51 protein-coding genes and 1 tRNA gene (1 of these 52 only partly in view) are annotated in these 55,686 nt (G+C 66.5%); 33 read left to right on the forward strand and 19 right to left on the reverse strand.

Annotated features, from left to right (window positions below):
* Positions 1 to 195 precede the first annotated feature (195 nt).
* From PIN01S_RS22025 to PIN01S_RS26820, 4 genes are all read left to right on the forward strand, one after another.
* Positions 196 to 1,113, forward strand: coding sequence for an urea transporter (locus PIN01S_RS22025; protein WP_084339024.1), 918 nt, complete (start codon positions 196 to 198; stop codon positions 1,111 to 1,113).
* Between the two features lie 57 nt (positions 1,114 to 1,170).
* Positions 1,171 to 2,004 carry an ion transporter gene (locus PIN01S_RS22030; protein ID WP_084339026.1) on the forward strand — a complete coding sequence of 278 codons (834 nt, stop codon included), beginning with the start codon at positions 1,171 to 1,173 and terminating at the stop codon, positions 2,002 to 2,004.
* Positions 1,991 to 2,611 carry an HD domain-containing protein gene (locus PIN01S_RS22035; protein ID WP_084339028.1) on the forward strand — a complete coding sequence of 207 codons (621 nt, stop codon included), beginning with the start codon at positions 1,991 to 1,993 and terminating at the stop codon, positions 2,609 to 2,611. Before PIN01S_RS22030 ends, PIN01S_RS22035 begins: the two co-directional genes overlap by 14 nt.
* Positions 2,612 to 2,679: 68 nt before the next feature.
* Positions 2,680 to 3,084 (forward strand): hypothetical protein, encoded by a 405-nt coding sequence (locus PIN01S_RS26820; protein WP_169715866.1) that lies wholly within the window; start codon positions 2,680 to 2,682, stop codon positions 3,082 to 3,084.
* A gap of 32 nt (positions 3,085 to 3,116) precedes the next feature.
* Here PIN01S_RS26820 and PIN01S_RS22045 read toward each other — a convergent pair whose 3' ends face one another.
* Positions 3,117 to 3,608, reverse strand: a complete 492-nt coding sequence (locus PIN01S_RS22045) for a BRO-N domain-containing protein (RefSeq protein ID WP_084339030.1) — start codon at positions 3,606 to 3,608, stop codon at positions 3,117 to 3,119.
* Between the two features lie 1,264 nt (positions 3,609 to 4,872).
* On the opposite strand from PIN01S_RS22045, the gene PIN01S_RS22050 reads away from it, so the two are divergent.
* From PIN01S_RS22050 to PIN01S_RS27265, 6 genes are all read left to right on the forward strand, one after another.
* Positions 4,873 to 5,922 carry a sigma-54 interaction domain-containing protein gene (locus PIN01S_RS22050; protein WP_169715867.1) on the forward strand — a complete coding sequence of 350 codons (1,050 nt, stop codon included), beginning with the start codon at positions 4,873 to 4,875 and terminating at the stop codon, positions 5,920 to 5,922.
* A gap of 211 nt (positions 5,923 to 6,133) precedes the next feature.
* Entirely contained in the window at positions 6,134 to 7,003 is an 870-nt protein-coding gene (locus PIN01S_RS22055) for a hypothetical protein (RefSeq protein WP_084339034.1), read from the forward strand.
* Positions 7,004 to 7,019: 16 nt separating this feature from the next.
* Entirely contained in the window at positions 7,020 to 7,544 is a 525-nt protein-coding gene (locus tag PIN01S_RS22060) for a hypothetical protein (protein WP_084339036.1), read from the forward strand.
* A complete protein-coding gene (locus PIN01S_RS22065) occupies positions 7,541 to 8,179 on the forward strand; it encodes a hypothetical protein (RefSeq protein WP_084339038.1) in 639 nt (212 codons plus the stop codon). The genes PIN01S_RS22060 and PIN01S_RS22065 overlap by 4 nt, the downstream gene beginning before the upstream one ends.
* Positions 8,180 to 8,216: 37 nt before the next feature.
* Complete coding sequence (locus PIN01S_RS22070) at positions 8,217 to 8,675, forward strand: hypothetical protein (protein WP_084339040.1); 459 nt, start codon at positions 8,217 to 8,219, stop codon at positions 8,673 to 8,675.
* Positions 8,676 to 8,795: 120 nt separating this feature from the next.
* On the forward strand, positions 8,796 to 14,705 hold the full coding sequence (locus tag PIN01S_RS27265; protein WP_084339042.1) for a phage tail tip lysozyme: 5,910 nt from the start codon (positions 8,796 to 8,798) through the stop codon (positions 14,703 to 14,705).
* A gap of 561 nt (positions 14,706 to 15,266) precedes the next feature.
* Here the strand turns inward: PIN01S_RS27265 and PIN01S_RS26890 are convergent.
* The gene (locus tag PIN01S_RS26890; RefSeq protein ID WP_174604940.1) at positions 15,267 to 16,046 is read right to left on the reverse strand and encodes a hypothetical protein; all 780 of its coding nucleotides are present in this window, start codon (positions 16,044 to 16,046) and stop codon (positions 15,267 to 15,269) included.
* A gap of 445 nt (positions 16,047 to 16,491) precedes the next feature.
* Here PIN01S_RS26890 and PIN01S_RS22085 point away from each other — a divergent pair, with 445 nt between their 5' ends.
* The gene (locus PIN01S_RS22085) at positions 16,492 to 16,905 is read left to right on the forward strand and encodes a CopD family protein (protein WP_084339044.1); all 414 of its coding nucleotides are present in this window, start codon (positions 16,492 to 16,494) and stop codon (positions 16,903 to 16,905) included.
* Between the two features lie 47 nt (positions 16,906 to 16,952).
* Here PIN01S_RS22085 and PIN01S_RS22090 read toward each other — a convergent pair whose 3' ends face one another.
* The gene (locus tag PIN01S_RS22090; RefSeq protein WP_084339046.1) at positions 16,953 to 17,420 is read right to left on the reverse strand and encodes a DUF2231 domain-containing protein; all 468 of its coding nucleotides are present in this window, start codon (positions 17,418 to 17,420) and stop codon (positions 16,953 to 16,955) included.
* A 132-nt stretch (positions 17,421 to 17,552) separates the two neighbouring features.
* Between PIN01S_RS22090 and coxB the strand changes: the two genes are divergently transcribed.
* The 4 genes from coxB to PIN01S_RS22110 are packed head-to-tail and all read left to right on the forward strand — an operon-like array spanning position 17,553 to position 22,118.
* Positions 17,553 to 18,437, forward strand: a complete 885-nt coding sequence (gene coxB, locus PIN01S_RS22095; protein WP_084339129.1) for a cytochrome c oxidase subunit II — start codon at positions 17,553 to 17,555, stop codon at positions 18,435 to 18,437.
* Positions 18,434 to 20,953 carry a cytochrome c oxidase subunit I gene (gene ctaD / locus PIN01S_RS22100; RefSeq protein WP_084339048.1) on the forward strand — a complete coding sequence of 840 codons (2,520 nt, stop codon included), beginning with the start codon at positions 18,434 to 18,436 and terminating at the stop codon, positions 20,951 to 20,953. Before coxB ends, ctaD begins: the two co-directional genes overlap by 4 nt.
* On the forward strand, positions 20,953 to 21,306 hold the full coding sequence (locus PIN01S_RS22105; RefSeq protein WP_084339050.1) for a hypothetical protein: 354 nt from the start codon (positions 20,953 to 20,955) through the stop codon (positions 21,304 to 21,306). The genes ctaD and PIN01S_RS22105 overlap by 1 nt, the downstream gene beginning before the upstream one ends.
* Complete coding sequence (locus PIN01S_RS22110; protein ID WP_084339052.1) at positions 21,297 to 22,118, forward strand: cytochrome c oxidase assembly protein; 822 nt, start codon at positions 21,297 to 21,299, stop codon at positions 22,116 to 22,118. Before PIN01S_RS22105 ends, PIN01S_RS22110 begins: the two co-directional genes overlap by 10 nt.
* Before the next feature lie 157 nt (positions 22,119 to 22,275).
* Here PIN01S_RS22110 and PIN01S_RS22115 read toward each other — a convergent pair whose 3' ends face one another.
* The 3 genes from PIN01S_RS22115 to PIN01S_RS22125 all read right to left on the reverse strand — a co-directional run bounded on the left by PIN01S_RS22115 (position 22,276) and on the right by PIN01S_RS22125 (position 25,815).
* Complete coding sequence (locus tag PIN01S_RS22115) at positions 22,276 to 24,150, reverse strand: S9 family peptidase (RefSeq protein ID WP_084339054.1); 1,875 nt, start codon at positions 24,148 to 24,150, stop codon at positions 22,276 to 22,278.
* Between the two features lie 173 nt (positions 24,151 to 24,323).
* A complete protein-coding gene (locus PIN01S_RS22120; RefSeq protein WP_084339056.1) occupies positions 24,324 to 25,172 on the reverse strand; it encodes an AraC family transcriptional regulator in 849 nt (282 codons plus the stop codon).
* A 73-nt stretch (positions 25,173 to 25,245) separates the two neighbouring features.
* On the reverse strand, positions 25,246 to 25,815 hold the full coding sequence (locus PIN01S_RS22125) for a GNAT family N-acetyltransferase (protein WP_084339058.1): 570 nt from the start codon (positions 25,813 to 25,815) through the stop codon (positions 25,246 to 25,248).
* Positions 25,816 to 26,115: 300 nt separating this feature from the next.
* Between PIN01S_RS22125 and PIN01S_RS22130 the strand changes: the two genes are divergently transcribed.
* Together PIN01S_RS22130 and PIN01S_RS22135 are read left to right on the forward strand one after the other, a co-directional pair.
* Entirely contained in the window at positions 26,116 to 29,595 is a 3,480-nt protein-coding gene (locus PIN01S_RS22130) for a hybrid sensor histidine kinase/response regulator (RefSeq protein WP_084339060.1), read from the forward strand.
* An 82-nt stretch (positions 29,596 to 29,677) separates the two neighbouring features.
* On the forward strand, positions 29,678 to 30,931 hold the full coding sequence (locus tag PIN01S_RS22135) for an MgtC/SapB family protein (RefSeq protein WP_170837220.1): 1,254 nt from the start codon (positions 29,678 to 29,680) through the stop codon (positions 30,929 to 30,931).
* Here the strand turns inward: PIN01S_RS22135 and PIN01S_RS22140 are convergent, their stop codons facing one another.
* Positions 30,932 to 31,744, reverse strand: coding sequence for a MerR family transcriptional regulator (locus PIN01S_RS22140; RefSeq protein WP_084339063.1), 813 nt, complete (start codon positions 31,742 to 31,744; stop codon positions 30,932 to 30,934).
* Between the two features lie 145 nt (positions 31,745 to 31,889).
* On the opposite strand from PIN01S_RS22140, the gene PIN01S_RS22145 reads away from it, so the two are divergent.
* The gene (locus PIN01S_RS22145; protein ID WP_244506021.1) at positions 31,890 to 32,810 is read left to right on the forward strand and encodes an alpha/beta fold hydrolase; all 921 of its coding nucleotides are present in this window, start codon (positions 31,890 to 31,892) and stop codon (positions 32,808 to 32,810) included.
* Positions 32,811 to 32,863: 53 nt separating this feature from the next.
* Here PIN01S_RS22145 and PIN01S_RS22150 read toward each other — a convergent pair whose 3' ends face one another.
* Both PIN01S_RS22150 and PIN01S_RS22155 read right to left on the reverse strand, forming a co-directional pair.
* A complete protein-coding gene (locus PIN01S_RS22150) occupies positions 32,864 to 34,237 on the reverse strand; it encodes a DNA recombination protein RmuC (RefSeq protein WP_169715868.1) in 1,374 nt (457 codons plus the stop codon).
* Between the two features lie 163 nt (positions 34,238 to 34,400).
* A complete protein-coding gene (locus PIN01S_RS22155; protein WP_084339069.1) occupies positions 34,401 to 34,823 on the reverse strand; it encodes a tetratricopeptide repeat protein in 423 nt (140 codons plus the stop codon).
* Between the two features lie 481 nt (positions 34,824 to 35,304).
* Here PIN01S_RS22155 and PIN01S_RS22160 point away from each other — a divergent pair, with 481 nt between their 5' ends.
* The 6 genes from PIN01S_RS22160 to PIN01S_RS22185 all read left to right on the forward strand — a co-directional run bounded on the left by PIN01S_RS22160 (position 35,305) and on the right by PIN01S_RS22185 (position 40,673).
* Positions 35,305 to 35,631, forward strand: a complete 327-nt coding sequence (locus tag PIN01S_RS22160) for a hypothetical protein (RefSeq protein ID WP_084339070.1) — start codon at positions 35,305 to 35,307, stop codon at positions 35,629 to 35,631.
* Positions 35,632 to 35,698: 67 nt separating this feature from the next.
* On the forward strand, positions 35,699 to 38,263 hold the full coding sequence (locus PIN01S_RS22165; RefSeq protein WP_084339071.1) for an intermembrane phospholipid transport YdbH family protein: 2,565 nt from the start codon (positions 35,699 to 35,701) through the stop codon (positions 38,261 to 38,263).
* A gap of 14 nt (positions 38,264 to 38,277) precedes the next feature.
* On the forward strand, positions 38,278 to 38,469 hold the full coding sequence (locus tag PIN01S_RS22170) for a YnbE family lipoprotein (RefSeq protein ID WP_084339073.1): 192 nt from the start codon (positions 38,278 to 38,280) through the stop codon (positions 38,467 to 38,469).
* An 11-nt stretch (positions 38,470 to 38,480) separates the two neighbouring features.
* On the forward strand, positions 38,481 to 38,825 hold the full coding sequence (locus tag PIN01S_RS22175; RefSeq protein WP_084339075.1) for a YdbL family probable chaperone protein: 345 nt from the start codon (positions 38,481 to 38,483) through the stop codon (positions 38,823 to 38,825).
* 37 nt (positions 38,826 to 38,862) lie between these two features.
* Positions 38,863 to 39,519 carry a class I SAM-dependent methyltransferase gene (locus tag PIN01S_RS22180; protein WP_084339077.1) on the forward strand — a complete coding sequence of 219 codons (657 nt, stop codon included), beginning with the start codon at positions 38,863 to 38,865 and terminating at the stop codon, positions 39,517 to 39,519.
* Complete coding sequence (locus PIN01S_RS22185) at positions 39,513 to 40,673, forward strand: AAA family ATPase (RefSeq protein WP_084339079.1); 1,161 nt, start codon at positions 39,513 to 39,515, stop codon at positions 40,671 to 40,673. Before PIN01S_RS22180 ends, PIN01S_RS22185 begins: the two co-directional genes overlap by 7 nt.
* Before the next feature lie 3 nt (positions 40,674 to 40,676).
* On the opposite strand, the gene PIN01S_RS22190 is transcribed toward PIN01S_RS22185, so the two are convergent.
* Both PIN01S_RS22190 and PIN01S_RS22195 read right to left on the reverse strand, forming a co-directional pair.
* Positions 40,677 to 40,901 carry a DUF2188 domain-containing protein gene (locus PIN01S_RS22190; RefSeq protein ID WP_084339081.1) on the reverse strand — a complete coding sequence of 75 codons (225 nt, stop codon included), beginning with the start codon at positions 40,899 to 40,901 and terminating at the stop codon, positions 40,677 to 40,679.
* A 70-nt stretch (positions 40,902 to 40,971) separates the two neighbouring features.
* Positions 40,972 to 41,196, reverse strand: coding sequence for a hypothetical protein (locus tag PIN01S_RS22195; RefSeq protein ID WP_139198611.1), 225 nt, complete (start codon positions 41,194 to 41,196; stop codon positions 40,972 to 40,974).
* 148 nt (positions 41,197 to 41,344) lie between these two features.
* Between PIN01S_RS22195 and PIN01S_RS22200 the strand changes: the two genes are divergently transcribed.
* Positions 41,345 to 41,434, forward strand: a tRNA-Ser gene (locus PIN01S_RS22200).
* Between the two features lie 300 nt (positions 41,435 to 41,734).
* On the opposite strand, the gene PIN01S_RS22205 is transcribed toward PIN01S_RS22200, so the two are convergent.
* From PIN01S_RS22205 to dapA, 3 genes are all read right to left on the reverse strand, one after another.
* The gene (locus tag PIN01S_RS22205) at positions 41,735 to 42,604 is read right to left on the reverse strand and encodes a phosphoribosylaminoimidazolesuccinocarboxamide synthase (protein ID WP_084339085.1); all 870 of its coding nucleotides are present in this window, start codon (positions 42,602 to 42,604) and stop codon (positions 41,735 to 41,737) included.
* 96 nt (positions 42,605 to 42,700) lie between these two features.
* The gene (gene bamC, locus PIN01S_RS22210) at positions 42,701 to 43,822 is read right to left on the reverse strand and encodes an NlpB/DapX family lipoprotein (protein WP_084339087.1); all 1,122 of its coding nucleotides are present in this window, start codon (positions 43,820 to 43,822) and stop codon (positions 42,701 to 42,703) included.
* Between the two features lie 14 nt (positions 43,823 to 43,836).
* Positions 43,837 to 44,718 (reverse strand): 4-hydroxy-tetrahydrodipicolinate synthase, encoded by an 882-nt coding sequence (dapA, locus tag PIN01S_RS22215; RefSeq protein ID WP_084339089.1) that lies wholly within the window; start codon positions 44,716 to 44,718, stop codon positions 43,837 to 43,839.
* 167 nt (positions 44,719 to 44,885) lie between these two features.
* Here dapA and PIN01S_RS22220 point away from each other — a divergent pair, with 167 nt between their 5' ends.
* From PIN01S_RS22220 to PIN01S_RS22230, 4 genes are all read left to right on the forward strand, one after another.
* On the forward strand, positions 44,886 to 45,443 hold the full coding sequence (locus PIN01S_RS22220; protein ID WP_084339091.1) for a glycine cleavage system transcriptional repressor: 558 nt from the start codon (positions 44,886 to 44,888) through the stop codon (positions 45,441 to 45,443).
* Positions 45,444 to 45,453: 10 nt separating this feature from the next.
* Positions 45,454 to 45,927 carry a peroxiredoxin gene (locus PIN01S_RS22225; protein ID WP_084339093.1) on the forward strand — a complete coding sequence of 158 codons (474 nt, stop codon included), beginning with the start codon at positions 45,454 to 45,456 and terminating at the stop codon, positions 45,925 to 45,927.
* Between the two features lie 342 nt (positions 45,928 to 46,269).
* Complete coding sequence (locus PIN01S_RS27375) at positions 46,270 to 46,398, forward strand: hypothetical protein (RefSeq protein ID WP_255251398.1); 129 nt, start codon at positions 46,270 to 46,272, stop codon at positions 46,396 to 46,398.
* A gap of 91 nt (positions 46,399 to 46,489) precedes the next feature.
* Complete coding sequence (locus PIN01S_RS22230) at positions 46,490 to 47,737, forward strand: OprD family porin (protein WP_084339095.1); 1,248 nt, start codon at positions 46,490 to 46,492, stop codon at positions 47,735 to 47,737.
* A 206-nt stretch (positions 47,738 to 47,943) separates the two neighbouring features.
* Here PIN01S_RS22230 and PIN01S_RS22235 read toward each other — a convergent pair whose 3' ends face one another.
* From PIN01S_RS22235 to PIN01S_RS22245, 4 genes are all read right to left on the reverse strand, one after another.
* Positions 47,944 to 48,837: a DMT family transporter gene (locus PIN01S_RS22235; protein ID WP_084339097.1), complete on the reverse strand. Its 894-nt coding sequence runs from the start codon at positions 48,835 to 48,837 to the stop codon at positions 47,944 to 47,946.
* 547 nt (positions 48,838 to 49,384) lie between these two features.
* Positions 49,385 to 50,461: a 4-hydroxyphenylpyruvate dioxygenase gene (gene hppD / locus PIN01S_RS22240; RefSeq protein WP_084339099.1), complete on the reverse strand. Its 1,077-nt coding sequence runs from the start codon at positions 50,459 to 50,461 to the stop codon at positions 49,385 to 49,387.
* Between the two features lie 42 nt (positions 50,462 to 50,503).
* Positions 50,504 to 50,785: a hypothetical protein gene (locus PIN01S_RS26545; RefSeq protein ID WP_139198612.1), complete on the reverse strand. Its 282-nt coding sequence runs from the start codon at positions 50,783 to 50,785 to the stop codon at positions 50,504 to 50,506.
* A gap of 36 nt (positions 50,786 to 50,821) precedes the next feature.
* On the reverse strand, positions 50,822 to 51,739 hold the full coding sequence (locus PIN01S_RS22245; protein WP_084339100.1) for a LysR family transcriptional regulator: 918 nt from the start codon (positions 51,737 to 51,739) through the stop codon (positions 50,822 to 50,824).
* A gap of 125 nt (positions 51,740 to 51,864) precedes the next feature.
* Between PIN01S_RS22245 and PIN01S_RS22250 the strand changes: the two genes are divergently transcribed.
* The 4 genes from PIN01S_RS22250 (at position 51,865) to PIN01S_RS22265 (ending at position 55,101) form a co-directional block, all read left to right on the forward strand.
* Positions 51,865 to 52,563 carry a CoA transferase subunit A gene (locus PIN01S_RS22250; protein WP_084339101.1) on the forward strand — a complete coding sequence of 233 codons (699 nt, stop codon included), beginning with the start codon at positions 51,865 to 51,867 and terminating at the stop codon, positions 52,561 to 52,563.
* 20 nt (positions 52,564 to 52,583) lie between these two features.
* A complete protein-coding gene (locus PIN01S_RS22255; protein WP_084339102.1) occupies positions 52,584 to 53,243 on the forward strand; it encodes a CoA transferase subunit B in 660 nt (219 codons plus the stop codon).
* Between the two features lie 52 nt (positions 53,244 to 53,295).
* Positions 53,296 to 54,477, forward strand: a complete 1,182-nt coding sequence (locus PIN01S_RS22260) for an acetyl-CoA C-acetyltransferase (protein WP_084339103.1) — start codon at positions 53,296 to 53,298, stop codon at positions 54,475 to 54,477.
* 126 nt (positions 54,478 to 54,603) lie between these two features.
* On the forward strand, positions 54,604 to 55,101 hold the full coding sequence (locus PIN01S_RS22265; RefSeq protein ID WP_084339104.1) for a VOC family protein: 498 nt from the start codon (positions 54,604 to 54,606) through the stop codon (positions 55,099 to 55,101).
* 65 nt (positions 55,102 to 55,166) lie between these two features.
* Here PIN01S_RS22265 and PIN01S_RS22270 read toward each other — a convergent pair whose 3' ends face one another.
* Positions 55,167 to 55,686, reverse strand: partial view of a sodium ion-translocating decarboxylase subunit beta gene (locus PIN01S_RS22270; RefSeq protein WP_084339105.1) — the final stretch only. It continues 617 nt past the right edge of the window; 520 of the gene's 1,137 nt are visible here — the last part of the coding sequence; the start codon falls outside the window, past its right edge; it ends in the stop codon at positions 55,167 to 55,169.

Here is a 55,686-nt window from a genome sequence, read left to right on the forward strand (position 1 = left end):
CGTCCCTACAACAGAGTCGGGCCCACCTTTGTAGGAGCGAGCTCTGCTCGCGATTCGGACCGTAGAGCAGCTTCGCCAGCAGAGCTGGCTCCTACGAAAGCAGTTCGGATCGGTCTGTAGGGGCGAATTCATTCGCCCAATGCCCAACCGGACGAATACACCACCTCCATTCCACCCACCTCGCTCACACCACCGATGCCGCCACACACCTCCCCCTTCACCCGCCTCCCCTCACTCTCCAAGCCCCTGCTCAACGGCTTCGCCCAAATCTTCCTCCAAGCCCACCCTGGCTGCGGCCTGCTCTGCCTGCTGGCCATCGCGCTGTGGGCGCCGGACCTGCTCGGCGGCGCCTTGCTCGGGGGATTGGCGGGGACCCTGGTGGCCTGGCGGCGCGGTTATGACCGGGACGACATCGACGCCGGCCTGTACGGCTACAACGGCATCCTGCTCGGCCTGCTGGCCAGCCTGAGCTTCGCCTGGAGCCCATTGCTGCCGCTGCTGATCGTCTGCGCCGCCGGGCTGTCGAGCCTCGCGGTGCATCACCTGCTGCGCGCCATGCGGGAACGGCAGTGGCTGCCGGCCCTCACTTCGCCCTTCGTGCTGCTCGGCTGGCTACTGCTCGCACTGGCCGGGCCCCTGGAACTGGAAGCGCGCGAAACGCTTCCGGCCGCCCCGCTCTCCCTTGACTGGCCAAATGGCCTCGGCGCCTTGGCGCGGGGCCTGGGCCAAGTGGTATTCCTCGATCACCCGCTGGCCGGTCTCTGCCTGTTCGCCGGCCTGCTCCTCGCCGACCGCCGCGCCGCCCTCTGGGCCGCACTGGGTTCGGCGCTCGGTTTGGCGCTGGCCCTGCTCCAGGGCTGGCCGGCGCAGAACGCCCTGCTCGGCCTGCACGGCTACAACGCCGCCCTGGCCGCCATCGCCCTCGGCCAGACCCACCGCGCGCCCTGGGCGCCGGCCATTGGCCTGCTGCTCGCCCTGCTCCTGCAACCCGGCTTCGCCGCCCTCGGCCTGCCGGCGCTGACCATGCCGTTCATCCTCGCCTGCTGGCTGGTATACGCCGGCCAGCGCGTCTTCAGGCAAGGCGCCGCCACCTGGCATCCCGGCCGGCACTGAACCGCTGCCCGCCCGCCTCCGGCTCTGCTAAGGTTCCGCCAACGCAAGGAGCCACCGATGCAGCCGCAGACACTTCGCGAACGCCTCTACGTCATCATCTTCCAGACCGATACCCCCGCCGGCCGCCGCTTCGACACCTGGCTGCTGGGCATCATCTTCGCCAGCCTGGTGGTGGTGATGTTCGACAGCGTGGAGCGTCACCACCGGAACTACGGCGACCTGTTCATGGCGCTGGAATGGTGCTTCACCGCGCTGTTCGCCGTCGAATACGCCTTGCGCGTCTATGCCAGCCCGCGCCCCTGGCGCTACATCTTCAGCTTCTACGGGCTGATCGACCTGCTCGCGGTGCTGCCGGCATTCATCGCCTTGCTGTTCCCCGAGGCGCAGTACCTGATGATCGTGCGGGTGATCCGTATGCTGCGGATCTTCCGGGTACTCAAGCTCACGCCCTACCTGAGCCAGGCCAACTTCCTGATCACCGCCCTGCGCGGCAGCCGGCAGAAGATCACCGTGTTCCTGCTCAGCGTGACCACCCTGGTGATCGTCTTCGGCACCGTCATGTACGTGGTGGAGGGACCGGCGAACGGCTTCACCAGCATTCCGAAGAGCATCTACTGGGCGGTGGTGACCCTGACCACCGTCGGCTTCGGCGACATCACCCCGCAAACCGCCTTCGGCCAGGCCATGGCGACCCTGGTGATGATCACCGGCTACTCCATCATCGCGGTGCCCACCGGTATCTTCACCGCCGAGCTGGCCAATGCCATGCGCAGCGAGTCCCTGCACCACCCCTGCCCGCGCTGCCACAAGGCGCACCACGAGCTTCACGCCGCGTTCTGCAACCGTTGCGGCAACCCGCTGTACCCGGAGAAGCGCGATGAGCAAGCTTGATCCGACACGCTGGGACGCCCTCTGGAAACGCCTGGGCGGCACTGCTCCGGCCGGCAGCTTCGCCGAGCTGGAGGCCGCCTATGGCGAACCGCAGCGCCACTACCACAGCGACGAACACATCGCCGCCTGCCTGGCGCATTTCGATGCCTGGCAACACCTGGCCGAACGGCCCGAACAGGTGGAACTGGCGCTGTGGACCCACGACCTGGTCTACGACACTCGCCGCCAAGACAACGAAGCCGCCAGCGCCGAACGTACCGCCGCCTGGCTCCGCAGCGCCGGCCTCGATCAACACGCCGAGCCGCTGCGCCAACTGATCCTTGCCACCCGCCACCAGGACATCCCCGAGGACAACGACGCCGCTCTGGTGGTGGACATCGACCTCAGCATCCTCGCCACCCCGCCCGACACCTACGCCGACTACGAACGCGCCATCCGCACCGAATATGCCTGGGTCCCGGAACCGCTGTTCAAGGCCGGGCGCGGCAAGATACTCCGCCACCTGCTGGAACTCCCCCGCCTCTACCAGCACGCCCCGTTGGCGGAGCGCTGGGAGCGGCAGGCACGGGAAAATCTGGAGCGGACGTTGGGGCGGTTGGGAAGATGACTGCCTGAATTACAACTACAGACGAGGCCGGACTACGCTGAAGGCAAATGCCGTTGGAGATCGGTGAGATGAAGGAATCCAGCCAAGCCTTAGAGATGGAACAGAAAGTTCGTGCTTGCACCTGCAAAACCTGCAAAGCGCTCATAAAGCTTATCGACGACCACCATGCAGATCTTCGCTTTTCGGTAACACGGGCGGGAAGGCTCTGCGAACTGGCGGTGGTTGCTTCGACAGGAGCACTGGGCCTTCCCGAATACAAGGTAGTGAAAGCCCGAAGAAAATACGCCGAGCATCACCTGGGAATCAAACTTACTGGTCCGACAAGCAATTCGGACAAGCCCGTGCATATCAGGCATGCCCTGAACAATTCAAATCACAACCCCGAGGCCAAAAACCGAATCAACCTTGGAGAGGCCGAAGCAACCTTCTCGAACAACCGTTTTTTCCTGTTGCCAACGAAACAGCCTGCGTAGCTTGGACATGACGCAGGCTGCGACCAGCCCCCTTACCTCAACCAGCGCCGCCACCGCCCCTGTCCGACCACACCATCGTCCGCTCTGAACCTCGGCATGCTACTTAGCGGTATCCACAGTTCGCCCTGCCACTCCAGCAGCGTGACCTGCCGTGAATCCCAGGTCATCCGGGTACGGCGGGGTTGCAGTGCATCGCTCGTAAAGACATCGCGCAGGGCGGGAATCACCTCCACGTTGAGCCAGCGGCGCAGGCTGCGGTTTTCCGGGTGGGGATAACGACCAAGCGCCCGGTAGACGCCGGATTCGTTGATGACCCGTGCTTCTTCCTCGCCACCGCTGGCATGGCGGAAGCGCACGGTGCGGGTCTGGTCGTCCTCCATCAGCCGGTTGATGCGTTCGGGATGGCGATGGCCAATGAGGCGGCAGAAGTCGTGCGCATCGAACCAGGGCTGGTTATCGATCATTACGCCGCGCAAAGGGCGGTTGTAGCGGAGGAAGGTAAGAGGGGTTAAGGCTTCGTCCATGGTGAGACTCCAGTATCGGTTTGAAGACCTGCCACCAACGTCGCTAAACATTAAGGTGGCAGACCGCGCAGGGTTAGCGAACCGGGGATACTGAACCCGGCAGACCCGAGGGTCTCCCCACGCGATCTGCCATAACGCATTGCAGTCAAAACCACAGGCGTACCAGCACCTGCAATTGCTCATAGAGCTTTCGCATGCGCTGGTTGGCGCAATCGCACCAGTATCTTCCGGGTCGCTACACCCGGCCACGGGATTGACCGTGGCCGGCGCAGGATAGGTCGGGGAAAGACGAAGGACAAGCGCGGCCTGATTTGGCATCGTCAGCGTTCACGAACGGATCACGCTTTCGCCACAACCGGCTTCACGCATGGCTAGCGAACCCGGATTGCGCTGCGCTTATCCGGGCTACTCGCTCGGTGGGCCTGGCGTACCCCAGCCGGGCGGATAAATCCGCCCCGACAGGCACAACATACAGGCGGACTCATCCGCGAATGCGGCCTCGCTATCCATCGCGAATGAATTCGCTCCCACAGGATTCCGGTTGTAGGGGCGAATTTATTCGCCCGCGAGGCTATGTCGGTCGAATGAATTCGACCCTACAGGTCGTTAGGCACGGGCAATCTGTAGGAGCGAGCTCTGCTCGCGAAATGGGCCACACAAAAGCATCGCCAGCAGAGCTGGCTCCTACGAAAGCGGTGCGCGCGGCATCGAAACCTGTGGGAGCGAATTCATTCGCGAAGACGCAGCGACGTTATCGCGAATGGATTCGCTCCCACTCTCAGGGCCGGGCAGGCCTTTTGTAGAAGCGAGTTCTGCTCGCGAATGAATACGCACAAGAGCTTCGCCAGCAGAGCTGGCTCCTACGAAAGCGGTGCGCGCGGCATCGAAACCTGTAGGGGCGAATTCATTCGCCCACACCCCCACCGTAGCCCGGCTAAGCCCCGGCGGCACTCCGGGACAGGCGAGCCCCACTCATTCATCCCAGGCACAAGCCCGGCATTCCTTATCGCCAATGAATCTTCCCGCTGACCCGTCATGGCGAATGCGAAACAGAGGCATTCCGCCAGCAAAAAAAGGCCTTGTTCGAGGCAAGGCTCAAGGACGCACCCTGCGACGAAGCCATTATTTCGCCATGCCGCAAAGGTCCTGTTTTGAGCCCTTTCAGCCGCTCCGCTTCGCCGCTTGCCCGGCCCTGGCGGCTGGACTATATACACCTTCCCAGTCGTATCCCCTCCGTGCGGCTTCCCAGGGAGAACGGACTCTCATGGACCTTTCTGCCCATTCGCCGAGTCGGTATTCGGACATCGAATTCGTCGGTGCCAGCGCATCGGTATTGAAGTTGTTGAAGATCGCCGACGATGTGTCGGAAACCAACGCTCCCATCCTGATCACCGGCGAATGCGGAACGGGCAAGGAAATTCTCGCCAGACGCATCCACCAGCGCAGCCAACGTCGCAACCGTCCTTATGTCGCCGTCAATTGCGGGGCCATCGCCAGTTCGCTGGAGGAATCCGAACTGTTCGGCTACGTGCCCGGCGCGTTCACCGGCGCCAACAAGCGCAAGCAGGGGCTGTTCGAGGCGGCGAACCACGGCACGGTATTCCTCGACGAGATCGGCGAATCCAGCCCCGGCCTGCAGGTGAAGCTGCTGCGCGTGCTGCAGGACGGCGACTACGTGCCGGTGGGCTCGGCACAGACCCACCGCTGCGACGTGCGGATGATCGCAGCCACCAACCGGGACCTGTGCGAGGCCCTGGGACGCGGGGCTTTCCGCGCCGACCTGTACTACCGGCTGGACGTGGTGCGCCTGCGGGTCCCGCCGCTGCGCGAGCGCATGGAAGACATCCCCCTCCTCACCCGCCACTTCGTCACCCGCTACGCACGGACCTACGGGCTGTCCACGCCGGAAATCCGCTCGGACTTCTACGCCAAGCTGCTCCAGCAGGACTACCCGGGCAATGTCCGCGAGCTGTCGAATTACGTGCACCGGGCCGTGGTGCTCAGCGGCGGCGCGCCCCTCACCGCAGCGCTGCTGGACCAGCTCCCACCCATCGTCCAACCGGCCCGTCCCGTGGAGCCGGTACCTCCGCCGCGCCCGTCGGCACCCGCCGCCAATACGGCGGGAATTCCCTTCCACGAAGCCAAGAAGCACCTGATCGAGACCTTCGAGCGCGAGTACCTGATCGCCGTGCTGAACGAATGCGGCGGCATCATCTACCGTGCCGCCAAGCTCGCCGGCATGAGCGAGCGCGGTTTCCACCAGAAGCTCCGCCATTACGGGATCGACGGCACCGGTTTTCGCAGCGGTACCTGAATACGCCGTGTTTGCGGAAGCCCATCTCCGCAAACACTGAAGCGTACTTCCGTGTTTCCCCCGCCCCGCCTCCATCGACCTGCGACAACCCTTTGATTCGCCACTGATTTTCAACGCAGACCGAATCCGGCACGAAGCCTGCTCCTGTTCCCTCGACACGTCGATCACGTCCGGCCCGACGGACGGGGAACACACCACAGGAGTGACGGCCATGCCGAGATACGCGCAAGCCTGGGTCGAAGACGATGGGGAATACGCCGATCCCTATCCGGCCATTCGCGAGGTGCTGTCGGATGCCTATGCCGACGCGGCGCCGGAGACCATCGAACAGCTCGTGGAAACCACCTACCCCGGCCTCGCCGCAGAGGACCTGGAAAGCTTCTTCAGCACCCTGAGCCGGGCCGGCCAAGCGGTCGGCCAGGTGGCCAAGCGCGCCCTGCCGGGCGTGGTCCAGGGCGCCACCGCCGGGGCCGCGCTGGGCCCCTGGGGCGCGCTGGCCGGCGGGATCGCCGGAGGAGCGCTGAGCGCCGCCACCTCGGGAGGCGCCCGCCGTGCTCCGCGACGCGCGGCCCCGCCACGCCGGCCAACGGCGCCTGCCGCCCCGCCCCGTGCCGCCGGCGCGCCGGCCGCCACCCAACTGCTGCGCACGCTGTCGCGCCCGGAGGTGAGCCAGAGCCTCCGCTCGCTGGCGATGGGCGGTGCCGGCCGGCGCAACGTCAACGTCGGCGGGCAGAGCGTTCCGATCGGCGCCATCACCAATCTGCTCGGCCAATTGCTGGAGCGGGTGCAGGCGGAAATGCACGGCTTCAGCGTGGGCGAGACCAGCGGCACCCCGGCCTACCTGCTGGATGACGCCGGGGAATATGTCGTCGACCCGACCGATCCGGCGCAACGGGCCGACCGGGTCCTCGAACTGTTCGCCCGCGAAGACGCCGAGGCCGCCGAGTCGCTGCGCCCGGTCGAGGTGGTCTACGTGGAAGCGGACGACGACGCCTGGGACGAAGACGAGGAGGTGGACGACGACGCCCTCTCGCTCTACGAGGGCCTCGATTACGACGCGCTGGACGACGACACCTACTGAGCCGGAGGAAGCCGCCATGCCAGGCATGCAGGAACTGCTGCAACAGATGCTCAGCGGACAGCAACCCGACCCCGGCGCGATGAGCGCGCTGTTCGCCGAGCACGAGGACCCGCGCATCCGCCTGATGGCCCAGTTCATGAGCCAGGACAGCGGCGCGCCGGAGCCGGAGGACGAGGCGACCGAGGTGGAGGCAGAAATCGTCAGGGACACCCTGCCGCCGCCCTCCGACTCGCTGCGCCTGCGCCGCCGGATACGCCACCTGACCGAAGAGCTGCACGCCGCCCAGAGCATCGGCGACACCCTCGCCGCCGCCTTGGGCGCCTGCTACCTGTGCTGGGGCGAAGACGACGACTGCGAACTCTGCGGCGGGCACGGCCAGCCGGGCTGGTGCGAGCCCGACGCGGAGCTGTTCGCCGGCTACGTCGCACCGGCGGTCGCCCGCCTCCAGCAACCGTCACCGGGTTTACCGGAGGGTTCGGAAGAACCCTCTTTCAGCATGCCGCGCGTGAGCGTCGGCCCATCCAACAGGAGTGAGATATGAGCATCTACGAGATGGCGGCAGAGGACGACGATGTATTCGTCGAGGAAGACGAATTCCTTGCCGAGGATGTCGACGAAGCCTTTACCGAAGAAGACGAATTCGACGAACGCAAACGCCGCCGGACCCGCCGTCCGCCGCGCATCCGCGCCGGCCGCACCGCCCAGGGCCGTGGCTTCGTCAAGCCCAAGCCCTCGCGCCAGCCGGTGACCACCGCGACCCTGCAGGCCAGCCTGGAACGGGTGGGTCAGGACATCCGCACCAACGCCGCGGCGATCAAGCGCCTGGAAGCGCAGGTGAAGTCCGCCACCAGCAAGCTCAACAGCATCGACAACGTGCAGGACAAGAGCATCGCCGAGCTGCGCAAGGAGTTGAAGAACCAGAGCGGCGCCTCGCAGCAGCAGAACCAGATGAACATGCTGCTGCCGCTGTTGCAGAAGTCGCCGGAGCTGGAGGCCAGGCCTGGAGCCGATACCGAAACGGCCAACGACATTCTGGGCGCCGTGCAGGTCAAGAAGCAGGATTTCACCCTGCCGCTGATCATGATGATGATGTCCTCCCAGGCCAGCGCGACGGCGGGCGGCGCCAACAACAGCATGAACATGCTCCTGCCGATGATCCTGCTGCTCGACAAGTAGGCACGCGACCATCGCCCCGCGAAAGGAGAACGCCAAGATGTTCGGACAGATCAATCCCATGAACTTCATCGTCGCCCACCGTCTGGCGACGAACCAGAACGTCGACTCGAAGACCGCCACCCGCCACGCCCTGGTCGGTTCGCTGTTGGGAGAAGGCATCCTCGGGCCGGTCATTGCCCGCCAGTTGGCGATCCGCGATGCCGCCGCCATCCCACCCGCGACGCGACCGGCCACCGGCGCGCCCGCGGGGAGCACGGCCAACCCCCTGGAAAACATCAGCCAGACCCTGCGCACCTGGACGGAAGCGGAGTCGCAGCGGGACGCGGAAGACCTGAAGCGGGCCAACGAGCTGATCGCGCAGGCCAACGAGCGCAGGCACCAGCGCACCGAAGCGCTCAGGGCACTCTGCGAAAGCCTGGGCACGCTGAGCACCGGCAGCACCTGCCCGGCGACGGGGACGAGCGAGGAGCCCAAGGATACGGCGAGCGCCGCGTAAGGGTTCGTGCCGCCGCCCCTCGCCATCGACCGACGGCGAGAGGCGGCGGCATCGGACCGGGAATACCGCGCGTCCCGCCGGACAGCGATCCCTCCCATTCCTCAAGGTCGAGGACACATCATGGACCCCGCGCTCCGGCAATTGCTCGGCGAGACGGATTCAGGCGAGATCGAGGCCATCATCCGCCTGGCCACCCCGCCCCGGACACCGCCCGGCGTGCGCCTCGTCGCACGCTTCGGCGAGACCATCGCCACCTGCCGCATCGCCCATGACCAGGTGGTGGAAACCTGGGCCGACGACGCGGTGGTCAGCCTGAAGGCGGCTCGCCCGTTCAACGACGACGAAGGGACCGCCGAAGGCCATGGCGCCCCTCCGGAAGACCCCGCCCCACTGGACCGGCGCCCGGCCGATCTCGATACCACCGGCGAGGGCGTGATCGTCGCGGTGATCGACTGGGGCTTCGATTTCGCCCACGACAACTTCCGCAACGACGATGGCTCGACGCGCATCCTCGCCCTCTGGGACCAGACCAGCCGGGCCGGCCCGGTGCCCCAACCCTACGGCTACGGGCATGTGTTCAGCCGCGAGGACATCGATGCCGCGTTGGCATCGCCGCGCCCCTATGCGGCGCTCGGCTATCACCCCGGCGTCGCCGACCGGGGCGGACAGGGCTGCCACGGCACCCACGTGCTGGACATCGCCGCCGGCAACGGCCGGTTGCCCGGCTCCCCCATGGGCGTGGCGCCCCGCGCCGAATTCCTGCTGGTCCACCTGGCGACCCGCGGGACCGACGGCGAAGCCAACCTGGGCGACTCGGTGACCCTGCTCGAAGGGTTGGACTGGATCCGCCGGCAAGCCGGTCGCCGCCCCTGGGTGGTGAACATGAGCGTCGGCCGGCACGGCGGCCCGCACACCGGCCTGACCCTGGTCGAGCTGGGTATCGACGCACTGCTCAACGAGGCCCCCGGCCGCTGCGTGGTGCAGAGCGCCGGCAACTACTACGCGTCCAACGTGCACAGTGGCGGGCAGTTGCGCCCCGGCGAGACGCGCCGATTGCGCTGGCAGGTCGGTGCGGCGGACCGCACGCCGAACGAGTTGGAAATCTGGTATTCGCGCCACGACGGCCTGGGCGTGACCCTGATCCCCCCGGATGGCCGCGGGGCAATGACCGTGCCCCTGGGCGGCGATGCGCCGATCCTGTCCGGTTCGCGGACCGTCGGGCACTTCTACCACCGCGCCCGCGACCCGAGTAACGGCGACAACCACGTCGACATCTTCCTGGAAACCGACGCGCCGCCCGGCGAATGGCAGGTGCGCCTGTACGGCGACGACGTGATCGACGGCCGCTACAACTGCTGGGTGGAGCGCGACTCGGCATGCCGCACCTGCCAGTCGCGCCTGCACCCACAGGATGCCGACCCGCGCAGCACCACCGGCACCATCTGCAACAGCCAGCGCAGCATCGCGGTCGGTGCCTATGACGCCGAGGACCCGGACCGCCCGCTGGCTCGCTTCAGCAGCGCCGGCCCGACGGTGGACGGGCGCATCAAGCCGGACTTGGTCGCACCCGGCGTACAGGTCTGGGCGGCCCGATCCACGCCCCGGCGCTCCCACACACCGCGCCCGGCACTGGTGGCCAACTCCGGCACCAGCATGGCGGCGCCCCATGTCACCGGCGCCGTTGCCAACATGTTCGAGGCGGCGGGCCGCGCGCTGTCCATCGAAGAAACGCGCCGCCTGCTGCTGGGCAGCACCGAGCCGCCCGCGCCCGACGACGACCCGATGCGGATCGGCAGCGGCTACCTGGACCTGTCCCGCGCCGTCGCGGCGACCCGGGCCTGGGTGCGGGCCCATCCGCTGCAGCCCTACCCCGGCGAACGCCTGACACCCCGGCCCCACCCGCCCGCCGCCAGCGGGTTCCCCACCGCCGATATCCCCATCCGGGCCGGCCTGACCGCACGGCCGCTGGCCGCAGCGGTGGAGGCCACCCGTGAATCTCCCCTGGAGACCGCCATGGCACACGAACGCTTCATCCCCTACGCAGAGAACGAACCCGAAGACGCCGAGGCGCTGATCGAAACGGCACTGGCCGAGGCCATCCCCGGCCAGTCCCTGTACGACGCAACGGGCGCCCCGGCCGGCGTCGCCGACCTCTTCGACAGCCTGGCGGGCTACCACGGCGAGGCCATGCGGCGGCACTACCAGCAGTTCGTCGAAGTGGTCGGTGCGCCCGGCGAGTCGGTCGCCGGCCAGTTGCGCCCTGGCGACATCCTGCTCGAACGCGCCTTCGGCGAGGGTTCGCTGGCCAGCGCCACGCTGATCACCGAGGACGACCTCGACGCATTCGACGAAAGCAGCGACTGCTCCCATCCCGACTGCGAATGCGTCCGCTGCCGCCGCGCCGGCCGCCGTCGGCGCCTGGCGCGCAATCGCCTGGTGGTGCGGCCACGCGCCGCGGCCGACACGGCGATGGAGTACGACGAAGACGTCGAAGCCCTGGAATGGGGCCTGCCCGCGGACGACGAAGAGAGCTACCCCGACGAAGCCGTGCCGGCGCCGCCAATGGCCGTGCCGGCCCGCGACCCGGTGCCCTTCGCCCCGGACCCGCCGGCGGGCAGCTACTGGCCCATCGTCACCAGCCACCCGCGCGGCCGCGAGGTCAACTATCGGGCAGCGGACGGCTCCTATGTCGGCGCCCAGGCGGGCCGGGCGTTCCTCGCCAGCCGCAGCAGCGGCGCGCGCTACCACGTCGGGATCGACCTGTTCGCCAACCTCGGCGACCCGGTGGTGGCCATCGAGGACGGCCGCGTCATCAGCTTCTACGGCTTTTGCTGCGGCAAGCAGATGACCACCAACGCGCTGCTGGTGGAGCACAGCAACGTGGTGGTGAACTACGGCGAGGTCGCCCCCGACTCGCTGCGGCGGGCGGGTCTGGCGATCGGCTCCAGCGTGACGGCGGGCCAGGTCATCGGCTATGTCGGGCGCAACCCCGGCGGCAGCAGCATGATCCACTTCGAGACCTACGTGCCCGGCACCCGGCGCAACAGCCGCTTCCCGGTGGGCAGCCGCCGCCCGGCGCCGCTGCTGAACCCCACCTCCTACCTGCTCTGGCTGCAGACTCACGGACGCACGCCCGGTGGCTCGGCCGGCGGCGGTGCAGGCAGCGGCGCCACGGGAAGCGCCGGTACCGGCACCAGCACGGGCTCCAACTCCAGTGCGACCGGCACCCTCGGCGCGTTGCTTTCCGCCGTCGGCTCGGCGGCTTCCGCCGTCATGGAAGCCCTGAGCAATGGACTCTGGCCGAACGCCGTGCGCCTGGCCATCGCGGGCGGGCAACGCGACCCGAACGCGCTGACCAACATGGTGTTCTTCGCCCGCCACCCGGAACGCAACGGCCGCCCCCTGGCGCAGGGTGAAGCGGACTTCGCCCGGCTGAGCCGGGAGTGGCTGGACATCCGCAACAATCTGGTCCGCCCGGCTCTGGCCGGAGGCGCCAGCGAGGGGCTGGACGACGATGGCGCGGAAGGCGCGGAAGCACTCGAAACCAGCGGCGAGCGCGCGCTGCAACAGGCGCCCAACCAACCGATCGGGGCGACCCCACTGACCGACGCCGAATGGCACAACCTGGAACTCTGGCTGGGCCGGGGCGAAGTGGGCGTCGAACCGCTGACCGCCGACGCCGACCGCAACGCCCTGATCGTCGCCGAGGCGATCTTCTGCGGGCGCAACCTGACCCGCCTGGTGACCGGCACCGGCGAAGACCCGCTGCTCTGCGTACTCTCCGACGTGACCCGCGCCGATCCACGGGTACGCCAACTGGTGCCGTTCGTTACGGCGCGCGGGCCCATCGTCCACTGGCCGCGGGTGTCAGAGGACGAGCGCATCCTGTACGCGATGAGGCGTCTGGTAGACGAATACCGCTTTCCGGTGAACGGCGCGGCGGGGCTGGTGGGCAACCTGTTCGCCGAGTCGGGGGTGCTGCCGAGCCGCATCGAAGGCAGCGGCATGGCCACGCCCCTGACGGCGCGCCACTGCAACGGCACGACCGCCACCTTCTCCGCCGAGGAGGTGATGAACCGCACCTGCTCGGTGAGCAAGGCGCGTCCCTGCGGGCGGAGCAATCCGGGCCAGGGGCCTTGCATGCCCGGCATCGGCCTCGCCCAATGGACCACCGCCGCACGCCGGCGGGAACTCTTCCAGCACGTCTTCCAGGGCCGGCCGGCGGGCGCCCGCATTCTCTTCGACATGGATGCCCAACTGGACTATCTGAACAGCGAACTGACCGGCCGGCCTGGCTTCGCCGGCGTCGACCGCTTGCTGCGGCGACCGACGGTGGGGGTGGACGAGGCCAGCGACGAGGTCGTCTACAACTTCGAGATTCCGGGCGCCGTCCTCGACGCGCAGAACCACAAGCTGCCGCGCAGCAACCCGGCCGTGCAGGCGGTCTTCCGCAGGCGCCGGGGCCTGTCGCAACGTGCCCTGCGGGTCTACCGCGCCCGACATCCGGCAGCCGCGGAAGACCTCGATGCCCTCCCCGACTTCGAAGCCGAACTGGACGACGCCCTGCCAGAACAGGCAGACGAATCGCTGGAGCCCAGCGAATCTCCACACACCGGCGAATGGGCCGAGACCTTCCTGCTCGACGAGGAAGTCGCCAGCGCCGCCAGCCAGTTCGTGCGCTGGGTGCAGAGTTCGCTGAACCGGGTCCTCGGGCTCTCCCTGGCGGTGGACGGCGTGGCCGGTACACAGACGCGCCAAGCCATCCGGCAGTTCCAGACACGGGAGGGCCTGACGGTGGACGGCATCGTCGGTCCGCAGACACGCTCGGCGCTGACCCGCGCCGTGCAGCGCCTCGGTACGCCTGGCACCGCTGCGCCGACGGGCGGCTCGAGCGGAAGCACCATCAGCGCCTGCGCCGGCCTGCGCAGCCCGGAAGTGATCGACCGCTTCGAATTCAACCGCTCCGAGGTGCTGCCGAGCCACCAGCCGCAGATCATTCGCATCGCCCGCTGCATCGTCGCCAGCCAGCGCACCGCGAGCCCGATCAGCAACCTCGATGTCGTCGGCCATACCGACCCGGTGGGCACCGACGCGGCCAATCTCGACCTCGGCCGGCGCCGCGCCGAAGCGGTCAAGCACGAGCTGTTGCGCACCATCGACCGCATCCTGCCGGGCACCGCCGCGCGCATCGTGATCAATGCCTCCTCCCAGGGCGAGACGCGCCCAGTATCGAGCCCGGACCCGGCCGCCAGCCGGCGCGTGGAAGTCTTCATGACCCTGCCCACGATGCCCCGTCCCACCGTGCCGCCGGTCCCGCCGGTGACGCCGCCCCGGATACCACCGGAGCCGCCGGAAGTCCCGGACAACGTGCGCGACCTGTTGCGCCGCGTCCGCGAGGCCCTGGAAAGCGTCCTGCAATGGGTGCCGGACGCCGTGCGCGACACCCTGTGCCCAGGCATCACCGCGCCGAGGAACCTGCGCTTCCTGTCCGCCGCCGAGCAGGCGGAAGCGCGCAGCGTCTACGCCGGCAGCCTGGACTTCAGCCGGATCATCATCACCGACGGGCTGGGTTGCGGCGGCCGGCCGTTCACCGTGGCGTTCCCGGTCGGCTCGGACTGGTGGGTCGCGCTTAACCAGGGCACGGTCGCCAGCTTCGCCACCCGCCCCCGCTCCGACACGCTGATCCACGAACTCGCCCACGCCTGGCAGTCGCAACACCACGGCAGCGACCCGACGGCCTTCATGCGCAACTCGATCATCAACCAGGCGGGCGCCGCCGCGCTGACCGCCCTCGGCCTGGAAGCCAGCGCCTACGCCTACATCCCCGGCAAGCCGTTCGCCGAGTACGGCGCGGAGCAGATCGCCGAACAGGTGGAGGACAGCTACAACGGCACCGGCAGCCCGACCCCGGCCGTCGCACGGCATGTCCGCTCGGTGGCGGCGGGCGTAGCCGACCCGGATAACGAAGCGAGTCTGAGCGTGAGCACGGCTTTCGAGCGGCGCTCGACCAGCGGGGTGGTCTGGCCGTGAGGGAAAGGTTTGGCTCTGTCTACGTGGCCGGAAGCTCCAGAGCCAAACCGATTACTGAGTTCAGTAGAGACTTCTTGTTTCGCCCCCCGGCGAGTTACTTCTGGCAGTCGCCCCAGAAGGTAACCAAGAGGGCTTGCCCCGGCATCCGAACTAGGCGTCCCTGCCCGGCTTCGCCGGGGTTCCCTCGCTCCATCGCCGCTCCGGGGGCCGACCTCGGTGGCCCCCTGCGAAGGGCCATCCCTGGCCAATCGCAGCTCTCGCGGCATCCATGCCGCTCGTCCTCCCCGGCCGGCCCCCTACACGACGATTCCGCTCGGCCTACTGACGGGGCGTCGGAGTTGGTCCAACCTTTTCTGCAAGCCTTCTGGCAATGCCAAAGCCCCAGGATCACTTCACTGCGCCGAGCGGCACGAATCTCCCCTCTCCCGTTTACGGGAAAGGGGCCGGGGGAGAGGGGGACGTCACGCGCACGGAACTTGAACTTCGTCCTTCAGGCCACTTCGATTGGCGTGGATGGAACCACGAAAAACGCCGCCCACCTCGGAGAGGCGGGCGCCCGGGTCAATACAGGCCTTTGCCCTGCCCTTGACCTTGCCCCTGGGGTTGGGGCTGCCATTTGCCACTGTTCCCCTTGTTGTTGCCGCCCCCCTGCTTCATGGGCTGGCCCTGCGGGGCGCTGTTGATCAGGCCGTTGCCTTGCTGCTTGCCTTGGCCCTGGTACTGATTGCCTTGGCCTTGATAGTTACCCTGGCCCTGATAGCGGTTGCCCTGGCCCTGGTAGTTGCCCTGGCCTTGATAGCGATTGCCTTGGCCCTGGTAGTTACCTTGACCTTGGTAGTTACCCTGGCCCTGATAGCGATTGCCCTGACCCTGGTAGTTGCCCTGGCCTTGATAGCGATTGCCCTGACCCTGGTAGTTGCCCTGACCCTGGTAGCGGTTGTCCTGGTATTTGTAATTGCCCTGGCCCGGCTGGTTGCCGTAGCCGCCTCCCTGGTAGCGATTACCGGGGTTGTTTCCATACCCCGGGGCGCCCTTTGGGGCGGGGTATTTCTTGTACAGGCCCGGCGGTACGTAGCGGTAGTCGCGGACATTCCAGGGACCGTCGTAGTGCGGCGACCAGTACCAGCCACCGTCACGCCAGCGGTAGTAATAGCGATCGCCGAAGTAGAGGTGGGCATGGCCGAGGCTCACGTAGACGCGCAGGTCCGGGTCCCAGCGCCAGCGTCCGTAGGGGGGTGGACCATAAGGCGGGCCGTAGCCGCTTCCGTAGTCGCCCGTGTGCACCGTGCAAGCCGTCAGCGGCAGCAGCAGCGCCATCAAGAGCAGCAAGCGAAACTTCATGGAAGGACTCCTTCGCGTTCAGGTGCTCATATGACCGCAAACGAAGCGGCAAGTTGCCATCGCCGCTCCTGAGGTGACGGTCGGCCATGTCGGTTGAGACACATAAGGCTCTGTTTGCGTTAAGTGAATCCATGTAGGGGCGAATTTATTCGCCCATGTGTCATGCCGTTATCCAATGTTGGCCGCATCTCTTCTGCAAACCTTCGGGCAATGACCCGGCATCGGCCCCAACTCGCCATGCCAGGCACACCTCCCTCTCACCTTTAGGGAGAGGGGCTGGGGAGAGGGGTTTGTCTCGCACGGAGAAGAGGTGGTGCCCGCAGGTGTCTCCGCCCCAAAGCGAACGGTCCGACGGAGCGGCTGTCACACCCACAGACGGCCATCGCGCCCCGCTCTTCCCTCCGCGCCCGCCACGGGGCGCCGAACCCGGAATGGAAGGCCGACCATGGATCTGCTGAAACTCCTGCACTTCGCCAGCCTGCTCGGCTGGTGCGGAACCCTGCTTTATCTGCCGGCGCTGATCGCGGCGGGCACGCGGCGCAGCGAGACGCTGTTCTACCGCGATCACGCGCACCTCACGCGGCTGGTTTTCACCCTGGTGGCCACGCCGGCGGCGCTGCTGGCCATCGGGTCGGGGACGGCGCTGTTCCTGCGCGACGGCATCCTCGGCACCTGGCTGATTCTCAAGCTCACCACGGTGGCAGCACTAGTGCTCTGCCACACGCTTTGCGGCGTGCTGGTGCTGCGCATCGAGCGGGTGCCGGAGCGCAGCGTCGGCCGCGAATGCGTGGGCATCGGCGTGCTGATCACCCTGCTGATCGCCGTCACCCTGTGGCTGGTATTGGCCAAGCCGTTCTGACGATGGCCGATCTCGACAATCTCCCCCGACCCGGCCGGCATGGACGCTCAGACGTCCACATCCACCCCCACCGCGTGTTCATAGACCAACCGGCCGCCCAGCCAGGAGGCCAGGGCGATGAGCAGCGCGGTGAGCAGCGACAGGTAGAGGCCCCAAGGCTCGACCGAGTCGGCGTCCTCGCGGTAGCGCAGCAACCAGTTCAGCGAGGCCAGCGAGAGCATCATCACGGCGATGATGGCGTGGCACCAGGCGGTGATCTTTTGCCGGATGCGCCGCACGAACAGCAGGTCGATCAGCCCCATGCTGCTGGCGATCCAGCCGCCTCCCGCGCCGACGCCGGCCAGCCAGAGCGCGGCGCGCGCCCAGAACGGGTCGCCGCTGAAGAGGTAGGCGCAATCGGCGCCGACCAGGCCGATCAGCGCGGCCACCGGGAAGTGGATCAGCATCGGGTGCAGCGGGTGGCCGCCGAGAGCGGCGCGGCTGACGATGGGCTCGTGGTCGGCGTTTCCGGCCATGGGGCACTCCGTGATGGGCGGGGACGGCGGCACCGAACCGGTGCCCTCTTGCAATGGACCGTTTTCCCGCTGGCAGTTCCTTGTCTGACGGCCTGCGGCGGCGCCCAGTCCGCCCTCGATCCGGCCGGCCCGATGGCGCGCGAAGTGACGTTGCTCTGGTGGGCGATGCTGGGCTTCGCCAGCCTGGTACTGCTGGGCGTGACCGCGCTCTGGCTGTATGCCATGCACCGCGCGCCGCGCGAAACCAGCGCCGAGCAGGCGCGGCGGATCAACCGGCGCTGGATCGTCGGCGGCGGCCTTCTGTTGCCCGGCCTGAGCATCCTTCTGCTGCTGGCCTTCGGCATCCCCGCCGGTCATCGGTTGCTACCGTTGCCGCTGGCCGAACCGCCGCTGCGCATCGAGGTGACCGGCCACCAGTGGTGGTGGGAAGTGCGCTACCCGGACGGCGTGGTCACCGCCAACCAGTTGCACATCCCGGCCGGCCGTCCGGTGGACCTGGCGGTGAGCAGCGCGGACGTCATCCATTCGTTCTGGGTGCCGCGCCTCGGCGGCAAGCTGGACATGATCCCCGGCCGTCGCCATGTGCTGCGCCTGCAGGCCGACCGACCGGGCACCTATCGCGGCCAGTGTGCGGAGTTCTGCGGCAGCCAGCACGCGCACATGGCGATCGACGTGGTGGCCCACGACGAGCCGGCGTTCCAGGCCTGGATGGCGGCGCGCCGCGAACTGCGCTTCTCCCCGCCCCCAGGGGAGGCCGGCGCGGTGTTCGAGCAGCGCTGCGGGCGCTGCCACCGGGTCGCCGGGGTCAGCGAAGGTGGCCGTGCACCGGACCTGACCGACGTCGGCTCCCGCCCGAGCCTCGGCGCCGGCACTCTCGACAACCGCCCCGGCGCCCTGCGCCGCTGGCTGCGCGAGCACCAGCGGCTCAAGCCGGGCAACGGCATGCCGGCCCACGACGACGTGACGCCGGAAACCCTCGACCGGATCGCCGATTGGCTGGAGACGCTCGCCCCATGAGCCGCGACATGCCCTCCCCCGAAGCCGAACGCCTGCACGAACGCTTCAACGCGGTGTGGGGCAACCCCACAGGCTGGCGCGCACTGACGGTGGTCAACCACACCACGGTGGGGCTGCGCTTCCTGGTCACCGGGGCGCTGTTCTTCCTTTTCGGCGGCCTGCTGGCGATGCTGCTGCGCACCCAGTTGGCGCTGCCCGGACGCGATTTCATGGGGCCGGACCTGTACAACCAGGTCTTCACCATGCACGGCACGGTGATGATGTTCCTGTTCGCCGTGCCGATGATGGAAGGACTGGCGGTCTACCTGATTCCGAAGATGATCGGCGCCCGCGACCTGGTGTTCCCGCGCCTGTCGGCCCTGGGCTATTTCTGCTACCTGTTCGGTGGGCTGATCCTGGTGGCCAGCCTGTTTCTCGACATCGCCCCCAAGGCCGGCTGGTTCATGTACACGCCGTTGTCCAGCGCGGCGCATACGCCGGGGCCGAACTCGGATTTCTGGCTGCTGGGCATCACCTTCGTGGAGATTTCCGCGGTAAGCGCCGGGGTGGAGCTGGTGGTGTCGATCCTGCGCACCCGCACCCGGGGCATGACGCTGGACCGCATGCCGCTGTACGCCTGGTACATCCTGGTGATGGCGATGATGATCGTGGTCGGCTTCCCGCCGCTGATCCTCGGCAGCATCCTGCTGGAACTGGAGCGCGCCGCCGGCCTGCCGTTCTTCGAGGTGGCGCGGGGCGGCGACCCGCTGCTCTGGCAGCACCTGTTCTGGCTGTTCGGCCACCCGGAGGTATACATCATCTTCCTGCCGGCGGCGGGCATCGTCTCGACCCTGCTGCCGGTGTTCGCCCAGCGCCCCATCGTGGGCTATCGCTGGGTGGTGCTGGGGGTACTGAGTACCGGCTTCATCAGCTTCGGCCTGTGGGTGCATCACATGTTCACCGTGGGCATCCCGCAACTGGCGCAGGCGTTCTTCTCGGCGGCGAGCATGCTGGTGGCGATCCCCACCGGGGTGCAGATCTTCGCCTGGCTGGCGACGCTCTGGCTGGGGCGGCCGGTGTACCACGTGCCGATGCTCTGGCTGGTGGGCTTCCTGGTGATCTTCGTCGCCGGTGGGCTGACCGGGGTGATGCTGGCGCTGGTGCCGTTCGACTGGCAGGTGCACGACACCCATTTCGTCGTGGCCCACATGCACTACGTGCTGGTGGGCGGAATGTTCTTCCCGCTGATGGCCGGGCTCTACTACTGGCTGCCGCATTTCTCTGGACGGATGCCTTCGGTGCGCCTCGGCCGCTGGGGGTTCTGGCTGGTGTTCGTCGGCTTCAACCTGACCTTCCTGGTGATGCACTGGACCGGCCTGCTGGGCATGCCCCGGCGCATCTATACCTACCCCACCGGCCTGGGCTGGGATTGGCCGAACCTGATCTCCTCCATCGGCAGCTTCGTGATGGCCATCGGCATCGCCACGGTGCTGCTGGACATCGTGCTGCACTTCCGTTTCGGCCTGCCGGCCAAGGAAAATCCCTGGCACGCGGACACCCTGGAATGGGCCACCAGCCTGCCGCCCACGTCCTACAACTTCGCCAGCCTGCCGGAGGTTCGCGGACGCCATCCGCTGTGGGACGACCCGGGCCTGCCGCAGAGCATCGCCCACGGCGAGCACGCATTGGCGGTGATCGACCACGGCCGCCGCGAGACCTGGGGCTCGGACCCGCTGACCGGCCAGACGCGCGAGATCATCCACCTGCCGGGCAACAGTTGGCTGCCGGTGATCGCCGCCGCGCTGATCGCTGGCGTCTGCCTGAGCCTGCTGACCCGCGCCTACGGGCTGGCGGCGCTGTTCGCGCTGACCAGCCTCGGCGTGCTGCTGCGTTGGTCCTGGGAGAACGGTGCCCATCCCAAGGCAGCGCCGGACGCCAAGACCCAGCCCGGCGATCCGCCGCTGCATTCGCGTACCTGCGACGGGCCCGGCCTATGGGGGATGGCGGTGACGCTGCTGGCCGACGGTGCGCTCTACCTGTCGTTGCTGTTCGGCTGGTTCTACCTGTGGACGGTGGCGCCGGACTGGCAGGTCCCGGAGCGGGCCGGCTTCGACCAGCGCCTGCTGCTGGCCAGCGCCGTGCTGCTGGCCGTGGCCACCTTCTGGCAGCGGCGGCTGCTGGTGCGGTTGCGCCAGGGCGATGCGCGCGGACTGGCCGGTGGGTTGGCGGGCGTCGCCGGGCTCGGCCTGCTGCATGCAGTGCTGCTGCTCTGGGCGCTGCTCGGCGGCGAGCTGGCGCCACGGCAGACGGCACATGACGCGGTGATCGCCGTGGTGCTCGGCTATAGCCTGGTCCACGGCCTGCTCGCTGCCGTCCTCAGCGCCTTGCAGGGCTGGCGCGTGAGGTGCGGCTACGTCGGCGTCGAGACGCCTTACGAACCGCTGGTGGTGGAGCAGCTCTGGTACTACAACCTCGGCGTGCTGTGGATCGGCTACTTCGCCCTGGTGCTGTTCCCGCCGACCTGGGGGGCCGCCTGATGCGACCGCTGCGCTCGCCCTATAACCCGATCCACATCGCCCTCGGGCTGGTGATCTGGAGCCTGTGGTTCGTCGCGCTCTATGGCGGGCTGTCTGTGGCCTGCCGGGTGGCGCCGCCGGCCCTCTCGCTGGGGATGTGGAACTGGCTGAACCTGCTGTTGGGCCTGTTTTCGGTCGCCACCGTCGCCTTGCTCCTCGGCTTGGCGAGGTGGTCCTGGCGAGCCGCTTCCCGCGCGGGGAAACGCTCTCCGGAACGTTTCGCCGCCCGCCTCGCCGCCACCGTGCACCTGGTGGGGGCGGTGGCCACGCTGGTCGTCGCCGTGCCGCTGTTGAGGCTACCGCCATGCGTGTGATCGTTGCCGCTGCCCTGCTCGCCCTCAGCCTGCCGGCCTGCGCCCATGGCCTGTTGGAGAGCGTGCGGGGCGAGCGCCTGCCGATCCTCGTCGGCGCCCTGCTGTTCGGAGCGGCCTGGCTGCTCTACGGGCTCGGCGCACGCCGGGTTCGCCCTCATGGCCACGAGGCGCTGTGGATGCACGTCGCCATGCTCATCGCCGCGCTCTCCGCCTTCGGCCCGCTGGACGACTGGGCGGAAACCAGCACTAGCCTGCACATGCTGCAGCACATGCTGTTCATGCTGGCAGTGGCCCCGCTCTGGGCCCTGGGCCGGCCGCTGCCGCAATGGCGGGCGATGCTCGGGGCAACGCTGCAACCGCTGTGGAACGGCATCTTGCGGGCCGCCCGCTACCCGGTGGCAACGGCCATGGTGCACGGCGCGCTGATCTGGATCTGGCACACGCCGCGCCTTTATCTGCTGGCGCTGGAACATCCCGGCTGGCACATGATCGAGCACGCCTGCTTCCTGTTCAGCGCCTGGCTGTTCTGGTGGTCGTGCCTGCACGCGCACCCGCGCTTGGTGCCGCAGGCGTTGCTGGCGATGCTGCTGACGCTGATGCACACCGGCCTGCTCGGCGCCCTGCTGACCTTCGGCGACACACCGTTCTATGGCGATGCGCGGGACTTGCAGGACCAGCAGTTGGCCGGTCTGCTCATGTGGGTGCCGGGCGGGTTGGTCTACCTGGCCGGCGCCGGCTGGATCGCCTGGCGCTGGCTCGGCCGCCTGTGGCGACGCCAGCAGCGGGTCGGTAGCAGTCCCTTGGGCGAATGAATTGGCCCCTACAGATCCGACCCGACACTGTTCCGTAGGAGCCAGCTCTGCTGGCGAAGCTTTTGTGCAACCCTCCTTCGCAAGCAGAGCTCGCTCCTACAAGGGGCGGCGCCCGACCCTCGATGTAGGGGCGAACTCATTCGCCCGGCAAGGCTGACTATTGCCTCGGCGCTTCGGCCAACACCCTTTGGTAAAAACGAAACTCTCGCTCCAACGCATGACTGAGGTGGGCCGCCTGGCGAAAGCCATGGCGCTCGTCGGGATAGAGGTGGTATTCCACCGGCACGCCGCGCTCGCGCAGGGCGGCGACCATGGACTCGGTCTGCGCCGGCACCACCACCGCGTCGAGCCCGCCCTGGAAGAAAATCACCGGCACCTGGATACGCCCGGCATGCAGCAGTGGCGTGCGGGCCCGGTAGCGTTCGAGGTCGCGCTCGGGATCGCCGATCAACCAGTCGAGGTAATCCGCCTCGAACTTGTGGGTGACCCGCCCCAACGCCAGCGGATCGCTGACTCCATAGAGGCTCGCGCCACCGGCGAAAGCATCGGTGAAGGCCAGGCCGCATAACGCGGTATAGCCCCCCGCGCTGGAGCCACGAATGAACGCCCGCGCCGGGTCGATGGCACCGCGTTCGGCCAGATGCCGCACCAGCGCCACTGCATCCTCCACGTCCACCACGCCCCAACTGTCCCGCAGGCGCTGCCGATAGGCACGACCGAAACCGCTGCTGCCGCGGTAGTTGAGGTCGGCCACGGCGAAGCCTCGCTGGGTCCAGAACTGGATGCGCGGATCGAACACCGGGTAGCAGGCGGAAGTCGGCCCGCCATGGAGGAACACCACCAGCGGCGGCTTCGTCCCCGGCGCAGCGGTCTGGCCGGCATTGCGCGGCGGATAGAAGAACGCATGGCTCGCCTCCCCTTCCCCGCTGGCGAAGCGCAGCGACTCCGGCCGCGACAACTCCACCTCGGCCAGGGGCTGCTCGCCGCCGGCCACTATCTGCACGGCGCCCGTATCGCGCCGAATCGCCAGCAGCGTCGGCAAGCGGTCGGGAGCCGCGGCGATGCAGTAGAAACACTCGGTATCGGCGCCCAACTGGCGAAAGCGGCTGAAGGACTCGGCCAGGCGCCGCTCCTGCCCATCGGCATCGCGCTCCACCAGCACGCCGTAGCCGTCCTCGAAACGACTGAGCAACAGTCCGCCGTCCGCCAGCGGCAGGTAGCTGCACGTACCCAGTTGCCAAGGCGCCGGCGCGTGGTCGGCAGGTGCCGAGTCCAGCGGCTGCCAAACCCCATCCCGCTCGCACCAGGGCTGCCACCAGCCCAGGCGGTCGGACAGCGCATGCAACCGGCCCTCGGCCGAGAAGCGCGGCTGTTGCACGGACTCGTCCCCGGCCGCCAGGACGATCGGCGCCGACCAGCGGCCGGAGGCATCCCGCGTCGCCACGCACAGGCGGGTCGCGGTCCAGGGTTGTTCCGGACGGTTCCATTCGATCCAGGCCAGCCGCTCGCCGTCCGGGCTCAGGCAAGGCGACGCGTAGAAGTCGGCGCCCTCGCCCAGCACCTCGCGTTGCCCGTCGGCCAGGGACAGGCTCACCAGACGATGCACGACGCCACCCGGCTCATGGCTCTCTTCCACCACCAGCAGCGCGTTGCGGGCCGCGGCGAAATGCAGATCGCCATAGCGGCAACCGCCCTGCGCGGTCAGCGCACGCGGTACGCCATCCAGCGCCTGGCGGTAGACCTGTTGGTCCGCCTCGTCGACGAAGGCCACGCCGTCGCCGGTCAGGCAGAAGGCACCGCCGCCGTACTCATAGACCCGGCTGCGCAGCGAGACGCCCTCCGGCGTCAGGCACCAGGTCTGCCCGCCGCGCTGGAACCAGAGGGTGCAACGGCCGTCCTCGGGACGGTATTCGAGCCAGAACAGGCCGCCATGCCCGGCGCGCAGTTCGGCGAAATCGCGGCTCGCCGAGGCAGCGCGCTCGGCCGTCCAGGCGCTGGGCCAGAAGCCGTAGGGAATCGCAGTGGCGGTCATACTTTCACCCTCGTCGGGCGAATAAATTCGCCCCTACCAAAACCCGTGCGTGGGAGCGAATTCATTCGCGAAAAATATCCGGCGTAGTGGTACTTCTATCGCGAATGAATTCGCGCCTACAGGTCCGTTCCCTGCTTTCGTCATCAGCGAGCCCAAAGGGCATCAGCTCAACGCTATCCCGGTCGCGAACGCGATCCTGCATGGCCATGGGCTTGCCGGTAGACACCCGGCGCCACGCCATAGCTCTGCTTGAACTGCCGGTTGAGGTGGCTCTGGTCGGCGAAGCCCAGGCGGGCGGCCACTTCGCCCGGTGCGCAACCTTCCTTCAGCAACGCCCGCGCCTGCTCCAGCCGCCGCTGGGTGAGCCAGGTATGCGGTGGCAGGCCGGTGGCGCGGCGGAAGATGCGGGCGAAGTGGAACGGCGAGAGGTTCACCGCAGCCGCCAGCTCTTCCAGCGACGGCGGCTCGCTCAGCCGCGCGGCCAGCAGTTCCTTGGCTCGCTGCACGGCCTGGGGCTCGTTACCCGCAGCGGGCGCCTCCGGCACCTTGGCGTAGCGTTGCAGCAACAGCAGCACGGTCTCGCGCCAGAGGGTCTGTTGCTGGAGCGTCTCCGTCGGCTGTTCGAGCAAGCGGTGCAGGGTGAGGAAGCGGCGGGCCAGTTCGGGGTCGTAGAGAACGCTGCAGTTGAACGACGGCAGCCCGCCCCGGTCGAGGCCGAGTTCGTCCAGTACCGTGCGCAGGTGTTCGAATTCGGGATAGAAACCGCGGTAGCGCCAGCCCTGCTCCACCGCCTTGCGGCCGTTGTGCAGCTCGTCCGGGTTGATCAGCACCATGCTGCCCACCGGGGCCAGGTGCTCGCTGCCGCGATGGCGGAAGGACTGGGCGCCGTCCTCCAGCACCGTGATCACGTAGCCTTCGTGCACATGGGGCGCGAAGCACTGCTCCACGTAGCGCGCCTGCAGCAGTTCGACACCGCCGAGCCCGGTGGCCCTCCAGAAGCGTGTCTGTTCGCCCGTTTCCATGTCGTTGCCCGCAAATGATGGCCTGCCACCATGCCAGCCGGACCGCCATCCTTCAACAGGCCGAGCAGGCCCGTCAGCTGACGAAGCCGGCCTCCAGTTGTGCCTTCACCGCCGGCCATTCGCGGTCGGTGATGCTGTACAGCACACTGTCGTCCAGGCGGCCGTCGGCCAGCCGCCGATGGTTGCGCAGCAGCCCTTCGCGCTGCGCGCCGAGTTTCTCGATGGAGCGCTGGGCACGCAGGTTGCTCGCCGCGGTTTTCAGTTGCACCCGCACCAGCTCCCATTCCTCGAAGGCGTGCCTGAGCATCAGGTACTTGATCGAGGCGTTCAGCCCGCTGCCGTGCTGGGCGCGGTCGAGCCAGGTCCAGCCGATCTCGGCCGCCGGCAGCACCGGCATGAAGTCGGCGAAACGGGTGGTCCCGACCAGTGCATCCCCCAGGCGGATGGCGAACACCAGGGCGCGCTCCTCGCGTTGTTCGGCGAGCCCCTGGCGGTACCAGTCCGGCCGCAGCGAGCCGTTCATATAGATGTGCAGGTCGCGATTGGCTTCTGCGAGTGTCACCAGCGCCGGAATGTCCGATTCGCTCAGCGGCTCCAGGCGCAACGCGCCACGCTGCAGGATGACTGGATTGGCTTTGAACATCTGCGGCTCCTGAATTCGACAACGCAAAAGAGACTCTGCTGACATCAGAGCCTCGGGGCACCGGGAAGTGCCCTTCGAAGGTCTCTCGACCCGGGATCTTCATCGACCATCCCTGATCGACCCGCCCAAACGCTATCAGCCCGTTCTCCGCCGCTCAAGGGAGCCTTCTACCTTGGTCGCAGTGGCCTGACGGCCGGCCCGTTTGCTGCGAAACTGGCAACAGGTCCCGGCGCGCTTGCGCCGGGCAGGAATCGGTGGGGCCCGCCGTGCAGTCGCCGGGCCTTTTCAGTCGGAGTTCGCATGTCGTTGTCCAGCGGGCTGATCGCCCTGGTCGCCCTGGCCTACATGGCCATCATGTTTTCCATCGCCTTCTATGGCGACCGCCGCCGCGCGCCCATGCCGCCGAAAGTGCGCGCCTGGGTCTACAGTCTTTCGCTGGCGGTGTATTGCACCAGTTGGACCTTCTTCGGCGCGGTGGGCCAGGCTGCCGAACAGCTCTGGGCATTCCTGCCGATCTACCTCGGCCCGGTGCTGTTGTTGCTGTTCGCGCCCTGGGTGCTGCAGAAGATGGTGATGATCAGCAAGCAGGAGAACATCACGTCCATCGCCGACTTCATCGCCGCCCGCTACGGCAAGTCGCAGTCCCTGGCGGTGGTGGTGGCGCTGATCTGCCTGGTCGGGGTGCTGCCCTACATCGCCTTGCAGCTCAAGGGCATCGTCCTCGGGGTGAACCTGCTCACCGGCGCCGGCGCCGACTCCACCGGCACTCGCGCCCAGGACACCGCGCTGATCGTCTCGGTGGTACTGGCGCTGTTCACCATCCTCTTCGGTACCCGCACGCTGGACGTCACCGAGCACCACCGGGGGATGGTCCTGGCCATCGCTTTCGAATCCTTGGTCAAGCTGCTGGCCTTCCTCGCCGTCGGCGCCTTCGTCACCTACGGTCTCTACGACGGCTTCGACGATCTGCTCAGCCAGGCGCGCAACGCCCCGCAATTGGATGCCTTCTGGGCCGAGGCGGTGAACTGGCCGGCGATGCTGGTGCAGACCGGCATGGCGATGATCGCCATCGTCTGCCTGCCGCGGCAGTTCCACGTGACCGTGGTGGAAAACACCGCGCCCGAAGACCTCAAGTTGGCGCGCTGGGTGTTCCCCACCTACCTGTTGCTGGCCGCGCTGTTCGTCGTACCCATCGCCCTGGCCGGGCAGATGCTGTTGCCGCCGGGGCTGATCCCGGATTCCTTCGTGATCAGCCTGCCGCTGGCCGAAGCCCATCCGGCCCTGGCGCTGCTGGCCTTCATCGGCGGTGCCTCGGCGGCCACCGGCATGGTCATCGTCGCCTCGGTGGCGCTGTCCACGATGATCTCCAACGACATGCTGCTGCCCTGGCTGCTGCGCCGGAAGACCACCGAGCAGCCGTTCGAGGCGTTCCGCCACTGGATGCTCACCGCCCGCCGCGTCAGCATCGTGCTGATCCTGCTGCTGGCCTACGTCTGCTACCGCCTGCTGGGTTCCAGCGCCAGCCTGGCGACCATCGGCCAGATCGCCTTCGCCGCCATCGGCCAGTTGGCGCCGGCGATGTTCGGCGCCCTGGTGTGGAAGCAGGCCAACCGCCGTGGCGTGTTCGCCGGCCTGGCCGCCGGCGCTTTCATCTGGGGCTACACCCTGGTGCTGCCACTGGCCGCACGCGGTTTCGGCTGGCCGCTGGAAAGCTTCCCCGGCCTGCGGACGATCCTCTACCAGCCGCTGTGGCTGGACATCGACCCGCTGACGCGCGGCGTGGTGCTGTCCCTGGCCGGCAACATCATGCTGTTCACCTGGGTCTCCTACTTCTCCCGCACACGGGTCTCCGAGCACTGGCAGGCTGGACGCTTCATCGGCCAGGAGTTCGGCGTCAAACCGAGCGGGCGCAGCCTGCTGGCGGTGCAGGTGGGCGACCTGCTGACCCTCGCCGCGCGCTTCGTCGGCGAGGAACGGGCACGGGACAGCTTCCAGCGCTTCGCCCAGCGCCAGGGCAAGACCTTCGAACCGCAGCAGAATGCCAACAGCGACTGGATCGCCCATACCGAACGCCTGCTCGCCGGCGTACTCGGCGCCTCCTCCACCCGGGCGGTGGTCAAGGCCGCCATCGAAGGCCGCGAGATGCAGGTCGAGGATGTGGTACGCATCGTCGACGAAGCCTCCGAGGTGCTGCAGTTCAACCGCGCCCTGCTGCAAGGCGCCATCGAGAACATCACCCAGGGCATCAGCGTGGTCGATCAGTCGCTGCGCCTGGTGGCCTGGAACCACCGCTACCTGGAGCTGTTCGCCTATCCCGAGGGCCTGATCTCGGTCGGCCGGCCGATCGCCGACATCATCCGCTACAACGCCGAGCGCGGCCTGTGCGGCCCCGGCGACGTGGAGGGTCATGTCGAGCGCCGCCTGTACTGGATGCGCCAGGGCCGCCCGCACACCTCCGAGCGGCTGTTCCCCAACGGCCGGGTCATCGAGCTGATCGGCAATCCCATGCCAGGCGGCGGCTTCGTCATGAGCTTCACCGACATCACCGCCTTCCGCCAGGCCGAGCAGGCGCTGATCGATGCCAACGAAAGCCTGGAGCAACGCGTCGCCGAGCGGACCCAGGAACTCTCGCAATTGAACCAGGCGCTAATCGAGGCGAAGAGCACGGCGGAGGCGGCCAACCAGTCGAAGACCCGCTTCCTCGCCGCGGTCAGCCACGACCTGATGCAGCCGCTCAACGCCGCACGGCTGTTCTCCGCCGCCCTCTCCCACCAGGAAGACGCCCTGCCGCCAGCGGCCCAGGACCTCGTCCGCCACCTCGACAGTTCGCTGCGCTCGGCGGAAGACCTGATCGCCGACCTGCTGGATATCTCGCGCCTGGAAAGCGGCCGGGTGACGCCGGAGCGCAGCGCCTTCCCGCTCAGTGCACTGTTCGACACCCTCGGCGCCGAGTTCAAGGTGCTGGCCCAGGAGCAAGGCATCGACTTCCGTGTGTGCGGCAGCCGGCTGCTGGTGGAGAGCGACATGAAACTGCTGCGCCGGGTGCTGCAGAACTTCCTGACCAACGCCTTCCGCTACGCCAAGGGCCAGGTGCTGCTCGGCGTACGCCGCGAGGGCAAGCAGTTGCGCCTGGAGGTCTGGGACCGCGGTCCCGGTATCCCGGAAGACAAACGCAAGGAAATCTTCGAGGAGTTCAAGCGCCTCGACAGCCACCAGACCCGCGCGGAAAAGGGCCTCGGTCTCGGTCTGGCGATTGCCGACGGCCTGTGCCGGGTGCTCGGCCATCGCCTGGAAGTGCGCTCCTGGCCCGGCCGCGGCAGCGTGTTCAGCGTCAGCGTGCCCCTCGCCAGGAGCCTCTCCGCGCCGGCCGTCGCCAAGGTCGCCCAGGCCATCGACGGCCAGCCCCTCAGCGGCACCCAGGTGCTCTGCATCGACAACGAGGACAGCATCCTCACCGGCATGCACAGCCTGCTGTCGCGCTGGGGCTGCCAGGTCTGGACCGCGCGCAACCGCCTGGAGTGCGAGCATCTGCTCGACGAGGACGTGCGCCCGCAACTGGCATTGGTGGATTACCACCTCGACGAGGGCGAAACCGGCACCGAGCTGATGGCCTGGCTGCGCACCCGCCTCGGCGTACCGCTGCCCGGCGTGGTGATCAGCGCCGACGCCCGTCCCGAGCTGGTCACCGAGGTGCATGCGGCCGGCCTCGACTACCTGAGCAAGCCGGTCAAGCCCGCCGCCCTGCGCGCGCTGCTCAGCCGCCACGTGGCGCTGCGCTGAGCGGCGCTTGACCTGCGGCAATCCGCCGGATTGCCGGGCGGCTAGACTTGCGTCCAGAACCTCTCAAGGACGCGCCATGCCGATCACCTCGGAGCTGTTGTTGAACCTGGCCACCGCCCTCGCGCTGGGCCTGCTGATCGGCGCCGAGCGCGGCTGGAGTGCCCGCGAAATCGACGACAACCGACTGGTGGCGGGCATCCGCACCTTCGGCCTGGCCGGCCTGCTCGGCGGCGTGGCGGCCTTGCTCGGTAGCCACTATGGGGCGCCGGCCTGGATCGCCGTGCTGGCGGTACTCGGCCTGCTGCTGGTGGCCGGCTACATCGGTGACCTGGTCCTTACCCGCGACCAGGGCATGACCAGCGAAATCGCCCTGCTGCTGACCTTCCTGCTCGGCAGCCTGGCGCTGTTCGACCACCGCGCCCTGGCCGCCGGCGGCGCGGTGGTGGTGGCCCTGCTGCTGAGCCTGAAACAGCCGCTGCACGCGGCGTTGCAACGGTTGTCCGCCGACGAACTGTCCGGTGCGCTCAAGTTGCTGTTCATCTCGCTGGTGTTGTTGCCGGTGCTGCCGGACCGGACCTATGGCCCGTGGGCCGTCTTCAACCCCTACGTGACCTGGTGGATGGTGGTGCTGATCACCGGTATCGGCTTCGCCGCCTACGTGGCGATCCGCCTGGTCGGCACGCGCCGGGGACTGCTGCTCACCGCCCTGCTCGGCGGCATCGTCTCGTCCACCGCCATGACCCTGACCCTGGCCCGCCTGCATGTGCACCGGCCGCTGAACACGCTGCTGGCAGCCGGGTTGCTGGCGACCTCTGCCTTGATGTTTCCCCGGGTGTTACTGGAAGTCGGGCTGGTCAACGCCAACCTGCTGCCAACCCTGCTCTGGCCGCTGGGCAGCGCCATGCTGGTGTATGCCGCTGGCGCCCTGCTGTATTTTCGCCACACCGGCCGGGAAGTTGCCGGGGAAGCCGAACCGCCCCTGAAGAACCCGTTCGAGATCGGCCCGGCTTTGCGCTTCGCCGCGCTGCTGGTGGCGATCCTGTTCCTGGTGGAGGCGGCGCGGCGATTTCTCGGCGAGACCGGGGTGTACATCGTCGCCCTGCTGGCCGGACTGACCGACGTCGACGCCATTACCTTGTCCCTGGCGCGCAACGCCCACCAAGAGTTGGCCGGCGATGTCGCCGTACAGGGCATCTTCCTCGCCGTCCTGAGCAACAGCCTGGTGAAAGGTGGGCTGATCGTCCTGATCGGAGGGCGCCAACTGGCCCTGCGCACCCTGCCGGTGATGGCCGGCGGATTGCTCGCGGGGGTGGTGGCGCTGGTTCTGGTGAACTGATCAGGCCGGTTTGAGAAAGCCCTGCAGCAACTGACTGACCCGCTCGCTCAGTTCGCGGTTGGCGGCCACTTGCAGCCCACGCGCCAGCTCGGCCTCGACCACCTGCTCTACCAGCGGGCGCAGTTGCAGCAGTTGATCGCTGAGGCGCTCCAGTTCGTCCACGTGCGGCAGCGAGGCGCTGAGCAGCGGGTTGACCAGTTGCCCGACGATCATTCTCACGATGCCCGCCGAGACCTGTTCGACATGCCCGCGAATCTCGCCGAGCTGCGCCAGCAGCACTGGCAGCGGCAGGCCGGCGCGGAACAATTGCAGGCCGGCGGCGAACAGACGCGGACTGGGAACCCGCAAGCGATCCCCGGCGAACTCCAGCAACCCCAGGGCCAGCGCCTGCTCCATCACCTCCTCGGTCAACGCCTCGCCGAACAGCGCCTGCAATTCGTCGAAACCGAGCATGTCCGCCGCTTCCGGCTGGCCGGGGCCGAGGATGGCCTTTTCCAGGCCGAGCACATGGGCCAGGTCGCGTCCCTGCTCCCAGGCATCGAGCAATTCGCGGATGCTGGCGATGGTGTAGCCGCGCTCGAGCAACTGGCCAATCAACCGCAGACGCGCCAGATGCTCGCTGCCGTAGATGCCGACCCGCCCGCGCCGCTCCGGGGGCGGCAGCAGGCCGCGATCTTGATAGGCGCGCACATTGCGCACCGTGGTCTGCGCAGCCTGGGCCAGTTCGTCGACGGTGAATTCCCGAGCGACGGCGGTTGTCGGCGCAACGGCCATGCCCAGCAGGCGTTTGAGGCGTTCGGGGGTCTTCTTCATGACGGCGATGATAGCGACACGACCGTTCCGCCGACAGCTCCACCCGCGCCCATGCCTGTCCAAGCCAGGGAGCGACCCGACTTTCCGCCGGCTGTCGGGACTTGGCCGGCCTCTCACAATGGCCGGAACGAACGGGAGGCACCTCATGGAGAAAACCCTGTTGCGCGTGCGCGGCGATGGCGTCGAGCTGGCGGTCTACCGCTGGGGCAACCCGCGCGGCGTGCCCGTGCTGCTGGTGCACGGTTACCCGGACAACCACCGCACCTGGCTACCGCTGGTTAACGCACTGGCCGACGAGTTCCAGGTCTTCGCCTACGACGTGCGTGGCTTCGGCGCCTCGGACAAGCCCCGCGGTTACCGCCACTACCGGCTTCGGCATCTGGGCCGCGACCTGGAGGCAGTATTACGGGCGATCAGCCCCAGCCGCCCGGTGCACCTGGTGGCCCACGACTGGGGCTCGATCCAGGCCTGGGAAACAGTGACCGAGCCCCATTGCGCGCCGCTGCTGGCGTCCTACACCAGCCTTTCCGGGCCCTGCCTCGACCACGTCAGCCACTGGATGCGCAGCGCCCTGCGCCAGCCCGGACGCCGTTGGGCAGCCCTCGGCCAACTGCTGCACTCCTGGTACATCGCTTTCTTCCATCTGCCGTGGCTGCCGGAGCTGAGTTGGCGGCTGGGCATGGCGCGGCTGTGGCCCGGACTGATCCGTCGCCTGGAGGGCGTCGCGCCGGACGCCAATCCCTGTCAGCTCGCCGATGGCTGCAACGGCGTGCAGCTCTACCGCGCCAACTTCTTCCGCAGCCTGACCCGACCTCGGCAACGCGCCACGCAGGTGCCGGTCCAGTTGATCGTGCCGACCCGCGACCTGTTCGTGCGGCCGGCCCTGTTCGAGGAATTGCCGCGCTGGACCGAGCAGCTACAGGTGCGGGAAGTGCCGGCCGGCCATTGGCGGTTGCTCATCGAAGGCAAGGCGCTGGCCACATGGGTACGGGAATTCGTGAGGGAGCGGGAAGGGGCCCTATCAGCGGAGCCTGCCGCCCGTAAGCGGGTTGGGCAAGTGGGTTAAGCGTGCGGCGACGTTCCACGGGCGGATAAATCCGCCCCTACATCCACTGGCCCTTACTCCGCCCTCTCCGCCTCAGAGTCGAACAACGGCAGGACGCCGGCGGCACGCTCCAGCAGATCGGCCGGCAAGGTCTTGCTGGCACGGGCGCCGAGCAGCTTGAGGTTTTCCACCCGGCTGACCAGATTGCCGCGACCGTCCACCAGCTTATTGCGGGCGGAGGCGTAGGCACGGTCCAGTTGCTGCAGGCGGCTGCCCATTTCGTCGAGGTCCTGCACGAAGGCGACGAACTTGTCGTAGAGCTGCCCGGCACGCTCGGCGATCTCGCGGGCGTTCTGGCTCTGCCGCTCCTGGCGCCACAGGCTGTCGATCACCCGCAAAGTGGCGAGCAAGGTGGTCGGGCTGACGATCACCACATGCTTTTCATAAGCTTCCTGGAACAGCCCCGGATCGGCCTGCAAGGCGGCGGCGAAGGCCGCTTCGATGGGCACGAAGAGCAGGACGAAATCCAGGCTGTGCAATCCTTCCAGGCGCTGGTAGTCCTTCACCGAGAGGCCGCGCAGGTGGTTGCGCAGGGACAGGACATGCTGGCGGAGCGCCTGGGTGCGGCTTTCCTCATCCTCGGCGGCGGTCAGGGCCTGGAACGCGGTCAGGCTGACCTTGGCGTCCACCACCACCTGCTTGTCGCCGGGCAACTGGATCACCACGTCCGGCTGGAAGCGCTCGCCCTCGCTGCTCTTCAGGCTGACCTGGGTCTGGTACTCGCGACCCTTCTCCAGTCCGGCGTGTTCGAGCACCCGCTCCAGCACCAGTTCGCCCCAGTTGCCCTGGGTCTTCTGCCCTTGCAGGGCGCGGGTCAGGTTGGTCGCCTCCTCGCCCAGGCGCTGGTTCAGCTGTTGCAGCCGCTCCAGTTCCCTGGCCAGGGAGAAACGCTCGCGCGCTTCCTGCTGATAGCTCTCCTCGACGCGCTTCTCGAAGGATTGGATGCGCTCCTTGAGCGGGTCGAGCAACTGGCCGAGGCGCTGCTGACTGTTCTCGGCGAAACGTTGTTCGCGCTCGTCGAAGATCCGCCCGGCCAGTTCGGCGAACTGCGCCCGCAGGTCGTCACGCGCGGCCTGCAAGTCTCCCAGGCGCTGCTCGTGCGCCTGCTGCTGCTCGCGCAGCTCGGCTGCCAGGGCGGCCCGCTCGCTATCCAACCGGCGCAGTTCGGCATCCTTGCGCTCGCGCTCGGTATTCCAGGCCTGCAAGGCTTCCCGTGCGCTGGTGCGCTCCACTTGCAACAGCTCGACCTCGCGGCGCAGCGCCGCCAGCTCGGCCTGCTGGCCGGCCTTCACTTCATTCAGGTAGGCGGTTTCGTCGCGGGCGGCATCCAGTTGGGCGGTCAGCCCTTCCATCGCCAATTGAGCATTGGCCAGGCGCTCTTCCAGCAACGCCCTGGCCGCCGGATCGGCAGCGCGACGCCACAGCATCCAGGCCAGCAGGCCGAACGGCACGGCCGCGCTGGCGAAACCGATCAGCAGGGGGATGGGATCGAAAGGCATGGGACGGCTCCGCGCGAGGTTGCCGGGCAGTATACCCAGCCGCGCGGGCAGGTCAGGTACGGACTGGCAGGCGGTTCAGCAAACGACGGGCTTCGTGGGAGCCCTGGGCGACCGCCTGTTCCAGCCAGAAACGCGCCTGTTCCGGCTCGTTCACGTGGGGCTGGGTGCAGAGCCGGCCGAGCTCCACCTGGGCGCGGCGGTCGCCGGCGCGGGCGGCCTGGCGCAGCAGTTCGAAGCCGATACGACGGTCGCGGGCATTGCCACAGTCGCGGCAGAGCAACTGCCCCAGGCGACTCTGGGCAACCACCACGCCTTGGCGCGCCGGCTGCTTGAGCAACTCGCCGGCGAAGCGCTTGACGCGCGGCGCATGGCCCAGGCGCGGACTGTCCAGCAGCCAGAGCGCGACGCGCAACGGCAAGCCGGGACGGGCATCGGTGGATTCGAGAGTCGGGGATGGCAGCGGGCGAGGCTTCATGAGAACAGAGGCAGGCCGAAGAGGCTGCGCACTGTACTCCTTTTTTCTCGCGGGTAAAGACTTGTCAAAACTGCTCGACGCTGTTCTCAGAATTGCTCCTGTGACAATCCACAGAAGCTGTGGATAACTCCGTGGACAAATCCATAAGACGGGTCCAAAACCCCGATGAATCGGGCCTTCGCATTAGATTGACGATTTTTTCACCAAAGAAAAAATCCATATTTTTCATTGGCTTATTAAAAGCCTTCCGAGAATCAACCAGTTACGAAGGATTGTGACAGTGGGTTGACAAACAATCGCTCTATTGTGCAAAAGTCCCTTCGCCGGCAGGCTTTCGAGACCCGGCGGAGCCCTTTCCGACGCGGGTTTCAGCGATTTTTCACCACGCCACCGATCACAAAGACAGAGTGATACAGTCGACATTTTTCCAGCCAAACCTATAATGGCCGCGTGCCAATGAAGGCACCTGGAGATCGACCGCATGGATGCCGAACACGCTCAAGCCACCCCGAGCCAGATTGCGCTGCTGGCCAACATCCTGGCCCTGTCCACGCGCAACATGACGGCCATCTCCGCCATGCTCGCGCAACTGGCGGCGCTTCTCGCCAAGAGCCGGGACCTTCACTTGCAGAATGCCGCCCAGGGCATGCTCGACCAGATCACCACGCTCGGCGCCGATCTGGATATGCAGTGGGATCTGATCCAGTCGCTGGAACGCTTCTGCCCACTCCTCGCCCGCACACCGCCCGCCCGTACCGCCCTGGTGACGGAAATCACCCTGACCGACCTGCCGAAGCCCCAACGTTGACCGGGTTCCTTGATCTGCCGTTCTCTCACCGCCAACCTTAGGTGCTGCTACAGAACGAGGAAAAGGCATGGCAGGCCGGCGGAACTGGCTGCGAGTCACGGTAGTCCTGGCGATCACGCTGAGCGTGCTGGCTCTCTGCGTCTGGTATGCCTGGGGCCGCTTCCTCGACGCACAAGGCATCGACCGCCTGGAATGGCAAGGGCTGCGTCCCTCGTTCGGTGGTCTCGCACTGGCTCATCTGGAGCTGGAGCGCCAGGACGCTCAGGGCAGCCGGTTGCGTCTGGAAGCAGAAGGGATCGCGCTGGATTGGAGTCGCGACGAAGGCCTGCATCTGGAACGACTGGACGCCCGCCGACTGGTCCTCGACTGGCAGCCGTCCAGCGCAGTCGCCACCGCCACCTCGGCCCCGTTCGATCCCCAATCGCTGGGCTGGCTGCCACGCCACACACGCATCGACGAGCTGACCGTCGAACTACCCTGCGCACAGGGTCGTTGCCTGCTCCAGGGCGCCCTGGAGCTGACGCATGCCGGTCCCCGCCTGCCGCCGATACAACTGGAAGCCGAGCTTCAACGCACACCGGAACAGCGGCTGCGGATATTGATCAACCTTGAGGGCACACCGGATAGTCCCAGCCTCGACGCCCGCCTGCTGATTGGCGAGGCGGAGCGCCTGAGCCTGCGCAGCGTGCTGGCGAGCGAAGCCGGCGGACGGACCTGGAGCGGCCAGTTGCTCCTGCCCGCCCTGCCCGAAGCGCCCTGGCTGCTGGAATGGTTGAACGAGTGGGTCGCCCTCCCGAAGAAAGATCTCCCGACGCCCCCGGATGCCCTGCGGTTGACGGCGGACTGGCAACTGCGCCTGCCCGACGGGCCCCTCGTGCCGGCGCTGCTGATCGATGCCGAGGGACAGGCGAATCTCTCCGCCCACCTGCCGGTCCCCTGGCCGCTGCCGGGCATCGGCCAGATCCAGGGCGATCTGTCGGCCACCGTGCATACCGGCGAGGGACGCTGGTACCCCGACAAGCTGGATGCCGACCTGCAGCTCAGTGCGCCCAGCGGCGACTGGCTGACGGCGATCCCCGAGGCCCTGCGCCCGGAAACGCTCCGGTTGCAGGCACGATCCGCCGCGGTCAACGATGCCGACGCGCTACTTCCGCTGGACATCGATCTGCGCACCACCGGCCCGCTCGCCCTCAATGCGAAGGGCGCGCTGAACCTGGCCACTCAATCACCCTGGCAGGTGCAGTTCGACAAGACCCGCATCGGTGCCAAGGTGGCGCGCCTGTCCCTCGAAGGCATCGAGCTGCGGAGCCTGCAAACCGAGCTGCTGGTGAGTGGCCAAGTCGATGGGCAACAACTCAAGCTCACCTTGGGAGAGTCCTCCCGGATCGCCGTGGGTAGCGCGGCAGAACCCAATCTGCGCCTCGAACGGCTCGACGGCGAACTGGCCGGCCTGCGCGTGGAGGGCGTCTTCTCGGCCCAACCGCTCGCCTGGCATATCCAGGGACCCTTGCGCCTCAAGGCGCAGCGCTTGGAGCAGGAACACCTGCACGCACAAGGCTGGCAGTGGCAGGGCGAAATCGACGCCAGCCAGGCCGGGCAGCGACTGGAGGGTGTGTTGCTCAACGACAGCGGCCTCAGCCTTAACCTGACCGGGCAACAGGCCTCCGGCGTGCCCCTGGCCCTGGATGCCGAGCTGCCGGAAATCTTCCTCAGGGCCGGCAACCCGCTGGCCAAGACCCTGGCCGACTGGCCGGCGCTGCTCGACCTCAACAGCGGCCGCCTGTCGGCACGCGCCAAGCTCCGCCTCCCCAGCGGCAGCGCCTCGGAAACCGACCTGAACCTGACCCTGAAAGGGTTGGCCGGCATCTATGACCGCACCGAAATCAGTGGTCTGGATGGCAGCCTGCGCCTGCAACTGCGCCAGCAGCGCCTGCACGTCGACATCCCCGAACTGAGCCTGCGCCAGGCCAACCCCGGCGTGCCCATCGGCCCGCTGCGCGGCCAGGGGCGCTACGTCGCCACCCTGGCGAAACCCCTCGAAGGGAAGCTGGACTGGCAACGCGCGGAAACCGGTTTTCTCGGCGGGCGCGTCTGGCTGGAAGCCGGCAGCCTGGACCTGGCACAACCCGGCGCCAGGTTGCCGCTGAAACTCCAGGGCCTGCAGTTGGAACAACTGTTCAAGGCCTACCCCGCCGAAGACCTGGCCGGCACCGGCACGCTGGACGGCCAGTTACCGCTGTTGATCGACCCGACGGGCATTCGCGTGGAGCAAGGCAGCCTGGCGGCCCGCGAACCGGGCGGCCGGCTGCAGCTCCGCTCGGAGCGGATCAAGGCCCTGGGGCGCAGCAACCCGGCCATGCAACTGGTCGCCGACGCCCTCGATGACTTCCATTACAACGTGCTGGCCAGCGGCGTCAGCTACGACGAGCAGGGCCGGCTGCTGCTGGCGCTGCGCCTGGAAGGACGCAACCCCGCCTTGCAGGAGGGCCGGCCGATCCATTTCAACGTCAACCTGGAAGAGAACATCCCGGCTTTGCTGACCAGTCTGCAATTGACCGATCGGGTCAGCGAAACCATCAAACAACGCGTGCAGGAATCCCTGCGTCGAGGCAATACTCCCACATCCCCCTGACCAGGAGACCGCCCATGGGGTTACGCAACCTAATCGCCGTTCTGCTACTCGGCACACTGTGCGGTGCCTGTACGCCCACCGTGCAACTGGCGATGCCCAACGAGCCGATCAACATCAACCTGAACGTGAAAATCGAGCACGAGATCTATATCAAGGTGGACAAGGCGCTGGACAACATCATCAACGAAGACAGCGGATTGTTCTGAGGAGACCGCCCATGAGATCGCACATTCGGATCGGAACCCTGCTGCTTGCGCTGTGCCTGAGCCTGCCGGCCCTGGCCATGTCCCTCAACGAAGCCATGTCCGCCCTGGGCTCGGCCAAGGCCAGCGGCCAGTTGGGCGAACAGCCCGACGGTTACCTCGGGGTGATCAAACCCGGCGGCCAGGCGGACGAGATCGCCAAGCTGATCAACCAGGCGCGCCGTACCGAGTACCAGCGGCTGGCCAAGGAGAACGGCATCCAGCTCGGCGACGTCGAAGCCATTGCCGGCCAGAAGGCCATCGAGAAGACCCCGAGCGGGCAGTACATCCAGTTGAACGGTAAATGGATTCGCAAATGATGGGCGGATACCTCTGCCCCGTTCCCCCCAAATCGATATGACACTCACCCCCGAAGACCTGGAACGGATCGCCTCCCTCACCCTCGCGCACTACGAACAGAGTGCCGAGGGTTTCCGCGAGGGTACCCGCGACCACGACGTGAGCCAGAACATCGCCGCGCTGCTGCGGCATATCCGGGGCGAGCCGCCCTACACCCTCCTCGACCTCGGCTGCGGACCGGGCCGCGACCTCAAGGTGTTCCGCGATCTCGGCCATACGGCGGTCGGCCTGGACGGTGCGGCGCCCTTCGTCGAGATGGCACGGGCCGACAGCGGCTGTGAAGTCTGGCAACAGGATTTCCTCCACCTCGACCTGCCGGCGGAGCGTTTCGACGGCATCTTCGCCAACGCTTCGCTGTTCCATGTCCCCGGCCAGGAGTTGCCTCGTGTACTCAGACAACTCCATGCCAGCCTCAAACCGGACGGCGTGCTGTTCAGCTCGAATCCGCGGGGGAACAACGAAGAAGGCTGGAACGGCCCGCGCTACGGCAGCTATCACGACCTCGGCGGCTGGCGCCGCTTCATGACCGAAGCCGGGTTCGTCGAACTCGAACACTATTACCGCCCCACCGGCCTGCCGCGCGAACAACAGCCCTGGCTGGCCAGTGTCTGGCGCAAACCCACCTCGGCGACCAGGGACCGGACGACATGCTGACGACACTGGCCGTCGCCAACTACCGCTCGATCAACAAACTGGTGGTACCGCTGACCCGCCTGAACCTGATCACCGGGCCGAACGGCAGCGGCAAGTCCAATCTCTACCGCGCCCTGCGCCTGCTCGCCGAAACGGCGCAGGGCGGCGTAGTCAATGCACTGGCGCGGGAAGGCGGCCTGGAATCGACCTTCTGGGCGGGACCGGAACAAATCAGCCGACGCATGCGCAACCGCGAAGTGCCCATCGAAGGCGGCCCGCGCCAGCAGGCCGTGCGGCTCCGCCTGGGGTTCGCCGGGGAGGATTTCGGCTACGCCATCTCCCTCGGCCTGCCGCCGCCCCTGACCAGCGCCTTCTCCCTGGACCCGGAGATCAAGCGGGAAAGTATCTGGGCCGGTCCGTTCTACCGTCCCGCCAGCGCTTTGGTGGAACGCGACGGGCCGCTGGTGAAAGCGCGTGAAGGTCGCAGCTGGGACGTGCTCTGCCAGCAACTGCCCACCTTCGACAGTCTGTTCGCCCAGGTCGGCGGCAGCTCGCCGGAAACCCTGGCGCTGCGCGAAACGATTCGCGGCTGGCGCTTCTACGACCACTTCCGCAGCGACGCCGACGCGCCGGCCCGCCTGCCGCAACTGGGCACGCGAACGCCAGTACTGCACCACGACGGCCGCGACTTGGCCGCCGCCCTGCAGACCATTCGTGAGATCGGCGACAGCGAGGCCCTGGATGCCGCGGTGAGCGATGCTTTTCCGGGGTCCCGGCTGCGCATCGCCTTCCAGGCGGGCGGGCATTTTTCCCTGGAGTTCCATCAGGAAGGCCTGTTACGGCCGCTGAGCGGCGCCGAACTGTCCGACGGCACCTTGCGCTACCTGCTGCTGGTCGCGGCGCTGCTGACGCCACGGCCGCCTTCGCTGATGGTGCTCAACGAACCGGAAACCAGCCTGCACCCCGACCTGCTGCCAGCCCTGGCCCGTCTGATCATCCGTGCGTCCGAACGCAGCCAGGTCTGGGTGGTCTCCCATGCCAGCCGGTTGATCGCCGCGCTCAACCAGCATCCGGAATGCAACGCCATCGTCCTGGAAAAGCATTTCGGCCAGACCGAGATCGCTGGCCAAGGCACGCTGGACGAGCCCGCATGGTACTGGCCGGACCAGGGCTGACGATCACCCCATGCTGGCGCGGGGGTCCAGATCGCGCGGATAGGTCCGCTCCTCTTCGACCCGCCCGTCGCGACCATGAATCTTCACCGAACCGGTGCGCTGCTGCATGTACTCGCGCATACGCGTCACCGCCTCCTCCTTGGTCGCGGCTTCCAGAACCGCCCGATCCGATCCCTCTTCCCTGAGCACCCAACGGCCGTCAGCCGGGCTGAGGTGATAGTTCTGCATGGCTACTGTCCTTTGTGGAGTCGTCCCTTGGGTAGAGTCTCCGAAGCGGCCAGGGTTCGCCCCGGCCAGCTCACTCGCGCTCCGTCCCCTCGCCTTCGGGTGCCGGCACGCTGTCCTTGTCCTCCAGGGTTTCCTGCTCCACGCCGGCCTTGTCGGCGGTATCCGGATCGACGTTGTAGCTACCCCCGGGAATGGCTTCATCGAGGGCGCTATCCGGCTGGGACGCCTCCGGGCTCGGCTTTCGGGGTTCCGGCGGCTGGCTCATGGTCATTTCCTCATCGATGCTCTCAGACATTCGACCCACCACCCCACCACGAGGTCCCAGCATCCGATAACAGGCACCCGGGAGGCCAGCCACAGGCTCAACCACCTGAAAGCAGAAGAAAAAATGCCGAACGGGGGTTCGCCAACGCGATACGAACTGGTATGATGCGCGCCGCCCAGGGGAGATGCCGGAGTGGTCGAACGGGACGGATTCGAAATCCGTTGTATCCGCAAGGGTACCTAGGGTTCGAATCCCTATCTCCCCGCCATACAAAACGAAAGCCCTCGTTTCGAAAGAAGCGAGGGCTTTTGTGTTTTTGTGGCATTGCTTGGAGCCATCGGACCATCCCAGCTAAAGGCATGCACGTTTGCTCCCCTCTCCCGTTCACGGGAGAGGGGCTGGGGGAGAGGGTCGAAACACCGCGAAACGGTCGGCTCACCCTCACCATACTGGTTGCGTCTGACCGGTGCTTAAGTGAATACCATTGCGGTATCGAACCCAGTTTCTCTTCCAGATCGCTCAACAAAAAGAGGAGCCGAAGCTCCTCTTTTCCTGCACCGTTTCGCGATCAGCCCGTCAGCTTGACCAGCGCCTCGCGGTACTTGTCGGCGGTCTTCTGCGCCACTTCGGCGGGCACGGCCGGGGCCGGGGGTTGCTTGTTCCAGCCGGTGGATTCCAGCCAGTCGCGGACGAACTGCTTGTCGAAGCTCGGCGGGTTCTTGCCTTCCACGTAGCTCTCGGCCGGCCAGAAGCGGCTGGAGTCCGGCGTCAGCACCTCGTCCATCAGGGTCAGGGTGCCGTCTTCATCCAGGCCGAACTCGAACTTGGTGTCGGCGATGATGATGCCACGGGTGGCCGCGTATTCCACCGCCGCGCTGTAGAGAGCGATGGAGGTGTCGCGCACCTTGGCGGCCAGCTCCTTGCCGATGATCGCTTCGCACTGCTCGAAGCTGATGTTCTCGTCATGGTCGCCCACCGCCGCCTTGGTGGACGGCGTGAAGATCGGCTGGGGCAGCTTGGCGGCCTCCTTCAGGCCGGCCGGCAACGGGATGCCGCAGACGGTGCCGCTCTTCTGGTATTCCTTCCAACCCGAACCCACGATGTAGCCGCGCACGATGGCTTCCACCGCCACCGGCTTGAGGCGCTTGGCTACCACGGCCCGCCCTTCGACCAGGGGCAGTTCCTCGGCCGAGACCACGTCTTCCACCTTGTCGCCAGTGAAATGATTCGGCACCAGGCCGGCGAGTTTGTCGAACCAGAAATTCGAGATGGCGGTGAGAATCTTGCCCTTCTCCGGGATCGGCTCGTCGAGGATGACGTCGAAGGCCGACAGACGATCGCTGGCCACCATCAGCATGCGCTTGGCATCGATCTCATACAGATCGCGGACTTTGCCCGAGTAGATCTTCTTCAGGCTCAGGGAGGTAGGAGTGGTCATGTCGAATTTTCCGTCTCTATCAAACGAAACAGGCGAAACCGGAGGGTTTCGCCTATTGCTTTCGGGTTGCCGCGCGGCCTGGTCTGCGTGTCAGGCTCAGCCCAGGTTTTCCTGGATGAGCCCCAGGATGCGTCGTGCCACGTCGGCCGGAGCGACCGTGTTGATGTCTTTTTCCACCGTGACCTGCACGCTGTCGCCAACGCTGGTCAGGCGGACCTGATAGCGCTCGGCACGCGCTTCGATCTCTTCCTTGTCCGGCTCGCCGCCACCGAACAGGCGCTTGAAGAAGCCCGGCGGCTCGGCGCGTTCCTGGGCGCTTTCGGCCAGGTTGATGTAGTAGACGCCGAGGCTGCGGTTGAGGTCGTCGACGTACACGTCGCCCGCCGCCAGGGCACGGCCGACTCCGGACCAGGCGCGGTCGAAATCGGCCCCCAGGTTCAGCACCGGGTTGCCGTTGCCGTCCTCGGTCAGGCTCACGCGGCTGGGCGCATCGTAGTCCCGTGCGGCGAGCAGCGAAACGGAGCCGCCCTGCTCGACACTGCGTGCCATGCTCGCCATCATCTCGTCGAGCAGCGCGCCGTCCAGGCTGGTGTTGACGGAACGGCTGGGGAAATCGATATCGGCGGTGCTGCCGGCGGAACGCTCGACGCTGACCACGAAGATCTCGCTGGTGTTGCGCTGTACGCCCGGCTCGATACGCACCCGCACGCGGGTCTCGCTATCCGGCGACACGCCGGAAACGCGGCTGCTCAGGCGACGCGCCATGGTGGCGGACAGTTCGTCGAAACGCTGCCAGGCGGTAACGAACTCGCCCGTCTGCGGATGTTCTTCGGCAATGCGGAAGCCGTTGTCCTCGAAGAACTGGCGCGCCACGGGCCAGACTTCAGCCGGCGCGCGCTGTGCCACGACCCAGCGCGAGTCGCCGCTCTTCTGCAGGCTGAACTCGCTGGCTTCGCCACGCACCGACAACGGCTGCGGACGAGGCACCTCGTACTCGCCGGTCGCAGTGTTGGTGGCGACCTGCTGCGGGACCGGCAGCAGCGGATCGAGGCGCTTGGCGTCGACGTTCGATGGCAGTTGCATGGGCGCGGTCTGGCGCGCCTCGAGGTAGTCGCTGCTGCGATCGCGGAAATAACCGTCGTCGCCCCAGAGCCAGCCGCAACCGCTGGTACCGGAAATGATCAAGGCAAGGGCGGAGAGGCCGGTCAGTCGCTTCATGCGCAAGGATTCCTTCATTGAGCCATGACGCCGGACTGGCGCAAGGCCTGACGCAGCGGCTCGTGGCAACGCGGGCTGAGCCAGGTCAGCGGCAGACGGATACCATCGGGGATCAGCCCCATCTCGTGGAGCGCCCACTTCACCGGAATCGGGTTGGACTCGATGAACAGCGCCTTGTGCAGCGGCATCAGGCGATCGTTGATCGCCCGCGCGGCGGCGGCATCGCCCCGCATGGCGGCGGCACAGAGTTCGCTCATGGCGCGCGGTGCGACGTTGGCGGTCACGGAGATATTGCCCTTGCCGCCCATCAGCATCAGCTCGACGGCGGTGGCGTCGTCGCCGGAATAGACGAGGAAGTCCTTGCTCACGCGATCCAGCACCTCACGGCCGCGCTGCAGGTCGCCGGTCGCTTCCTTGATGCCGATAATGTTGGCCACCTTGGACAGCCGCTCGACGGTCTCCGGCAGCATGTCGCAGGCGGTACGGCCGGGTACGTTATAGAGAATCTGCGGAATCGCCACCGCTTCGGCGATATGGCGGAAATGCTGGTACAGGCCTTCCTGGGTCGGCTTGTTGTAATACGGGGTCACCAGCAGGCAGGCATCGGCACCGACGTCCTTGGCCGCGCGGGTCAGTTCGACCGATTCGCGGGTGGAGTTGCCACCCGTACCGGCGATGACCGGAATCCGGCCTTTGACCTGGTCGACCACGCGGCGGATGACTTCGACATGCTCGGACACTTCCAGCGTGGCGGACTCACCTGTGGTGCCGACCGCGACGATGGCATTGGTGCCCTCTTGCAGATGGAAGTCCACCAGTTTGCCCAGGCTGTCCCAATCAAGACCGCCCTGCGCATCCATGGGCGTGACCAGTGCCACCATGCTGCCCGAAATCATGCAACCGCTCCTGCCGGAAAAAGAGAGCCGTAATGGTACTGTCGGCTCCTGCCTTGCACAAGCGAAGGACAACGCCACGAGCATTCCCCTGGGCAGCGCTTTTCGCTAACCTTCCGGCTTTGGCCGACACAGTCGATGCCGCCCTCCCTTCGCTTTAGGAATGCTGCATGTCCACCCCTCCCGTCCGCGAACAATTTCTCGTCATCAGTGCCCTCGGCGCCAACCCCATGGAGCTGACCAACGTACTGTGCCGCGCCAGCCAGGAGAACCGCTGCGCGGTGGTGAGCAGCCGCCTGACCCGGCACGGTGAGTACAGCGCCCTGATCCTTCAGGTGTCCGGCAGTTGGGATGCACTCGCGCGCCTGGAGACCAGCCTGCCGACCCTGGCCAAGCGTCATTCGCTGACCATCAGCGTGAAGCGCAGCTCGGCGCTGGAAAGCCGCCCGCAATCGCTGCCCTACGTCGCCTACGTGAGCGCCGCCTACCGCCCGGACATCCTCAACGAGCTGTGCCAGTTCTTCATCGATCACCGGGTGGAACTGGAGAGCCTCACGTGCGACACCTACCAGGCCCCGCAGACCGGCGGCACCATGCTCAACGCCACCCTCACCGTGACCCTGCCGCCGGGCACCCAGATCAGTTGGCTGCGCGATCAGTTCCTGGACTTCGCCGACGCGCTGAACCTGGATGCCCTGATAGAGCCCTGGCGCCCGCAGAACCCATAAGGAGATTTTCATGGCCGTCGCCCTCGACCAAGCCGTCGCCGACTTCACCGCCCAGGCCACCAATGGGCAGCAGGTATCGCTGTCAGCCCTCAAGGGCAAGCAGGTGGTGATCTACTTCTATCCCAAGGACAGCACCCCCGGTTGCACCACCGAAGGCCAGGGCTTCCGCGACCGGCACGCCGAGTTCGCTGCGGCCAATACGGTGATCTTCGGCGTTTCCCGCGACAGCCTGAGGTCTCACGAGAATTTCAAGTGCAAGCAGGAATTCCCGTTCGAGCTGATTTCCGATGCGGATGAATCGCTCTGCCAGTTGTTCGATGTGATCAAGCTGAAAAAGCTCTACGGCAAGGAGTACATGGGTATCGACCGCAGCACTTTCCTGATCGACAAGGAAGGCGTCCTGCGCCAGGAATGGCGCGGGGTGAAAGTCCCCGGCCATGTCGATGCGGTACTCGCGGCCGCCCAGGCGCTGAACAAGGCCTGAACGCCCCATCGCTCGCCGGCCGCCCGGGCTGGCGAGAATCCTCCCTGCTCGTCATCATACGACCCGCTCCTACCAGCAGAAGCGCTCGATGCCCTTCGACGCCCTTATACCATTGGCTCATTGACAGTCTTCCCCGTTGACAAACGGAAAAAGGGCTGACGATAATCCTCACAGTTGTACGATGACATATGACAAAAATAACAAGAACGAGACTTCGACAGCACTATGAAGCCCTTTTTCCTCGCTATTTCCGCACCCTCAAGGCAAACCGGACGGCGTCCTGACCAGCATCGGACTCATCTGATGTCCACAGTGATCGGACGCCCTATCCGAACGCTCCGCATGACCCGCATCGCCACCACGGATCAACCGTTCCTGCCATGCGGATCGCTGCCCTCCAGTTTCGACGAATTCGCCGAAGGCCAACGGCCTGAAGCGAACGCCTGGCCGACACACCCCGGCCAGACCTGACGCCCTCAGCCAGGGCAACTCACACGTTCCTGTTCATGCGGGCCATGCCCGCAGGGGGACGGCTATCCGCAACTTGGGAGAAAAATAACAAATGCCTTCACTCAAACCCCTGACCGGCGCCCTGCTCGCCGCTGGTGTCCTGACCCTCTCCACCTTGCCCCTCGCAGCCCAGGCCGAAGGCTTCATCGACGACACCAAAGTCAGCCTCAACCTGCGCAACTACTACATCAACCGCGACTTCCGCGACCCTAGCAACAGCCAAAGCCGTGCCGAAGAATGGACCCAGAGCTTCATTCTCAATGTCCAGTCCGGCTATACCCCCGGCCCGGTCGGTTTCGGCGTCGATGCCCTCGGTCTGTTCTCGGTCAAGCTCGATGGCGGCAAGGGCACCCGCGGCACCCAGCTCCTCCCGGTGCATGACGACGGCCGCCCCGCCGATGACTTCGGCCGCCTCGCCGTTGCCGCCAAGGCCAAGCTGAGCAAGACCGAGTTGAAGGTCGGCGAACTGTTCCCGGTGCTGCCGATCCTCCGCGCCGACGATGGTCGCTCGCTACCGCAGACCTTCCAGGGCGGCATGCTCACCTCCACCGAGATCGACGGCCTCACCCTGCATGCCGGCCAGATGCGCCAGACCAGCACCCGCAATGACGCCAGCATGGAAGACATGACCGCCTTCGGTGCCGCCTCCGACCGCTTCAACTACCTCGGCGGCGAATACGCGTTCAACGACAAGCGCACCCTCATCGGGCTCTGGAATGCCGAACTGAAGGACATCTACAGCCAGCAGTATTTCAACGTCGTTCATAGCCAGCCTCTCGGCGACTGGACCCTCGGCGCCAACGTCGGCTATTTCATCGGCCGCGAGGATGGCAGCGAACTGGCCGGCGAACTGGACAACAAGACCCTCTCCGGCCTGTTCTCCGCCAAGGTCGGCAGCCATGCCTTCTACGTCGGCCTGCAGAAGGTCAGCGGCGATAACGGCTGGATGCGCGTCGGCGGCACCAGCGGCGGCACCCTCGGCAACGACAGCTTCAATTCCAGCTTCGACAACGCCGACGAACGCTCCTGGCAGGCGCGCTACGACTACAACTTCGCCGGCGTCGGTATTCCGGGGCTGGTCAGCATGATCCGCTACATCCACGGCGAGGACGTGGATGCCGGCGGCGTCGACGACGGCAAGGAATGGATTCGCGACTTCGAACTGGCCTACACCGTGCAGGCCGGCCCGCTCAAGAACCTCAACGTCCGCTGGCGCAATTCCAGCGTCCGTCGCGATTGGAACAATAGCGACTTCGACGAGAACCGCCTGATCTTCAACTACCCGCTGTCGATCCTGTAAGACCCCGCTTCGCTCCTGTGTTTACGGCATTTGGCCCGTCCTTGCGACGGGCTTTTTTTTGCAGGAGCTGTTCTGCTGAGGGATGGCTTTTGGGGCTGCCCTCGCCGGGCGAATGAATTCGCCCCTACAAGCGGTAGTCCACCTCCGCCCGCTTTTCGTAGGAGCCAGCTCTGCTGGCGAAGGCTCTTTGCAGAACCTGATTGCCTTCACCCCCGCCCCGTCTGACGCCGCTGCCTCAACGCCACGGCAAGGCCGCTCAAGGCGATCACCGCCATGCCCAGCAAGGCACCGGCATCCGGTACGTGATCGAACAACAGGTAGCCGAGCAACCCGGCGAAGAGGATCTGCCCATAGCTGAACGGCGCCAGCAGCACCGGCGAGGCATAAAGAAAGGCCCAGGTGAGCAGCATGTGCCCGGACAGGCCGATCACGCCCAGGGCCGCCATGCCGAGAATATGGCCGGGAGAGGCCGTCTCCCAGAAGAACGGCAACAGCAGGCTGGTGCCCAGGGTGCCGATCACTCCGGTGATCAGGTTGGTAGTCGCGGCATCGTCCGTGCCCGCAATCCGCCGGGTGATCAGTTGGTAAAGCCCGAAGCAGGTCGCCGAACCCAGCGGGAACAACATCGCCGGCGTCATCAGGCCGCCGCCCGGGCGGACGATGATCAGCACGCCGAGGAACCCTGCGCCGACGGCGACCCATTGACCACGGGTCGCCCGCTCGCCCAGCAACGGCACCGCCAGTACCGTGACCAGCAACGGCGCCAGGAAGTTGATCGCCGTCGCCTCGCCCAATGGCAGATAGCGCAGCCCGCTGATGAACAGCATGCTGGTGGCAAACAGGCACAGCCCGCGCAGCCCCTGCAGCAGCGGCCGCTTGCTGCGCAACAGACCAAGCCCACGGCGCGGTAGCAGCACGCCGGCCAGCAGCAGGGTGTGCACCGCATAACGGAACCACACCAGCATCACCACGCTGTGAAAAGCGGACAGGTATTTCGACAGACTATCGAGCACGGCGAACAGCAATACCGCCGCGCTGATCAAGAGGATACCCAGGAGCGGATGCGGAGCACCGCTCGGGGATGGAAGACGCAGGATCATGAGGAAAGGCTCGGACTTGGCGCTGGCGCGCCTGAAGACGTCCGTTATCGCATCTCCTGTCGGGAAAGAGAAGGCCAGCACGCGAATCGGTGTTGTGACCGTCCGCTCCAAGACTTGCCAATCCGTGTAGGGGCGAATTTATTCGCCCGTTTTGTCATGCGTGATCCGGGGGTGATGCGTACGACTTAGCCCCTCCCCCCTCACCCCAACCCTCTCCCCAGAGGGGCGAGGGGGTAGTTCGTGTGCGGCTGCTGGTTCGTGCTGGGGCGAATTTATTCGCCTGTTTGTCATGCGTGATCCGGCGGTGATGCGTACGACCTAGCCCACCCCTCACCCCAGCCCTCTCCCCAGGGGGGCGAGGGGGTAGTTCGTGTGAGGCTGCTGGCCCGTGCTGGGGGCGAGTTTATTCGCCCATTTGTCATGCGGGATCTGGTAGTAATGCGTACGACTTAGCCCCCCCCTCACCCCAGCCCTCTCCCCAGAGGGGCGAGGGGGCAGTTGGTGCGGGCGGCAATTCCGTGTAGGGGCGAATTTATTCGCCCGTTCGTCATGGCGTGGTCAGCACGCCCCGGCGAATCTGGTCGCGTTCGATGGATTCGAACAGCGCCTTGAAGTTGCCTTCGCCGAAGCCGCTGTCGCCCTTGCGCTGAATGAACTCGAAGAACACCGGGCCGAGCAGCGTTTCCGAGAAAATCTGCAGCAGCAACCGGCGCTCACCGTCTTCGGAGGTACCGTCGAGCAGGATGCCGCGCGACTTCAGCTCGTCCACCGGCTCGCCATGATTCGGCAGGCGGCCTTCGAGCATCTCGTAGTAAGTCTCCGGCGGCGCGGTCATGAAGCGGGTGCCACGGGCCTTGAGCGCATCCCAGGTCTTGATCAGGTCATCGGTGAGGAAAGCCATATGCTGAATGCCTTCGCCGTTGAACTGCATCAGGAACTCTTCGATCTGCCCCGCTCCTTTCGACGACTCCTCGTTCAGCGGGATACGAATCATGCCGTCCGGCGCAGTCATCGCCTTGGAGGTCAGACCGGTGTACTCGCCCTTGATGTCGAAGTAGCGAATCTCGCGGAAGTTGAACAGCTTCTCGTAGAAATCGGCCCAGTAGGCCATACGCCCGCGGTATACGTTGTGGGTCAGGTGGTCGATGATCTTCAGGCCGGCCCCCACCGGATGGCGATCCACGCCGTCGAGGTAGACGAAATCGATGTCATAGATGGAGCTGCCTTCGCCGAAGCGGTCGATCAGGTACAGCGGCGCACCGCCGATGCCCTTGATCGCCGGCAGGCGCAGCTCCATCGGCCCGGTGGGCATCTCGATGGCCTGGGCGCCCAGCTCCAAGGCACGGTTGTAAGCTTTCTGCGCGTCCTTGACGCGGAACGCCATGCCGCATACCGACGGCCCATGCTCAGCCGCGAAGTAAGCGGCGTGACTCTTGCGTTCGCGGTTGACGATGGCGTTGATCTCACCCTGGCGGTACAGCGCCACGTCTTTGGAGCGGTGGTTCGCCACATGGGTGAAGCCCATGTGCTCCAGCACCGGCTCGATGACATTCGGGGTGGGCGAAGCGAATTCGATGAACTCGAAACCCATGAGGCCCATGGGATTTTCAAACAGGTCGGCCATGATCGGCTCCTAACTGACAGACAAGGCAAAGGGTGTGGACGGTCAATGCCTGGTCAGCGGCGGCGCACAGGAAATCCCCCGCACGCTGCGGGCGAGGTAGTCGCCCATGATCAATTGGAAACCGAGGATTTTCATGCGTGCGATGCTGCGCGGAAGCCACACGGGAATGCCGGCCGGCAGCCCCGAATGAAGAAAGAACCATAAGGAAGAGGAAAGTTCATGACCTGTCCGCGCGCAAGGTGGACGCCCGATGATGAGCGCCTCGTTTTTGTTTTTGCGTAAACCAGTTACGTAAAACGAAATCTGCGGGAGTTGTCGCCCCATGTCAAGCACAGCGGATCGCGCTCGCTAGGGCCGAATTCATTCGCCCTCTCGAGAAACCTCGCCCCACTTCAAATCCAGCCGAGCCGCCAGCAGGGTATCGGCGAGCGCCTGTGCGGCGACGGAAAGTTCGTGCCCCGGCTTGGTGAGGATACCCACCGGCCGCTCGATCACCGGGTCGCGCAGACGGATACAACGTGCACCCAGTTCGCGCATCTGCATCCGGCACAGCGCAGGCACGGCACTCACGCCCAGCCCGCTGCCGACCATCCGTCCAACCGTGGCGAGTTGGTGGCTTTCGAACACCACCGGCAACTTCAGCCCTCTCTCCCGCAGGTGCTCCTCGAGCATGACACGCACGGTTGAAGGCCGCTGCAGTGTGACGAACGGCTGCTCCAGCAGCTCCGCCCAACCCACCTCCTCGCGCTCCGCGAGAGCGGAATCGAGCGGCACCACGGCAACGAAACGATCGACGTAGAGCGGCATGAAGCTCAGCGGCGTGCTCGGCTCCGGCTCGAAGGCGATCCCCAGCTCCACGTGGCGGTCGCGAACCATCTCGATGACCTGCTCGTTGATCACGTCGTTGACCGTCACGCCGATACGCGGATAGCGCGCCCGGAAGTCCTTGAGGATCGGCGGCAGCAGGTTGCCGGCGAAGGACGGCATGGCCGCCAGGGCAACGCGCCCCTGGCGCAGGGTGAAGCGCTGGCGCAGCTCGTCTTCGGCGTTGTCCCATTCGGCCAACAGACGCCGCGCCAGCGGCACCAAGGCCTCACCTTCCGGCGTCAGGCTGACGGCACGGGTAGTGCGGCTGAACAGGCGCCCACCGAGGCTGTCTTCCAGCGCCTTGATCGTCAGGCTCAGGGCCGACTGCGACAGGTGCAACCGCTCGCAGGCCTGGGCGAAGCTGAGGGTTTGCGCCACAGCCAGAAAGGCACGGAGCTGTTTGACGGTCATGGAGAGCCTCAGCGACTATTCGATTTATCAAATCAATACTTTTGAAAATTCAACTTAACAAATAAGTCCTGCCACGGAAAACTCCCTCGCACGCACCCACCGCCCAACAATAAGAGGAAACACCGATGGCAGGTTTCGACAAGCGCGTGAGTACCTACGCCGAAGCCCTGGAGGGCCTGGAGGACGGCATGACCGTCCTGGCCGGCGGGTTCGGCCTCTGCGGCATCCCTGAAAACCTCATCGCCGAAATCAAACGCAAAGGCACCCGCGGCCTGACCGTGGTCTCCAACAACTGCGGCGTCGATGGCTTCGGTCTCGGCGTGCTGCTGGAAGACCGGCAGATCCGCAAGATGATCGCCTCCTATGTCGGCGAAAACGCCCTGTTCGAGCAGCAGTTGCTCAACGGCGAGCTGGAAGTGGAACTGACGCCGCAAGGTACCCTGGCGGAGAAGATGCGTGCCGGCGGCGCTGGTATCCCGGCCTTCTACACTGCCACCGGCCACGGCACACCGGTCGCCGAAGGCAAGGAAGTACGCGAGTTCGGCGGCCGTCGCTACATCCTCGAACACGCCATTACCGGCGACTTCGCCATCGTCAAGGGCTGGAAGGCCGACCGCTACGGCAACGTCGTCTATCGCCATACCGCGCAGAACTTCAACCCGCTGGCTGCCACCGCCGGGAAGATCACCGTGGTGGAAGTGGAGGAAATCGTCGAGCCCGGCGAACTGGACCCGAGCCAGATCCACACTCCCGGCATCTACGTCGACCGCATCATCTGCGGCACCTTCGAGAAGCGCATCGAAAAGCGCACCGTCCGCAGCTGACCGAACGAGAGGCATAGACCATGGCACTTACCCGCGAACAAATGGCCCAGCGCATCGCCCGCGAACTGCAGGACGGCTACTACGTCAACCTGGGCATCGGTATTCCCACCCTCGTCGCCAACTATGTCCCCGAGGGCATGGAGGTGATGCTGCAATCGGAAAACGGCCTGCTCGGCATGGGCGCCTTCCCCACTGAGGACGAGATCGACGCCGACATGATCAACGCCGGCAAACAGACGGTCACCGCCCGTGTCGGCGCTTCCATCTTCAATTCCGCCGAATCCTTCGCCATGATTCGTGGAGGCCACGTAGACCTGACCGTGCTCGGCGCCTTCGAAGTGGACGTGATGGGCAACATCGCGTCCTGGATGATCCCCGGCAAGCTGGTGAAAGGCATGGGCGGCGCCATGGACCTGGTGGCCGGCGCGGAGAACATCATCGTAGTGATGACCCACGCCTCCAAGGACGGCGAGTCGAAGCTGCTGCCACGCTGCACCCTGCCGCTGACCGGCGCCGGCTGCATCAAGCGCGTGCTCACCGACCTCGCCTACCTGGAGATCGAGAACGGCGCCTTCTTCCTCCGGGAGCGCGCGCCAGGTGTTAGTGTGGAGGAAATCCGGGCCAGGACCGCCGGTGAGCTGGTGATCCCCGACCACGTACCGGAAATGCAATTCGACTGATCCTTTTCGTCGAGCCTCGCCCTGCGAGGCTCGCGCCTTCTGGAGAGACGCAATGAAAGACGTCGTTATCGTCGCCGCCACCCGTACCGCCATCGGCAGTTTCCAGGGCTCGCTGGCGAACATCCCCGCCCCGGAACTCGGTGCGGCCGTCATCCGTCGCCTGCTGGAACAGACCGGCCTGGACGGCGCGCAGGTGGACGAAGTCATCCTCGGCCAGGTGCTCACCGCCGGCTCGGGTCAGAACCCGGCGCGCCAGGCGGCGATCCAGGCCGGCCTGCCCCATATCGTCCCGGCGCTGACCTTGAACAAGGTCTGCGGCTCCGGCCTTAAGGCACTGCACCTGGCGGCCCAGGCGATCCGCTGCGGCGACGCCGAGGTGATCGTCGCCGGCGGTCAGGAAAACATGAGCCTGTCGCCCTACGTGCTGCCGAAGGCCCGCACCGGGCTGCGCATGGGTCATGCCCAACTGGTCGACAGCATGATCACCGATGGTCTGTGGGACGCCTTCAACGACTACCACATGGGCATCACCGCCGAGAACCTGGTGGACAAATACGGCATCGCCCGTGAAGAACAGGACGCCTTCGCCGCCGCCTCGCAACAAAAAGCGGTAGCCGCCATCGAAGAAGGCCGTTTCAAGGATGAGATCACGCCGATCCTGATCCCTCAGCGCAAGGGTGACCCGTTGGCCTTCGACACCGACGAGCACCCGCGCCCGGATACCAGCGCAGCCAGCCTCGCCAAGCTGAAGCCGGCCTTCAAGAAGGACGGCAGCGTGACCGCCGGCAACGCCTCCAGCCTCAACGACGGCGCCGCCGCCGTCCTGATGATGAGCGCCGACAAAGCCGCCGCCCTGGGCCTGTCGGTACTGGCGCGGATCAAGGCCTACGCCAACGCGGGCGTCGACCCGGCGATCATGGGTATCGGGCCGGTCTCGGCCACCCGCCGCTGCCTGGAGAAAGCCGGCTGGTCCCTGGACCAACTGGACCTGATCGAAGCCAACGAAGCCTTCGCCGCCCAGTCGCTGGCAGTCGGCAAGGAACTGGGTTGGGACGCCGCCAAGGTCAACGTGAATGGCGGCGCCATCGCCCTCGGCCATCCCATCGGCGCGTCCGGCTGCCGCGTACTGGTGACGCTGCTGCATGAAATGATCAAGCGCGACGCGAAGAAGGGTCTGGCCACCCTCTGCATCGGCGGCGGCCAGGGCGTGGCCCTGGCGATCGAGCGCGACTGAGGCCCACGGCTTGCGATGTGCGACACGTCGCAAGCCATTCTTTTCGTTCCTCCTGTCGATCCGGCTCCCTGCCGAACGACTACCTTTCAATCGCAGCCCATTGCCGCGACGACAAGGAGGAACGCCATGCAACGCATCCAAACCATCACCCCCTGCCTGTGGTTCGATGACCAGGGCGAAGACGCCGCTCGGTTCTATACCGGCATTTTTCCCAATTCACGGATCGTCACCATCACCCGCTACGGCGAAGCCGGGCGGGAAATCCATGGCCGCCCGGCCGGCGCAGTGATGACCGTAGAGTTCGAACTGGACGGCCAGAGCTTCACCGCACTCAACGGCGGCCCGGTATTCACCTTCAACGAAGCCATTTCGCTGCAAGTGAACTGCCGCAACCAGGAGGAAGTGGATTATTACTGGGAGCGCCTGTCCGCGGGCGGCGATGAGCGCGCCCAACAGTGCGGCTGGCTGAAGGACCGGTTCGGCCTGTCCTGGCAGGTGACGCCCACCGAACTGCTCGACATGATCGCCGACCCGGACGAAGCGAAATCGCAGCGGGCATTCACCGCGATGCTACAGATGAAGAAGATCGAACTCGAGCCGCTGCGCCGGGCCTATCGCGGGTAGCGCGCCTACAGCCGGATCGAGGGAATGAACTGGCGGGTTCGCATCGACGAACCCGCCCCGTTCTATCAGCCGACGAAGTTCAGCAGAACACCCGCCGCCACCGCCGAACCGATCACACCGGCCACGTTCGGCCCCATGGCGTGCATCAGCAGGAAGTTCTGCGGGTTGGCCTCCAGGCCGACCTTGTTCGACACCCGCGCCGCCATCGGCACCGCGGAGACGCCGGCCGAGCCGATCAACGGGTTGATCTTCTGCGTGCTGAACAGGTTCATCAGCTTGGCCATCAGCACACCCGCCGCGGTACCGCCACAGAAGGCGACCATGCCGAGCAGCAGGATGCCCAGGGTCTTCATCTGCAGGAAGGCATCCGCCGACAGCTTGGAACCGACGGTCAGGCCCAGGGCGATGGTCACGATATTGATCAGCGCGTTGCGCGAGGTATCCGCCAAGCGCTCCACCACGCCGCATTCACGCAGCAGGTTGCCGAAGGCGAACATGCCCACCAGCGGCGCGGCGTCCGGCAGCAATAGACCGACCAGCAGGCAGAGCACCAGCGGGAAGACGATCTTCTCGGCCTGGCTGACA

Source organism: Pseudomonas indica NBRC 103045 (assembly GCF_002091635.1).
Classification (GTDB): Bacteria; Pseudomonadota; Gammaproteobacteria; order Pseudomonadales; family Pseudomonadaceae; genus Pseudomonas_M; species Pseudomonas_M indica.

Excerpts from the sequence above, each read along its gene's own strand:
- PIN01S_RS22195 (WP_139198611.1), bottom strand. The coding sequence starts at position 41,196 with ATGTCTGAGAGCATCGATGAGGAAATGACCATGAGCCAGCCGCCGGAA.
- PIN01S_RS22245 (WP_084339100.1), bottom strand. The coding sequence starts at position 51,739 with ATGACCGTCAAACAGCTCCGTGCCTTTCTGGCTGTGGCGCAAACCCTC.
- PIN01S_RS22155 (WP_084339069.1), bottom strand. The coding sequence starts at position 34,823 with ATGAAGCCTCGCCCGCTGCCATCCCCGACTCTCGAATCCACCGATGCC.
- PIN01S_RS22070 (WP_084339040.1), top strand. The coding sequence starts at position 8,217 with ATGTTCGGACAGATCAATCCCATGAACTTCATCGTCGCCCACCGTCTG.
- PIN01S_RS22050 (WP_169715867.1), top strand. The coding sequence starts at position 4,873 with ATGGACCTTTCTGCCCATTCGCCGAGTCGGTATTCGGACATCGAATTC.
- PIN01S_RS22035 (WP_084339028.1), top strand. The coding sequence starts at position 1,991 with ATGAGCAAGCTTGATCCGACACGCTGGGACGCCCTCTGGAAACGCCTG.
- PIN01S_RS26890 (WP_174604940.1), bottom strand. The coding sequence starts at position 16,046 with ATGAAGTTTCGCTTGCTGCTCTTGATGGCGCTGCTGCTGCCGCTGACG.
- PIN01S_RS22160 (WP_084339070.1), top strand. The coding sequence starts at position 35,305 with ATGGATGCCGAACACGCTCAAGCCACCCCGAGCCAGATTGCGCTGCTG.
- bamC (WP_084339087.1), bottom strand. The coding sequence starts at position 43,822 with ATGAAGCGACTGACCGGCCTCTCCGCCCTTGCCTTGATCATTTCCGGT.
- PIN01S_RS22120 (WP_084339056.1), bottom strand. The coding sequence starts at position 25,172 with ATGGAAACGGGCGAACAGACACGCTTCTGGAGGGCCACCGGGCTCGGC.
- PIN01S_RS22055 (WP_084339034.1), top strand. The coding sequence starts at position 6,134 with ATGCCGAGATACGCGCAAGCCTGGGTCGAAGACGATGGGGAATACGCC.
- PIN01S_RS22190 (WP_084339081.1), bottom strand. The coding sequence starts at position 40,901 with ATGCAGAACTATCACCTCAGCCCGGCTGACGGCCGTTGGGTGCTCAGG.
- PIN01S_RS27265 (WP_084339042.1), top strand. The coding sequence starts at position 8,796 with ATGGACCCCGCGCTCCGGCAATTGCTCGGCGAGACGGATTCAGGCGAG.
- PIN01S_RS22105 (WP_084339050.1), top strand. The coding sequence starts at position 20,953 with ATGCGACCGCTGCGCTCGCCCTATAACCCGATCCACATCGCCCTCGGG.
- PIN01S_RS22145 (WP_244506021.1), top strand. The coding sequence starts at position 31,890 with ATGGAGAAAACCCTGTTGCGCGTGCGCGGCGATGGCGTCGAGCTGGCG.
- PIN01S_RS22045 (WP_084339030.1), bottom strand. The coding sequence starts at position 3,608 with ATGGACGAAGCCTTAACCCCTCTTACCTTCCTCCGCTACAACCGCCCT.
- PIN01S_RS22115 (WP_084339054.1), bottom strand. The coding sequence starts at position 24,150 with ATGACCGCCACTGCGATTCCCTACGGCTTCTGGCCCAGCGCCTGGACG.
- PIN01S_RS22230 (WP_084339095.1), top strand. The coding sequence starts at position 46,490 with ATGCCTTCACTCAAACCCCTGACCGGCGCCCTGCTCGCCGCTGGTGTC.
- PIN01S_RS22185 (WP_084339079.1), top strand. The coding sequence starts at position 39,513 with ATGCTGACGACACTGGCCGTCGCCAACTACCGCTCGATCAACAAACTG.
- hppD (WP_084339099.1), bottom strand. The coding sequence starts at position 50,461 with ATGGCCGACCTGTTTGAAAATCCCATGGGCCTCATGGGTTTCGAGTTC.
- PIN01S_RS22165 (WP_084339071.1), top strand. The coding sequence starts at position 35,699 with ATGGCAGGCCGGCGGAACTGGCTGCGAGTCACGGTAGTCCTGGCGATC.
- PIN01S_RS22225 (WP_084339093.1), top strand. The coding sequence starts at position 45,454 with ATGGCCGTCGCCCTCGACCAAGCCGTCGCCGACTTCACCGCCCAGGCC.
- dapA (WP_084339089.1), bottom strand. The coding sequence starts at position 44,718 with ATGATTTCGGGCAGCATGGTGGCACTGGTCACGCCCATGGATGCGCAG.
- PIN01S_RS22250 (WP_084339101.1), top strand. The coding sequence starts at position 51,865 with ATGGCAGGTTTCGACAAGCGCGTGAGTACCTACGCCGAAGCCCTGGAG.
- PIN01S_RS22170 (WP_084339073.1), top strand. The coding sequence starts at position 38,278 with ATGGGGTTACGCAACCTAATCGCCGTTCTGCTACTCGGCACACTGTGC.
- PIN01S_RS22235 (WP_084339097.1), bottom strand. The coding sequence starts at position 48,837 with ATGATCCTGCGTCTTCCATCCCCGAGCGGTGCTCCGCATCCGCTCCTG.
- PIN01S_RS26820 (WP_169715866.1), top strand. The coding sequence starts at position 2,680 with ATGAAGGAATCCAGCCAAGCCTTAGAGATGGAACAGAAAGTTCGTGCT.
- PIN01S_RS22180 (WP_084339077.1), top strand. The coding sequence starts at position 38,863 with ATGACACTCACCCCCGAAGACCTGGAACGGATCGCCTCCCTCACCCTC.
- PIN01S_RS22175 (WP_084339075.1), top strand. The coding sequence starts at position 38,481 with ATGAGATCGCACATTCGGATCGGAACCCTGCTGCTTGCGCTGTGCCTG.
- ctaD (WP_084339048.1), top strand. The coding sequence starts at position 18,434 with ATGAGCCGCGACATGCCCTCCCCCGAAGCCGAACGCCTGCACGAACGC.
- PIN01S_RS22065 (WP_084339038.1), top strand. The coding sequence starts at position 7,541 with ATGAGCATCTACGAGATGGCGGCAGAGGACGACGATGTATTCGTCGAG.
- PIN01S_RS22030 (WP_084339026.1), top strand. The coding sequence starts at position 1,171 with ATGCAGCCGCAGACACTTCGCGAACGCCTCTACGTCATCATCTTCCAG.
- PIN01S_RS26545 (WP_139198612.1), bottom strand. The coding sequence starts at position 50,785 with ATGGGGCGACAACTCCCGCAGATTTCGTTTTACGTAACTGGTTTACGC.
- PIN01S_RS22125 (WP_084339058.1), bottom strand. The coding sequence starts at position 25,815 with ATGTTCAAAGCCAATCCAGTCATCCTGCAGCGTGGCGCGTTGCGCCTG.
- PIN01S_RS22090 (WP_084339046.1), bottom strand. The coding sequence starts at position 17,420 with ATGGCCGGAAACGCCGACCACGAGCCCATCGTCAGCCGCGCCGCTCTC.
- PIN01S_RS22130 (WP_084339060.1), top strand. The coding sequence starts at position 26,116 with ATGTCGTTGTCCAGCGGGCTGATCGCCCTGGTCGCCCTGGCCTACATG.
- PIN01S_RS22060 (WP_084339036.1), top strand. The coding sequence starts at position 7,020 with ATGCCAGGCATGCAGGAACTGCTGCAACAGATGCTCAGCGGACAGCAA.
- PIN01S_RS22220 (WP_084339091.1), top strand. The coding sequence starts at position 44,886 with ATGTCCACCCCTCCCGTCCGCGAACAATTTCTCGTCATCAGTGCCCTC.
- PIN01S_RS22205 (WP_084339085.1), bottom strand. The coding sequence starts at position 42,604 with ATGACCACTCCTACCTCCCTGAGCCTGAAGAAGATCTACTCGGGCAAA.
- PIN01S_RS27375 (WP_255251398.1), top strand. The coding sequence starts at position 46,270 with ATGACCCGCATCGCCACCACGGATCAACCGTTCCTGCCATGCGGATCG.
- coxB (WP_084339129.1), top strand. The coding sequence starts at position 17,553 with ATGGCGCGCGAAGTGACGTTGCTCTGGTGGGCGATGCTGGGCTTCGCC.
- PIN01S_RS22140 (WP_084339063.1), bottom strand. The coding sequence starts at position 31,744 with ATGAAGAAGACCCCCGAACGCCTCAAACGCCTGCTGGGCATGGCCGTT.
- PIN01S_RS22260 (WP_084339103.1), top strand. The coding sequence starts at position 53,296 with ATGAAAGACGTCGTTATCGTCGCCGCCACCCGTACCGCCATCGGCAGT.
- PIN01S_RS22025 (WP_084339024.1), top strand. The coding sequence starts at position 196 with ATGCCGCCACACACCTCCCCCTTCACCCGCCTCCCCTCACTCTCCAAG.
- PIN01S_RS22110 (WP_084339052.1), top strand. The coding sequence starts at position 21,297 with ATGCGTGTGATCGTTGCCGCTGCCCTGCTCGCCCTCAGCCTGCCGGCC.
- PIN01S_RS22265 (WP_084339104.1), top strand. The coding sequence starts at position 54,604 with ATGCAACGCATCCAAACCATCACCCCCTGCCTGTGGTTCGATGACCAG.
- PIN01S_RS22085 (WP_084339044.1), top strand. The coding sequence starts at position 16,492 with ATGGATCTGCTGAAACTCCTGCACTTCGCCAGCCTGCTCGGCTGGTGC.
- PIN01S_RS22255 (WP_084339102.1), top strand. The coding sequence starts at position 52,584 with ATGGCACTTACCCGCGAACAAATGGCCCAGCGCATCGCCCGCGAACTG.